This is a genomic window from Streptomyces sp. NPDC054813, from assembly GCF_053611365.1.
The window spans coordinates 188338-244116 of the sequence record NZ_JBSHAF010000003.1 but is presented as its reverse complement, the minus strand read 5'-3'; the positions used below and the strand labels follow the sequence as shown (position 1 = coordinate 244116).

The 55779-nt window shown below is 71.0% G+C and carries 53 protein-coding genes, 3 tRNA genes, 2 pseudogenes and 1 riboswitch (1 of these 59 only partly in view); of the genes and pseudogenes, 21 read left to right on the top strand and 37 right to left on the bottom strand.

Features of this window, described 5'->3' with window-relative positions; translation table 11 throughout:
• Positions 1-144: the beginning of a hypothetical protein gene (locus ACWGJB_RS07220; RefSeq protein ID WP_453379251.1), read on the bottom strand. The gene continues 525 nt to the left of window position 1, outside the view; only the first 144 of its 669 coding nucleotides appear in the window; its start codon is at positions 142-144; its stop codon lies off the left edge, out of view.
• Positions 145-162: 18 nt separating this feature from the next.
• The gene (locus ACWGJB_RS07215; protein WP_453379250.1) at positions 163-786 is read right to left on the bottom strand and encodes a TetR/AcrR family transcriptional regulator; all 624 of its coding nucleotides are present in this window, start codon (positions 784-786) and stop codon (positions 163-165) included.
• Positions 787-954: 168 nt separating this feature from the next.
• Between ACWGJB_RS07215 and ACWGJB_RS07210 the strand changes: the two genes are divergently transcribed.
• Positions 955-1584 carry an NAD(P)-dependent oxidoreductase gene (locus ACWGJB_RS07210; protein WP_453379249.1) on the top strand — a complete coding sequence of 210 codons (630 nt, stop codon included), beginning with the start codon at positions 955-957 and terminating at the stop codon, positions 1582-1584.
• 60 nt (positions 1585-1644) lie between these two features.
• Here the strand turns inward: ACWGJB_RS07210 and ACWGJB_RS07205 are convergent, their stop codons facing one another.
• From ACWGJB_RS07205 to ACWGJB_RS07170, 8 genes are all read right to left on the bottom strand, one after another.
• Positions 1645-2700: a UDP-N-acetylmuramate dehydrogenase gene (locus tag ACWGJB_RS07205; protein ID WP_453379248.1), complete on the bottom strand. Its 1056-nt coding sequence runs from the start codon at positions 2698-2700 to the stop codon at positions 1645-1647.
• Between the two features lie 74 nt (positions 2701-2774).
• Complete coding sequence (locus ACWGJB_RS07200) at positions 2775-4217, bottom strand: DHA2 family efflux MFS transporter permease subunit (protein WP_453379247.1); 1443 nt, start codon at positions 4215-4217, stop codon at positions 2775-2777.
• A gap of 92 nt (positions 4218-4309) precedes the next feature.
• Complete coding sequence (locus ACWGJB_RS07195) at positions 4310-4891, bottom strand: TetR/AcrR family transcriptional regulator (protein ID WP_453379246.1); 582 nt, start codon at positions 4889-4891, stop codon at positions 4310-4312.
• Between the two features lie 259 nt (positions 4892-5150).
• Complete coding sequence (locus ACWGJB_RS07190) at positions 5151-5579, bottom strand: MaoC family dehydratase (protein ID WP_453379245.1); 429 nt, start codon at positions 5577-5579, stop codon at positions 5151-5153.
• Positions 5580-5586: 7 nt separating this feature from the next.
• Positions 5587-6051, bottom strand: coding sequence for an FAS1-like dehydratase domain-containing protein (locus ACWGJB_RS07185; protein WP_453379244.1), 465 nt, complete (start codon positions 6049-6051; stop codon positions 5587-5589).
• 117 nt (positions 6052-6168) lie between these two features.
• Positions 6169-6333: a 50S ribosomal protein L33 gene (rpmG, locus tag ACWGJB_RS07180; RefSeq protein ID WP_003948671.1), complete on the bottom strand. Its 165-nt coding sequence runs from the start codon at positions 6331-6333 to the stop codon at positions 6169-6171.
• Positions 6334-6422: 89 nt separating this feature from the next.
• Positions 6423-6495: transfer RNA gene (locus tag ACWGJB_RS07175), tRNA-Met, on the bottom strand.
• A 44-nt stretch (positions 6496-6539) separates the two neighbouring features.
• Positions 6540-6612 (bottom strand) — tRNA-Thr (locus tag ACWGJB_RS07170).
• A gap of 287 nt (positions 6613-6899) precedes the next feature.
• Here ACWGJB_RS07170 and ACWGJB_RS07165 point away from each other — a divergent pair.
• Positions 6900-8168: an amidohydrolase family protein gene (locus ACWGJB_RS07165; RefSeq protein ID WP_453379243.1), complete on the top strand. Its 1269-nt coding sequence runs from the start codon at positions 6900-6902 to the stop codon at positions 8166-8168.
• A gap of 369 nt (positions 8169-8537) precedes the next feature.
• Positions 8538-9194, top strand: a complete 657-nt coding sequence (locus tag ACWGJB_RS07160; RefSeq protein ID WP_453379242.1) for an SDR family oxidoreductase — start codon at positions 8538-8540, stop codon at positions 9192-9194.
• 54 nt (positions 9195-9248) lie between these two features.
• Here ACWGJB_RS07160 and ACWGJB_RS07155 read toward each other — a convergent pair whose 3' ends face one another.
• Positions 9249-9461, bottom strand: a complete 213-nt coding sequence (locus tag ACWGJB_RS07155) for a hypothetical protein (RefSeq protein WP_453379241.1) — start codon at positions 9459-9461, stop codon at positions 9249-9251.
• A gap of 360 nt (positions 9462-9821) precedes the next feature.
• A tRNA-Tyr gene (locus tag ACWGJB_RS07150) sits at positions 9822-9903 on the bottom strand.
• A 223-nt stretch (positions 9904-10126) separates the two neighbouring features.
• Here ACWGJB_RS07150 and ACWGJB_RS07145 point away from each other — a divergent pair.
• Positions 10127-10615 carry a YajQ family cyclic di-GMP-binding protein gene (locus ACWGJB_RS07145; protein WP_093499708.1) on the top strand — a complete coding sequence of 163 codons (489 nt, stop codon included), beginning with the start codon at positions 10127-10129 and terminating at the stop codon, positions 10613-10615.
• A 78-nt stretch (positions 10616-10693) separates the two neighbouring features.
• On the opposite strand, the gene ACWGJB_RS07140 is transcribed toward ACWGJB_RS07145, so the two are convergent.
• Positions 10694-10960, bottom strand: coding sequence for a GlsB/YeaQ/YmgE family stress response membrane protein (locus ACWGJB_RS07140; RefSeq protein WP_453379240.1), 267 nt, complete (start codon positions 10958-10960; stop codon positions 10694-10696).
• A 188-nt stretch (positions 10961-11148) separates the two neighbouring features.
• On the opposite strand from ACWGJB_RS07140, the gene ACWGJB_RS07135 reads away from it, so the two are divergent.
• Positions 11149-12393, top strand: a complete 1245-nt coding sequence (locus ACWGJB_RS07135; protein WP_453379239.1) for an APC family permease — start codon at positions 11149-11151, stop codon at positions 12391-12393.
• A 30-nt stretch (positions 12394-12423) separates the two neighbouring features.
• Here ACWGJB_RS07135 and ACWGJB_RS07130 read toward each other — a convergent pair whose 3' ends face one another.
• The 13 genes from ACWGJB_RS07130 to ACWGJB_RS07070 form a co-directional block, all read right to left on the bottom strand.
• Complete coding sequence (locus ACWGJB_RS07130) at positions 12424-12996, bottom strand: SMI1/KNR4 family protein (RefSeq protein WP_453379238.1); 573 nt, start codon at positions 12994-12996, stop codon at positions 12424-12426.
• Between the two features lie 111 nt (positions 12997-13107).
• Complete coding sequence (locus ACWGJB_RS07125; RefSeq protein ID WP_453379237.1) at positions 13108-13500, bottom strand: YccF domain-containing protein; 393 nt, start codon at positions 13498-13500, stop codon at positions 13108-13110.
• Positions 13497-14360, bottom strand: a complete 864-nt coding sequence (htpX, locus tag ACWGJB_RS07120) for a zinc metalloprotease HtpX (protein ID WP_360489170.1) — start codon at positions 14358-14360, stop codon at positions 13497-13499. Before htpX ends, ACWGJB_RS07125 begins: the two co-directional genes overlap by 4 nt.
• Before the next feature lie 225 nt (positions 14361-14585).
• Positions 14586-16109, bottom strand: a complete 1524-nt coding sequence (locus ACWGJB_RS07115) for an NADH-quinone oxidoreductase subunit N (protein ID WP_453379236.1) — start codon at positions 16107-16109, stop codon at positions 14586-14588.
• Positions 16106-17680: a complex I subunit 4 family protein gene (locus tag ACWGJB_RS07110; protein ID WP_453379235.1), complete on the bottom strand. Its 1575-nt coding sequence runs from the start codon at positions 17678-17680 to the stop codon at positions 16106-16108. Before ACWGJB_RS07110 ends, ACWGJB_RS07115 begins: the two co-directional genes overlap by 4 nt.
• A 6-nt stretch (positions 17681-17686) precedes the next feature.
• Complete coding sequence (locus tag ACWGJB_RS07105; RefSeq protein WP_453379234.1) at positions 17687-19681, bottom strand: NADH-quinone oxidoreductase subunit 5 family protein; 1995 nt, start codon at positions 19679-19681, stop codon at positions 17687-17689.
• Positions 19678-20055, bottom strand: a complete 378-nt coding sequence (nuoK, locus tag ACWGJB_RS07100) for an NADH-quinone oxidoreductase subunit NuoK (RefSeq protein WP_453379233.1) — start codon at positions 20053-20055, stop codon at positions 19678-19680. Before nuoK ends, ACWGJB_RS07105 begins: the two co-directional genes overlap by 4 nt.
• Positions 20055-20696: an NADH-quinone oxidoreductase subunit J family protein gene (locus ACWGJB_RS07095; RefSeq protein WP_453379232.1), complete on the bottom strand. Its 642-nt coding sequence runs from the start codon at positions 20694-20696 to the stop codon at positions 20055-20057. The genes nuoK and ACWGJB_RS07095 overlap by 1 nt, the downstream gene beginning before the upstream one ends.
• Positions 20693-21244, bottom strand: a complete 552-nt coding sequence (locus tag ACWGJB_RS07090; protein ID WP_453379231.1) for a NuoI/complex I 23 kDa subunit family protein — start codon at positions 21242-21244, stop codon at positions 20693-20695. The genes ACWGJB_RS07095 and ACWGJB_RS07090 overlap by 4 nt, the downstream gene beginning before the upstream one ends.
• A 2-nt stretch (positions 21245-21246) precedes the next feature.
• Complete coding sequence (locus tag ACWGJB_RS07085; protein ID WP_453379230.1) at positions 21247-22215, bottom strand: complex I subunit 1/NuoH family protein; 969 nt, start codon at positions 22213-22215, stop codon at positions 21247-21249.
• Positions 22212-23846 carry an NADH-quinone oxidoreductase subunit C gene (locus tag ACWGJB_RS07080; protein WP_453379229.1) on the bottom strand — a complete coding sequence of 545 codons (1635 nt, stop codon included), beginning with the start codon at positions 23844-23846 and terminating at the stop codon, positions 22212-22214. Before ACWGJB_RS07080 ends, ACWGJB_RS07085 begins: the two co-directional genes overlap by 4 nt.
• Positions 23846-24442 (bottom strand): NADH-quinone oxidoreductase subunit B, encoded by a 597-nt coding sequence (locus ACWGJB_RS07075; RefSeq protein WP_453379228.1) that lies wholly within the window; start codon positions 24440-24442, stop codon positions 23846-23848. The genes ACWGJB_RS07080 and ACWGJB_RS07075 overlap by 1 nt, the downstream gene beginning before the upstream one ends.
• Positions 24433-24843, bottom strand: coding sequence for an NADH-quinone oxidoreductase subunit A (locus ACWGJB_RS07070; RefSeq protein ID WP_453379227.1), 411 nt, complete (start codon positions 24841-24843; stop codon positions 24433-24435). The genes ACWGJB_RS07075 and ACWGJB_RS07070 overlap by 10 nt, the downstream gene beginning before the upstream one ends.
• A gap of 239 nt (positions 24844-25082) precedes the next feature.
• Between ACWGJB_RS07070 and ACWGJB_RS07065 the strand changes: the two genes are divergently transcribed.
• The 5 genes from ACWGJB_RS07065 (at position 25083) to ACWGJB_RS07045 (ending at position 32121) form a co-directional block, all read left to right on the top strand.
• Positions 25083-26288 carry a sensor histidine kinase gene (locus tag ACWGJB_RS07065; protein ID WP_453379226.1) on the top strand — a complete coding sequence of 402 codons (1206 nt, stop codon included), beginning with the start codon at positions 25083-25085 and terminating at the stop codon, positions 26286-26288.
• A 135-nt stretch (positions 26289-26423) separates the two neighbouring features.
• Complete coding sequence (locus ACWGJB_RS07060; RefSeq protein ID WP_453379225.1) at positions 26424-27809, top strand: sensor histidine kinase; 1386 nt, start codon at positions 26424-26426, stop codon at positions 27807-27809.
• Between the two features lie 469 nt (positions 27810-28278).
• On the top strand, positions 28279-28938 hold the full coding sequence (locus ACWGJB_RS07055) for a LuxR C-terminal-related transcriptional regulator (protein WP_453379464.1): 660 nt from the start codon (positions 28279-28281) through the stop codon (positions 28936-28938).
• A 200-nt stretch (positions 28939-29138) separates the two neighbouring features.
• On the top strand, positions 29139-31067 hold the full coding sequence (locus ACWGJB_RS07050) for a 2-oxoacid:acceptor oxidoreductase subunit alpha (RefSeq protein WP_453379224.1): 1929 nt from the start codon (positions 29139-29141) through the stop codon (positions 31065-31067).
• On the top strand, positions 31060-32121 hold the full coding sequence (locus tag ACWGJB_RS07045; protein WP_453379223.1) for a 2-oxoacid:ferredoxin oxidoreductase subunit beta: 1062 nt from the start codon (positions 31060-31062) through the stop codon (positions 32119-32121). The genes ACWGJB_RS07050 and ACWGJB_RS07045 overlap by 8 nt, the downstream gene beginning before the upstream one ends.
• 59 nt (positions 32122-32180) lie before the next feature.
• Here the strand turns inward: ACWGJB_RS07045 and ACWGJB_RS07040 are convergent, their stop codons facing one another.
• Positions 32181-32600 (bottom strand): winged helix-turn-helix transcriptional regulator, encoded by a 420-nt coding sequence (locus ACWGJB_RS07040; RefSeq protein WP_453379222.1) that lies wholly within the window; start codon positions 32598-32600, stop codon positions 32181-32183.
• 92 nt (positions 32601-32692) lie between these two features.
• Here ACWGJB_RS07040 and ACWGJB_RS07035 point away from each other — a divergent pair, with 92 nt between their 5' ends.
• The 3 genes from ACWGJB_RS07035 to ACWGJB_RS07025 all read left to right on the top strand — a co-directional run bounded on the left by ACWGJB_RS07035 (position 32693) and on the right by ACWGJB_RS07025 (position 35175).
• Positions 32693-33544, top strand: coding sequence for an SDR family oxidoreductase (locus ACWGJB_RS07035; protein WP_453379221.1), 852 nt, complete (start codon positions 32693-32695; stop codon positions 33542-33544).
• 169 nt (positions 33545-33713) lie between these two features.
• A complete protein-coding gene (rarD, locus tag ACWGJB_RS07030; protein ID WP_453379220.1) occupies positions 33714-34679 on the top strand; it encodes an EamA family transporter RarD in 966 nt (321 codons plus the stop codon).
• Between the two features lie 31 nt (positions 34680-34710).
• On the top strand, positions 34711-35175 hold the full coding sequence (locus ACWGJB_RS07025) for a VOC family protein (protein ID WP_453379219.1): 465 nt from the start codon (positions 34711-34713) through the stop codon (positions 35173-35175).
• A gap of 40 nt (positions 35176-35215) precedes the next feature.
• On the opposite strand, the gene ACWGJB_RS07020 is transcribed toward ACWGJB_RS07025, so the two are convergent.
• On the bottom strand, positions 35216-36595 hold the full coding sequence (locus ACWGJB_RS07020; RefSeq protein WP_453379218.1) for a tetratricopeptide repeat protein: 1380 nt from the start codon (positions 36593-36595) through the stop codon (positions 35216-35218).
• Between the two features lie 221 nt (positions 36596-36816).
• Here ACWGJB_RS07020 and ACWGJB_RS07015 point away from each other — a divergent pair, with 221 nt between their 5' ends.
• Positions 36817-37422, top strand: coding sequence for a flavodoxin family protein (locus ACWGJB_RS07015; RefSeq protein WP_453379217.1), 606 nt, complete (start codon positions 36817-36819; stop codon positions 37420-37422).
• On the opposite strand, the gene ACWGJB_RS07010 is transcribed toward ACWGJB_RS07015, so the two are convergent.
• From ACWGJB_RS07010 to ACWGJB_RS06990, 5 genes are all read right to left on the bottom strand, one after another.
• The gene (locus ACWGJB_RS07010) at positions 37412-38299 is read right to left on the bottom strand and encodes an ABC transporter permease (protein ID WP_453379216.1); all 888 of its coding nucleotides are present in this window, start codon (positions 38297-38299) and stop codon (positions 37412-37414) included. The genes ACWGJB_RS07015 and ACWGJB_RS07010 overlap by 11 nt on opposite strands.
• Positions 38286-39293 (bottom strand): ABC transporter ATP-binding protein, encoded by a 1008-nt coding sequence (locus ACWGJB_RS07005; protein ID WP_453379215.1) that lies wholly within the window; start codon positions 39291-39293, stop codon positions 38286-38288. Before ACWGJB_RS07005 ends, ACWGJB_RS07010 begins: the two co-directional genes overlap by 14 nt.
• Before the next feature lie 55 nt (positions 39294-39348).
• A complete protein-coding gene (locus ACWGJB_RS07000; protein ID WP_453379214.1) occupies positions 39349-40587 on the bottom strand; it encodes a LolA family protein in 1239 nt (412 codons plus the stop codon).
• 259 nt (positions 40588-40846) lie between these two features.
• Positions 40847-41797, bottom strand: a complete 951-nt coding sequence (locus tag ACWGJB_RS06995) for a CHRD domain-containing protein (RefSeq protein WP_453379213.1) — start codon at positions 41795-41797, stop codon at positions 40847-40849.
• Positions 41798-41965: 168 nt separating this feature from the next.
• A complete protein-coding gene (locus tag ACWGJB_RS06990; protein WP_453379212.1) occupies positions 41966-42973 on the bottom strand; it encodes a polyprenyl synthetase family protein in 1008 nt (335 codons plus the stop codon).
• 1604 nt (positions 42974-44577) lie between these two features.
• Positions 44578-44775: riboswitch (cyclic di-AMP (ydaO/yuaA leader) on the top strand.
• A 3-nt stretch (positions 44776-44778) separates the two neighbouring features.
• Here ACWGJB_RS06990 and ACWGJB_RS06985 point away from each other — a divergent pair.
• Complete coding sequence (locus tag ACWGJB_RS06985) at positions 44779-45267, top strand: transglycosylase SLT domain-containing protein (protein WP_453379211.1); 489 nt, start codon at positions 44779-44781, stop codon at positions 45265-45267.
• A 9-nt stretch (positions 45268-45276) separates the two neighbouring features.
• On the opposite strand, the gene ACWGJB_RS06980 is transcribed toward ACWGJB_RS06985, so the two are convergent.
• Positions 45277-46083: an HAD family hydrolase gene (locus ACWGJB_RS06980; protein ID WP_453379210.1), complete on the bottom strand. Its 807-nt coding sequence runs from the start codon at positions 46081-46083 to the stop codon at positions 45277-45279.
• Positions 46084-46231: 148 nt separating this feature from the next.
• Between ACWGJB_RS06980 and ACWGJB_RS06975 the strand changes: the two genes are divergently transcribed.
• The gene (locus ACWGJB_RS06975) at positions 46232-46819 is read left to right on the top strand and encodes a hypothetical protein (protein ID WP_453379209.1); all 588 of its coding nucleotides are present in this window, start codon (positions 46232-46234) and stop codon (positions 46817-46819) included.
• A gap of 85 nt (positions 46820-46904) precedes the next feature.
• Here ACWGJB_RS06975 and ACWGJB_RS06970 read toward each other — a convergent pair.
• A pseudogene (locus ACWGJB_RS06970) lies at positions 46905-47313 on the bottom strand (NAD(P)/FAD-dependent oxidoreductase); the annotation flags it as partial.
• Positions 47314-47423: 110 nt separating this feature from the next.
• Positions 47424-48668 (bottom strand): carboxylate--amine ligase, encoded by a 1245-nt coding sequence (locus ACWGJB_RS06965; RefSeq protein WP_453379208.1) that lies wholly within the window; start codon positions 48666-48668, stop codon positions 47424-47426.
• A 275-nt stretch (positions 48669-48943) separates the two neighbouring features.
• Between ACWGJB_RS06965 and fahA the strand changes: the two genes are divergently transcribed.
• From fahA to ACWGJB_RS06945, 4 genes and pseudogenes are all read left to right on the top strand, one after another.
• Positions 48944-50161, top strand: a complete 1218-nt coding sequence (gene fahA, locus ACWGJB_RS06960) for a fumarylacetoacetase (protein ID WP_453379463.1) — start codon at positions 48944-48946, stop codon at positions 50159-50161.
• Between the two features lie 281 nt (positions 50162-50442).
• The gene (locus ACWGJB_RS06955) at positions 50443-51381 is read left to right on the top strand and encodes a M56 family metallopeptidase (protein ID WP_453379207.1); all 939 of its coding nucleotides are present in this window, start codon (positions 50443-50445) and stop codon (positions 51379-51381) included.
• Positions 51382-51549: 168 nt separating this feature from the next.
• Complete coding sequence (locus tag ACWGJB_RS06950; protein WP_453379206.1) at positions 51550-52206, top strand: tetratricopeptide repeat protein; 657 nt, start codon at positions 51550-51552, stop codon at positions 52204-52206.
• A gap of 209 nt (positions 52207-52415) precedes the next feature.
• Positions 52416-52643: pseudogene (locus ACWGJB_RS06945) on the top strand (HEAT repeat domain-containing protein); the annotation flags it as partial.
• 30 nt (positions 52644-52673) lie between these two features.
• Here the strand turns inward: ACWGJB_RS06945 and recQ are convergent.
• Complete coding sequence (gene recQ / locus ACWGJB_RS06940) at positions 52674-54731, bottom strand: DNA helicase RecQ (RefSeq protein ID WP_453379462.1); 2058 nt, start codon at positions 54729-54731, stop codon at positions 52674-52676.
• Between the two features lie 318 nt (positions 54732-55049).
• On the opposite strand from recQ, the gene ACWGJB_RS06935 reads away from it, so the two are divergent.
• Positions 55050-55571 (top strand): hypothetical protein, encoded by a 522-nt coding sequence (locus ACWGJB_RS06935; RefSeq protein WP_453379205.1) that lies wholly within the window; start codon positions 55050-55052, stop codon positions 55569-55571.
• The last annotated feature ends 208 nt before the right edge of the window (positions 55572-55779 follow it).

The window sequence follows — 55779 nt, the reverse complement described above, 5'->3', positions numbered from 1 at the left end:
GTTGAGCCCGTCGTGGTCGCCCATGAGTGTGCCGACGGGCGCGGGTTGGCGCAGGGAGGTGTGGCGCAGGGGCTGTCGGGGCTGGACGACCCGGTACTCGTGCGGGCCGGTGCGGGGCCGGAACTCGCGGAGTCTCAGCTGCATGGGGCGTGCCTCATGGCATCAGGATCGCGGGCGGCCGGGATCCTCGGCAACGGAGATTCCGTCGAGCAGGGTGCGGACGAGCCGGGCGGCGAACGTGTCCAACGGGGGGCGTTGGCCGGTCGGGGTCGCCTCGAAGGCGAAGACGCGCTGTACGCAGGCGCCGAGCAGCAGGGAGGCGGCGGCGAAGGTGTCGGCGCCCTGGCGGATCCGGCCGGCGGCCTGTTCGGCGCGCAGATAGGCGTCGAGGGCGTGGATCGGCACATGCGGGCCGGCGCCGATCGTCCGCAGCTGCTCGTCGAGCCGGTGTTTGAGCTGTTTCTCGGCGTAGAGGGACGCGGCGATCGGGAAGCTCTCCTCGTAGAAGAGCGCGGCCTGGTGCGCGATCCGGGTGAGGTTCTCCTCCAGGGAGCCCCGGCCGGGTTCGTGGGAGAGCTCGCCGAGCAGCGGGATCAGCCGGGGCAGCCGCTCGGACAGGACGTGCACGAACAGCTCTTCCTTGCTGGGGAAGTACTTGTAGAGCGCCGCCTCGGAGCAGCCGGCCGCCCTGGCGATCTCCTTGGTGGTGGTGCGGGCTAGCCCGGCGGTGCGCATCAGTTCGTGAGCGGCGTCGAGGATGCGGACGCGGGCCGGTTTCTGCTGCATGACGCCCAAGGATCACATGCCCTTTCCTGCGGGTGCGACGGATGTCCCGAAGAGCCTTGACGGGTAGGTGAGTGCTTACCCACTCTAGAGACAAGCAGGGGTGAGTGAGTACTCACCCACCCCTGGCGCACGCCTACGCACGCGATGCATGAGTACACGGGAGCAGTCATGAACCTCACTGTCTTCGGCGCGACCGGCGGGATCGGCCGGGAGATCGTCCGCCAGGCGCTGGCGTCCGGTCACCGGGTCACGGCGGTCGTTCGCGACCCCGCCAGGCTGACCGTGACCGGCCCCGGCCTGGAGGTGGTCCGCGCGGACCTCAGCGACGCCGAGGCGGTCCGCCCCGCGGTCGCCGGCCGGGACGCGGTCCTGTCGGGTCTGGGCCCGCGTGGCCGGGGGGACGCCGGGGTCGCCGCTCGCCTGACCCGCACGGTCCTGGCCGCGATGCAGGCCGAGGGGGTACGGCGCCTGGTCGTGGTCAGCGCGGGCCCGGTGGGCCCGGAACCGGCCGACGGCCTCCTGGACCGCACCGCGCGCGGCCTGGTCGGCAGGGTCCTCAAGCCGGTCTACGACGACCTGCGTGAGATGGAGGCGGAGCTGTCCGGCAGCGGCACCGACTGGACGTCGGTGCGCCCGCCCCGCCTTCAGGACAAGCCCCTCACAGGCACCTACCGCACGGTGATCGGCGGCTTCCCGGCGAAGGGCCGCTTCATCGCACGCGCAGACGTGGCCCACGCGATGCTGTCGATGATCGAGGACGCGGGAACGGTGAAGCAGGGAGTGGGCGTGGCGTACTGAAGCGGCCCGCAAGAGGCGGAGGCTGCGCCGAATGCGGCCCCGCACCCCTCAGTACGGCCGCTACAGGCTCACGCCCACGGTCACCGGCTCGTTGACTAGCGTCACACCGAACGCCCTGTGGACACCGGCGACGACTTCCCGCGCCAGCTCCAGCAGGTCCTCGGTCGTGGCCCCGCCCCGGTTGGTCAGCGCCAGCGTGTGCTTGGTGGAGATCCGGGCCGGCCCGCTGCCGTACCCCTTGCCGAACCCGGCCTTGTCGATCAGCCAGGCCGCCGAGGTCTTGGTACGCCCCTCCCCCGCCGGGTAGGCGGGCGGCTCGGCCCCGTCCCCGAGCCGCTCGCGCACGCGTGCGTGGAAGTCGGCGAGCTGCTCGTCCGTGAGGATCGGGTTGGTGAAGAAGGACCCCGCCGACCAGGTGTCGTGGTCCTCGGGGTCGAGCACCATGCCCTTCCCGGCGCGCAGTTCGAGTACCGCCTCGCGCGCGCGGGCCAGCGGCGCCCGGTCCCCCTGAGCCACTCCGAGTGCCCGCACGGCCTCGGCGTACCGCACCGGCGCCGACAGCCCGCCGGCGTCCTCCAGCCCGAAGCGCACACGCAGGACGACATAACGCTCGGGGTCGGCCTTGAACCGGCTGTGCCGGTACGAGAAGGCGCACTCCTCGTTGGCCAGCGTCACCGTCTCGCCGGACCGCCGGTCGTAGGCGACGACCTCGGTGATGGTCGAGGAGACCTCCTGGCCGTACGCCCCGACGTTCTGGATGGGCGTGGCGCCCGCGGACCCCGGGATCCCGGCGAGGCACTCGATGCCCGCGAGACCCGCCTCGACGGTGCGGGCGACCGCGTCGGTCCACACCTCGCCGGCCGCCAGCTCCAGCGTCGTACCGCGCGCTTCGAAGCCGGTGGTGGCGATGCGCAGGGCAGTGCCGTCGAAGCCCTTGTCGCCGATGACCAGGTTCGAACCGCCGCCGATGACCAGCAGCGGGGTCCCGCTGTCGTCGGCCTCGCGGACGGTGGCGATCACCTCGGCGTCGGTGGTCGCGGTGACCAGCCGGGTGGCGGGGCCGCCGAGCCGGAAGGTGGTGAGGGGGGCGAGGGGGGCGTCGTGGAGTTCCTGCACGCGCCCAAGACTACGAGACGTCACCGACACTCCCTCCGCGCTCTCCCCGTCACGAGCCGCACGCGCGCGTGGAGTCAGCTGCCGACACTCTCCAGAGCCAGGGCCGGTTCCCCCTCGGTCACCGTCCGCGCGGCGCGGCGGCGGCCGGGGATGAACAGGGCGGCGATCCCGGCGAGGGCGACCACGGCGGAGCCGGTGACCAGGGCGGGCCGCAGCCCGTCCACGAAGCTCTGGGCGCTCTCGTAGCCGCCCTGGGCGGCGAAGATGGACGACATGACGGCGATGCCGAGTGCGCCGCCCACCTCACGCAGCGCGTTGTTGGCGCCGGAGGCGATGCCCTGTTCCTGCGGGCGCACGGCGGACATCACGAGGTTGGCGGCGGGGGCGAAGTACAGCGCCATGCCGATACCGCTGATGATCAGACCGGGCAGCTGGACGCCGTAGGAAGCGTGGGCGGTGACCACGGAGGCCATGTAGCCGAGCCCGGCGGCCTGCAGGAAGAGTCCGGCGGCGGCGACCGGGCGGCCGCCTATCCGGTCGGAGAGGATCCCGGCGATCGGTGCGACGAGCATCGGCATGCCGGTCCAGGGCAGCATCCTGAGGCCCGCCTCGGTGGGCGAGTAGCCGAGGACACCCTGCATGTACTGGCTGAGCAGGAAGATCGAGCCGAACATCCCCAGGAACATCAGAAGGCTGGCCGCGTTGATCCCGGAGAAGGCGCGGGAGCGGAAGAGCCGCATCGGCAGCATGGGGTTCTTGGCGCGGCTGCCGTGGATGACGAAGCCGACGAGCAGGGCGCCGCCCGCGAACAGCCCGGTGAGCACGAGGGAACTGGTCCAGCCGTCGGCGGGCCCGCGCACCAGGCCGTAGACGATCCCGAAGAGGCCGCCGCTGGCGAGCAGGGTGCCGGGGAAGTCGAGCGGGGCGCCGGCGCCGTGGGACTCGGCGAGACGGAGACGGGCGAGCGGCAGCAGAGCGAGGCCGAGCGGGACGTTCAGCCAGAAGATCCAATGCCAGGACACGTGTTCGGTGAGGCTGCCGCCGATGAGCGGCCCGGAGGCGACCGCGAGTCCGTTGACGGCGCCCCAGATGCCGTACGCCATCCCGCGCCTGGCCTCCGGCACGGCCGCCGTCAGCAGGGTGAGCGTCAGCGGCATCATCACGGCCGCGCCGACACCCTGCACCGCGCGGGCGGCGATCAGGGAGTCGATGCCGGGCGCCATGGCCGCAGCGGCGGAGGCGCCGGTGAAGACGGCGAGCCCGGCGAGGAAGAGCCGACGGCGGCCGAAGCGGTCACCGAGAGCCGCGCCGAACATCAGCAGGACGGCGAAGGTGAGCGTGTAGGCGCTCACGGTCCATTCGAGGTCGTCCAGGGCACCGCCGAGGTCCTTGCGGATGGAGGGCAGTGCTGTGGTGACGACGAGGTTGTCGAGGGCCGCCATGAATCCGGCGACACTGGTGATGACGAGGGCCCATACGGCGCCCCCACGACGTGCGGTCTCTTTCTCTTGTGACATCGCTCCCCCAGAGCGTCCTGCGTGGATTAGTTATTGATCACTAATTTTCTGGCCCACGAAAAGGCCCGGGCCGGGACGGCGAACCGCCCCCCTCACCCGTCGCTGCACTTCTCCAGCCGCCCGGTGGTCCCGGCGTCCGGGTACATCCCCTGCCAGACCCGGTGCCCGGGCGGAAACCCCATGGCCGCATAGGTATTGATGAGCATCCCTTTGGCCAGGAAGGTCGTGGTGCGGTCGACGTCCGCCCCTGAGAGCAGATGGACGGTGTCCCACAGCCGCCCCCAGCCGGCCCGCACGAGCTCGCCGAACTCGTGCTCGCCCTCCGCCTCGGCGGCCGCGACGGTGATGTACGTCTGCATCTGCATCTGGAGCCGCTCCGGCCGCTCCTGGATGAGCTGCACATACGCGTCACCCATGGCGTACAGGGCCTCTTCGCCCCGCAGCCCCTCGGCCGCCTTCTCGAAGAGCTCGCGCATCTCGTCGATGCAACGCTGCGAGGCGGCGGCGAAGATCGCCTTCTTGCCCGGGAAGAGCCGGAAGAGATACGGCTGCGAAACCCCGACCCGCTTGGCGATCGCCTCGGTGGAGGTGCCGTAGTAGCCCCTCTGCGAAAACTCGGCGATCGCCGCACGGACGACACTCTCGCGCCGTTCCTCAGCACTCATCCTGACCATGCGATGAAGTTAGTACTCAATCACTAACCAAGTCAAGGAGCCGGGAACGCCATCTCCTCCCGGCCCGTTTCACAGGTAGGGGGCCACACATGCGTAAGGGGCGCCCCGCAATGGGAAGCGCCCCTTACCGAGCGGTAGAACTCACCGACCGGGTCGGGGAACTCACCGGACCGAGCCGTCGAACCCCCTGGACCGGACCGTCGAGCTCACCGGACCGAGCCGTCGAACCCCCTGAACCGGACCGTCGAACCCGCCAGGCTCAGCCCAGCCGTACGACCGCCCGTGACATGCCCAGCACCTTCTGGCCCGCGCTGGTCGCCGTCAGGTCGACGCGCACGGTGTTGTCGTCGAGCTTGGCCGCGACCTTGCCGCTGACCTCGATGAGGGCGCCCTGGTCGTCGTTCGGGACGATGACGGGCCGGGTGAAGCGGACCCCGTACTCGGCGACCGCACCCGGGTCGCCGGTCCAGTCGGTGACCACGCGGATCGCCTCGGCCATGGTGAACATGCCATGCGCGATGACGCCCGGCAGGCCCACCTCCTTGGCGAACTTCTCGTTCCAGTGGATGGGGTTGAAGTCCCCGGAGGCGCCCGCGTACCGCACCAGCGTGGCGCGGGTCACGGGGAAGGTCTGGGCGGGCAGTTCGGTGCCGACCTCGACGTCCTCGTACGCGATCTTCGACGTCATCGGATCCTCACGCCTCGCCTTCTTCTACGTCCGCCGCGCGGGCCACGAGCTTGGTCAGGGCGCTCACCACGAGTTCGCCCGCCTCGTCGTGGACGTCGCCGCGGATGTCGATGACGTCGTTGCCCGCGAGGGACTTGACGGCCTCGATCGTCGAGACGACGGTCAGGCGGTCGCCGGCACGCACCGGACGCCGGTAGGCGAACTTCTGGTCGCCGTGCACCACCCGGCTGTAGTCCAGGCCCAGCTGCGGATCCTCGACGACCTGCCCGGCCGCGCGGAAAGTGATCGAGAAGACAAAGGTCGGCGGGGCGATCACATCGGAATGACCGAGCGCCTTGGCGGCCTCCGGGTCCGTGTACACGGGGTTGGTGTCGCCGACCGCCTCGGCGAACTCACGGATCTTCTCCCGGCCCACCTCGTAGGGCTCGGTGGGTGGGTAGGTCCGTCCCACGAAGGACTGGTCGAGCGCCATTGGCCCGGCACCTCCTGATGTCTGCTGTGATGTCCCACAAACTAGCGGGAAAGCCAACTGCCGAAACGCCGTGAGGCCGCCCCCAAGTCGGGGACGGCCTCACGAACGAGCCTGTTTTTATCGCGTTTCGCGGTGCGCAGTGTGCGCGTTGCAACGCGGGCAGTGCTTCTTCATCTCAAGACGGTCCGGGTTGTTACGCCGGTTCTTCTTGGTGATGTAGTTCCGCTCCTTGCACTCCACGCAGGCCAGCGTGATCTTCGGGCGGACGTCGGTGGCAGCCACGTGAGTGCTCCTAAGACGAACGGATGGACTGATTCAACGCAAAAAGAGTAGCCGATCGAAGGACCGACCCCGCAATCGGCTACTGTCAGTAGCGGTGACCGGACTTGAACCGGTGACACAGCGATTATGAGCCGCTTGCTCTACCGACTGAGCTACACCGCTTTGATGAGATCAGTCCCGCCTCGCGACGGGACCTCTCACACCAGAGCCCCAATACGGAATCGAACCGTAGACCTTCTCCTTACCATGGAGACGCTCTGCCGACTGAGCTATTGGGGCGAGCGATGAAGACATTACACGCTCGGCCGCCGTTCACCCAAATCCGTTTCCCGCCGCTCCACCGGGCCCCTTCCGCCCGGCTCACGGCAGCCTCTCGGGCCCCTTCAGACGCTCCTCACGCGCGCGTGCCGAAGCCGTTCCCGGCCGGTCCGACGAGGTTCCCGACCGGTCCGACGAGGCCGGTACGACTATTGCGCTCCTCCCCGCCCCGCACTGTTCGTCACCCTAGGCTCGACTCACTCTGCGTGATCTTGAGTCCCCGCCCGGACCGACCTTCCTGGAGCGCGATGCCTGACAGCCAGCCGCAGCCGCCCTCGTCGTCGTCCAACTCCCCGGGCTCCTCGGGACAGTCCGAGCCGACCGGTCTCCTGCTGTGCGGGGCACGGCTCACCGACGGCCGGACCGTGGACGTACGGCTGGGCGGCGGGCGCATCGAGGCGGTCGGTACGGCCGGCAGCCTGGCACCGGGTCCGGCCCGCGCGGGCGGCGCGCGCGTGGACCTCAGCGGCTACCTCCTCCTGCCGGCCCCGGCCGAACCGCACGCTCACGGTGACACCGCACTCTCCGCCGATCGCGGCGGCCCCGTCTCGTACGACCCCGACGACGTCCAGCGCCGCGCCACCGAGGCCGCCCTGCTGCAACTCGGCCACGGCGCGACGGCGGTACGCGCGCACGTGCGCGTGGGCGACGTCCAGGGTCTGGCCGCCCTTGCCGCCGTTCTCCAGGCGCGCCGTTCGCTGCGCGGGCTCGCGGAGCTGGCGGCGGTCGCGATGCCGCGCGTGCTGACCGGGGTGGCCGGCGCGGAGGGGCTGGCGATACTGCGGGACGCGGCGAAGATGGGCGCGTCGGTGCTGGGCGGCTGCCCGGACCTGGACCCCGATCCCACGGGCTATGCGGAGGCCGTCCTGGAGGTGGCCTCCGAGCACGGCTGCCCGGTCGATCTGCACACGGACGCCGTCGACCCGGCCCGGCTGGCGAGACTCGCTGCGATGGCGGGGGGCATGCGCCCCGGCGTGACGCTCGGCCCGTGCGCCGGGCTCGCGCGCCTGCCCGCCGAGGCGGTCGCCCGGGTCGCGGACCAGCTCGCCGCGGCCGGTGTCACGGTGGTGTGCCTGCCCCAGGGCGGCTGCGGCTCCGTCGACCGCCGCGGCACGGCCCCGGTACGGCTGCTGCGCGCGGCCGGGGTGCGGGTCGCCGCCGGCAGCGGCGCCCTGCGCGACCTGTCGAACCCCGTCGGCCGCGGCGACCCCCTGGAGGCCGCCTACCTCCTGGCCTCCCGCCACGGCCTGCGTCCCGAGGACGCCTACGACACCGTGAGCGCCTCCTCCCGTGCCGCCCTCGGTCTTCCCGAGGTCCGTGTCGAGGCCGGCTTCCCCGCCGAACTCCTCGCCGTACGCGGCGACCACCTGGCCGGCGCCCTCTCCCTCGCCTACAGCCGGATCGTGGTGCACCGGGGGCGCGTGGTGGCACGCACGAGCGCGGTCCGCGAGTACTGCAACTCGGCGGCGACAGCGGAGCTGGGGCTGCCTCGGCAGGGGCGGGGCGAGGTGTCCTGAGGGGGGCGCCTGGGGCGGAAGCGCCGGGGCGCGTGTCGCGGGGCGCGAGCGGGCGCTGAAGTGGAGGGACCGCCGCGTGGTGATGGCAGCGCGCGGGGGCGCGTGGCGTGGAGGCGGGCGTCCCGGCGGGCGAGCGCGCACCGGAGGGTGTGAGCAGGCGGGCGGGCGCCCGGGCTTGTGGGCGTTGGGAGGCGCGTTCGGGAGCGTGGACGCCTGCGTGCGGGTGAGTGCACGGGAGCGCGCGGCGCGCAGGAGCGCGCCCGCAGAGACGGCGTCAACCCGGCGGGCCGCTTCACGAGGCCTGCGCGAGCGCGTGGGGCGCGTGAAGTCGTGCGGCGGATGCGGGGCTTCGGGCGTACGGTCGGAAACATGCGCATTGTCATCGCTGGTGGTCATGGTCAGATCGCGCTGCGGTTGGAGCGGCTGCTCTCCGCGCGTGGGGACGAGGTAGCGGGAATCATCCGGAAGGCCGAGCAGAGCGACGATCTGCGAGCGGCCGGTGCCGAACCGGTGCTGCTCGACCTGGAGTCGGCATCGGTCGAGGAGGTCGCGGCGCATCTTCAGGGAGCGGACGCGGCGGTGTTCGCGGCAGGCGCGGGCCCGGGCAGCGGCACGGCCCGCAAGGAGACGGTGGACAAGGGCGCCGCGGTGTTGTTCGTGGAAGCGGCGGTACGCGCGGGCGTGCGCCGTTTCGTGATCGTCTCGGCGATGGGCGCGGACCCGGCGCACCAGGGCGACGACGTCTTCGACGTGTATCTGCGGGCCAAGGGCGAGGCCGACGCGTACGTCACCCGGCAGAGCGCCCTCGACTGGACGATCCTGCGCCCCGGTTCGCTGACGAACGAGCCGGGCACGGGCCTGGTGCGTCTGGAGGCGCACACGGGGAGGGGTTCGGTCCCCCGCGACGACGTGGCCACCGTACTCGCGGAGTTGGTGGACACGTCGGCGACGGCCGGTCTGACCCTGGAACTGATCGGCGGTTCGACGCCGGTCACGGTGGCCGTGAAGTCGGTGGCCGGGAACTGAACTCGCCGCCCGGCCGTTGGGACTTGTGACGGTGGCGACGGCCGGGCGCAGCCCTCAGAACAGCGGCAGCTGCCCGGGAAAGTCCGGCACGGCGTAACCGTCCAACGACGGCTGGGCCGCCCCGATTTGGGCTTGCCGCCGCGAGCCGGAGCAGGAGACCAGGTCGCCGGTGTCCCGTGCCCCGGGCGGGTCGTGCCGCGCGAAGCGTCCCGCGACGACGGCGATTTCGCGGCGGCACACCGGGCAGGTTCTACGTCGGGAGGACATGAGCCCAGTGTGCCCCGGGGCGTGACACACGTACCGGGGGCCACTGGCGTCCCGGGCAGCTGATCCGAGCGACCGCGGTGTCGCCGGCGCTCACGCCGACAGTGCGGTCGTGAGGGCGCACCGGTTGCGGGGGCCAGCCCCTCCGCGCCGGCCCCGCGGGGGCCTGCGACGGCGCCGGGGCACCAGTGTCGTCACGCGCGCTCGCCCGGCGCCCGCCTCCGCATTCCCACACACCTTCAGAAGCGGCCGCATCGACGCCGAGGTGGGGCACGTCTCACCTCCGCTCGACGCGCTCACGACACAACGAAGAGACCCCCTCCGATCTGTGTTTCCACAGTCCAGAGGGGGTCTTCCCCAAAGTGGCGGCGCCAGGATTCGAACCTGGGAAGGCGAAGCCGGCAGATTTACAGTCTGCTCCCTTTGGCCGCTCGGGCACACCGCCGGGGTTTGCCACCAAGTCGAACCGTTTTTCGGCGGTGCTCCCTGGCAACGACGTAAACAATACCCGATACCGAGGGGTGCTCCGCCACCCGATTGATCTGCGCTCGCGAGACGTGGGGTGGCTAGGCTGGTGCGGATGCGGCCCGGTCCCCACACCAGGCGCGGTCGCCGTCGCGCGCCGGAACGCATCCCGTTACGCCCCCCGATACAAGGAGCCACAGGACATGGCCGACTCCAGTTTCGACATCGTCTCGAAGGTCGAGCGGCAGGAGGTCGACAACGCCCTCAACCAGGCCGCCAAGGAGGTCTCGCAGCGCTATGACTTCAAGGGCGTGGACGCCTCGATCGCCTGGTCCGGCGAGAAGATCCTGATGCAGGCGAACTCCGAGGAGCGGGTCAAGGCCATCCTCGACGTCTTCCAGTCGAAGCTGATCAAGCGCGGCATCTCACTGAAGGCGCTCGACGCGGGTGAGCCGCAGCTCTCCGGCAAGGAGTACAAGATCTTCGCGTCGATCGAGGAGGGCATCTCCCAGGAGAACGCGAAGAAGGTCGCGAAGATCATCCGGGACGAGGGTCCCAAGGGTGTGAAGGCCCAGGTCCAGGGCGACGAACTGCGCGTCAGCTCCAAGAGCCGCGACGACCTCCAGGCCGTGATCGCCCTCCTGAAGGGCCAGGACTTCGACTTCGCGCTCCAGTTCGTGAACTACCGGTAGTCACCGTAGGCCGAGGCACGACGAAGGGTGGGCGCCCCCGGTACCCACCCATCTCCTCTGCTGGCCGCGGCCGGGCGCTCAGTCGCGTGAATTGCCGAAGAGGAGGCGGTACAGGATCAGCAGGACCAACGAGCCGCCGATCGCCGCCACCCAGGTCGCGCCGTCGTAGAAGTCCTTGGTGATGGGGTGGTCCAGCCAGCGGGCCGATATCCAGCCGCCGAGGAACGCGCCCACGATGCCGATGAGGGTCGTGCCGATGAAGCCGCCCGGGTCGCGTCCCGGCAGCAGGATTTTGGCGATGGCGCCGGCCAACAGTCCCAGGATGATCCAACTGATGATGCCCATGCCCTGAACCTGCCCTTCCGCGCTGTGTTCGCACTGTTCCGGCCCTGTGATTTCGTTCTCGGCCGGCTGTGTCGGACAGGCCGTCCGAGTCATCCGCAGATGGCCGTCCCGCGCGTGTTCGTGCCCTGTCGATGACGAGGACGCCATGGCGACACCTCGCGGTTGCGGCGATCAGTAGGGTGCGGCGCATGGCTTCCTCACCTCCCGGCCTGCGGCGCACGCTGGGCGTGCACGACGCCGTGGTCGTCGGTCTCGGCGCGATGATCGGAGCAGGCGTGTTCTCGGCGCTGGGCCCGGCGGCCCGCGCGGCCGGGTCGGGGCTGCTGCCGGGGCTGGCCGTCGCGGCACTGGTCGCCTACTGCAACGCCATGTCCTCGGCCCGCCTCGCCGCCCGCTACCCGCAGTCCGGCGGCACCTACGTGTACGGGCGAGAGCGGCTCGGCGCCTTCTGGGGGTATCTCGCGGGCTGGGCGTTCGTCGTCGGCAAGACGGCGTCCTGCGCCGCGATGGCGCTGACCGTGGGCGCCTACGCGTGGCCGGGGCAGGCGCACGCGGTTGCGGTCGCGGCAGTGGTGACACTGACCGCCGTGAACTACGGCGGTATCCAGAAGTCGGCCTGGCTGACGCGGCTCATCGTCGCCGTGGTCCTGGCGGTCCTCGCTTCCGTGGTGGTCGTGTGCCTGACGTCCGGGCGAGCGGACGCCGGGCGGCTGGACATCGGACTGTCATCGGGTGTGGTCGGCGTGCTTCAGGCGGCCGGCCTGCTGTTCTTCGCGTTCGCCGGGTACGCGCGGATCGCGACCCTCGGTGAGGAGGTGCGGGACCCGGCGCGCACCATCCCGCGCGCGATCCCGCTGGCCCTGGGTATCGCGCTGGTCGTGTACGCGTGCGTGGCGGTGGCCGTGCTCTCCGTGCTCGGCGCCGACGCGCTGGGACGGACGGGGGCGCCCCTGGCCGACGCGGTACGGGCGGCCGGGGTGCCGGGGCTGGTGCCCGTGGTGCGGGTGGGGGCGGCGGTGGCCGCGCTCGGCTCGCTGCTGGCGCTGATCCTTGGCGTGTCACGGACCACGCTCGCCATGGCTCGTGACGGCCATCTGCCCCCGGCGCTGGCCGCCGTGCATCCGCGTTTCGAGGTCCCGCACCGCGCGGAGCTGGCCGTCGGCGCGGTGGTCGCCGTGGCGGCGGCGACGGTGGACCTCCGAGGTGCCATCGGTTTCTCCTCCTTCGGTGTGCTGGCGTACTACGCGGTGGCCAACGCCTCGGCCTGGACACTCGATCCGGCCCCGCGTGCCCGCGTGGTTCCGGTGGTGGGCCTGCTGGGCTGTGCGGTGCTCGCCTTCGCGCTGCCGGTCGTTTCGGTGGCCACGGGGGCCGCCGTACTGGCCGCGGGCGCCGTGGCGTACGCCGTACGGCGGCGGGTGACGGCTCGGTAGCCGGCAGCCGCCCTCAGGAGGCCCGTTCCCTCAGGAGGCCTGCTCCGGAGCCGGAGCCGTGCGTATCCGGAGGTCGTCCCACGGCGCCAGATCCGTGCCCTCGTCGGTCTCCTCGTACCAGCCCGTGCCGTTCAGCCAGACGCACAGCCAGTCGGTGAGGGTGGGTGCGTCCACGAACCAGGCTCCGTCGGCGCCGTCGGCGTTCGGCTCGTAGAGCAGGACCGTCGCCTGCGGGGTGCGGCAGTCCACGCACGCGTACATACCGCAGCCCCAGTGGGAGATGGGCAGGACGCCCTCCGGCCAGGGCCACTCCGGGTTCTTGCGGCCGTATTCGCGGTTGGTGAGGTACTGGGCGACGGCGGCGGGTTCGCCGGAGGGAGCGGCGTCGAGCAGGGGCAGCAGGCCGTACGACGGGCCGAAGCCTCCGTCGCCAACCTGCTCGTAGAGCGCGGTGAGGAGTCGCGGCAGGGGGAAGCCCAGGGCCTCCCGGGCGCGGTCGAGGGTGGCTGCGTCGACGGGCGCGGGAAGTGCGGGCCAGCCCCACGGACGGGAGTCGCGGGCCTGTACGGCCACCCGTGTCAGCAACTGCTCGATCTCGGTCATGGCTTCATCATGCAGGCCGCCGCTGACAATCGCGGTGGCCTGTGGACAACCCTTGGCCCCGGTGCGGGCCTGTGGACAACTCGTGCGCGGCAAGCGCCGGATGAGGTGTGGTCAGCGGCTCGCGAACGGCTGGTCCGTGGGCACGATCTCGCGCCCCAGCGGAAGCAGGGAGACCGGAATCAGCTTGAAGTTGGCGATGCCGAACGGGATCCCGATGATCGTCAGGCACATCACGACACCGGTGACGATGTGAGCGAGGGCCAGCCACCAGCCCGCGAGGACCAGCCACAGGACGTTGCCGACACAGGAGGGGGCGCCGGCGTCCCGCCGCTCGACGGTCGTGTACCCGAAGGGCCACAGGGCGTAGACGCCGATACGGAAGGCCGCTACGCCAAATGGAATGCCGATGATCGTGATGCAGAGGATCACGCCCGCCAGCAGGTAGCCGAGGAACAGCCAGAAGCCGCTCAGGACGAGCCAAATGACGTTCAGGATGGTCTTCACTGCGGGCGACCTGCCATCTTCTCCAGTCGGGCGATCCGCTCCGCCATGGGCGGATGCGTCGAGAACATCTTGGACAGTCCCTGGCCCGGGCGGAAGGGGTTCGCGATCATCATGTGGCTCGCGGTCTCGATCCGGGGCTCGGGGGGCAGCGGGAGCTGCTTGGTGCCGGCCTCCAGTTTGCGCAGGGCGCTGGCCAGGGCGAGCGGGTCGCCGGTGAGCTGGGCGCCGGAGGCGTCCGCCTCGTACTCCCGGGAGCGGCTGATGGCGAGCTGGATGAGGGTGGCGGCGAGCGGGCCCAGGATCATGATCAGCAGCAGGCCGAGGAAGCCGGGGCCGTCGTCGTCGTCCGAACGGCCGACCGGGATCAGCCAGGCGAAGTTGACCAGGAACATGATCACCGAGGCGAGGGCGCCGGCGACCGACGAGATGAGGATGTCGCGGTTGTAGACGTGGCTGAGCTCGTGGCCGATCACACCCCGCAGTTCGCGCTCGTCCAGGATGCGCAGGATGCCTTCCGTGCAGCACACGGCGGCGTTGCGCGGGTTGCGGCCCGTCGCGAAGGCGTTCGGGGCCTCCGTCGGGGAGATGTACAGGCGGGGCATGGGCTGACGGGCCTGGGTGGAGAGGTCGCGGACCATCCGGTACAGGGCCGGCGCCTCGAACTCGCTCACCGGGCGTGCGCGCATCGCGCGTAGCGCCAGTTTGTCGCTGTTCCAGTACGCGTACGCGTTCGTGCCGAGGGCGACGAGGACCGCGACGATCAGACCCGTCCGGCCGAAGAAGCTGCCGATGACGATGATGAGTGCCGACAGTCCCCCGAGGAGAACTGCCGTCCTGAGTCCGTTGTGCCGGCGGTGCACGGTACGCCCTCCAAGTCGTGCGGCAGGGGAACCCTTTGCCTGCGGTGCTGCCTTCCGATCTGCGATGCCACCGGTGTCGTGGTGTCACGTCCAGTGGACCCTTCCGCACTGGTCAACGCCAGGCGACGGCCACTAGTTCCCTTGTGTCCGCTGTGCGCCGCGTGAGTCGTCCGGGTGAGAGCCGCGCCGTCGCGTGCGGTGGTCCGCACGCGCGCGTGGAGGGCGTCAGAACAGGCCGGTGGCGGCGAAGCGGAGCACCAGCTGGGGTGCGCCTGAGAGGGCGACACCGAGGGCGCCGGTGAGGGCGAGTGCGGCCGTGAGGGGGGCCGGGAGGCGGTGCTTGGTGGTCTCGCCTTCGGGGGCGCGGAACAGCAGGGCCGTCCACTGGAGGTAGTAGTAGAGGGCGATCACGACGTTGACGGCCATGACGACGGCCAGCCAGCCGAGACCGGCGTCGACGGCCGCCGAGAAGACGGTGACCTTGGCGAACAGTCCGACGAGGCCGGGCGGGAGTCCGGCCAGGCACAGCAGGAAGAACGCCAGGAGCAGCGCGGTCAGCGGGTTCTTGCCGTACAGGCCTCGATAGTCGGAGAGCCGGTTGAGTTCCTTCGTACGGCCGACCAGGGCGGCCACTGCGAAGGCGCCGAGGTTCACGGCCGCGTACATGAGGGCGTAGGCGACGGTGGAGCCGATGGCCTTCTGGGGGTCCTTGGCGTATCCGGCGGCGGCGATCGGCACGAGCAGATAGCCGGCCTGGCCCACCGACGACCAGGCAAGCAGTCGTACCGCGCTGTACGCGCGTGTGGCCTGCTGGCGCAGGGCTGCGACGTTGCCGACGGTCATGGTCAGGGCGGCCAGGGCGGCGAGTGCGGGGCCCCAGACGTCGGCGTACGACGGGAAGGCGACGACGGTGACCAGGATCAGGCCGGAGAAGCCGACGGCCTTGCCGACGACCGACAGGTAGGCGGCGATGGGGAGCGGGGCGCCGACGTAGGTGTCGGGGACCCAGAAGTGGAAGGGGACGGCGGCCGTCTTGAACGCGAAACCCACAAGGGTGAGGACGACGCCCGTCTGGGCGAGGGTGTGCAGCTGGCCGTCGACGTGTTGTATGCGGTCGGCGACCTGGGTGAGGTAGAGGCTGCCGGTGGTGGCGTACACGAAGCTGATGCCCAGGAGGCTGACGGCGGTCGCGGTCACTGAGGACAGGAAGAACTTCAGGGCGGCTTCGGAGGACTTCGCGTCGCCGTGCCGGATGCCGACGAGGGCGAAGGCGGGCAGGGAGGCGACCTCCAGGGCGACGATCAGGGTGGCGAGGTCGCGGGAGGCGGGCAGCAGGGCGGCGCCGGCGGCCGAGGAGAGCAGCAGGAACCAGAACTCGCCCTGGGGGTAGCGGCGGTTGCCGTCCTTGAGGGTGGTGACGGACAGCAGGGCCGTGAGCAGGGCGCCGCCGAGCACCAGGAACTGCACGACCAGGGTGAACCGGTCGGTCGTGTAGCTGCACGCGCGCGTGGCTGCCGTCAGGCAGAAGGTGCTGCGGTCGTGGTCCAGGAGCGGCAGCAGCAGGACGGCGGAGGCGGCGAGTCCGGCGACCGAGACCCAGCCGAGGAGCGGCTTCCTGGCCTCGGGCAGGAACAGGTCGGCGACCAGGACGGCGAGTGCGACGACCGCGGTGAGGGTGGGCGGGGCGACGGCGAGCCAGTCGACGGACTGGACGAGGTCCGCGGCCGGCGGCTGGGCCAGGGTGCTCATCGGGTGCCTCCTGCGAGGAGTTGCTGCACGGCCGGGTCGGTCAGCCCGAGCAGGGCCTTGGGCCACAGTCCGGCGATGACGGTGAGGGCGACGAGCGGGGTCCAGGCCGCGAACTCGTAGGTGCGGACGTCGGCGAGTTCCGGCATGTTCTGCGGTACGGCGCCCATGCAGACGCGGCGGACCACGGCCAGCATGTACGCGGCGGTGAGCAGGGTGCCGAAGGCGGCGATCGCCATGAAGGTCAGGAAGGCCGGGCGGCTGAGGTCTGCGGCGGGCTTGAACGCGCCGAAGAGGGCCAGCATCTCGCCCCAGAACCCGGCCAGTCCGGGCAGCCCGAGCGAGGCGACGGCGGCGAACGCGAGCAGTCCGCCGAGGCGCGGTGCCTTGCCGTACAGCGCGGCACCCGTCTCCTTGGCGAGGGTGTCCAGGTCGGTTGTGCCGGTACGGTCCTTCAGGCCGCCGACCAGGAAGAACAGCAGGCCGGTGATGAGGCCGTGGGCGATGTTGGCGAACAGGGCGCCGTTGACGCCGGTCGGGGTCATGGTGGCGATGCCGAGCAGGACGAAGCCCATGTGGCCGACGGAGGAGTAGGCGATCAGGCGCTTGAGGTCGCCCTTCGCGCCCCGTTTGGCCAGGTTCAGGCAGGCCAGGGACCCGTAGATGATCCCGACGACGGCGAATGCGGCGAGGTACGGCGCGAAGGTGCGGAATCCGTCCGGCGCGACCGGCAGCAGGATCCGGACGAACCCGTACGTACCCATTTTGAGCATGACACCGGCCAGCAGGACCGAGCCGACGGTCGGCGCGGCGGTGTGGGCGTCCGGCAGCCAGCTGTGCAGGGGCCACATCGGGGTCTTGACCGCAAGCCCGATCCCGACCGCCAGAACGGCGATGACCTGCACGGATGTGCTCAGCGACCGGCCGTTGTCAGTGGCGAGTGCCACCATGTCGAACGTGCCCGCCTTGATTCCGATCAGGAGCAGGCCGAGCAGCATGACGACGGACCCGAGCAGGGTGAAGAGGATGAACTTCCAGGCGGCCCGCGTGCGCCCCGCGCCGCCCCAGCGGGCGATGAGGAAGTACATCGGGATGAGGACCGTCTCGAACGCGACGAAGAACAGCAGCAGGTCGAGGACGGCGAAGCTGGCGAGGGTGCCGGATTCCAGGACGAGCAGCAGGGCGACGAAGGCCTTCGGGGACGGGCCCGCGGGCATGTTGAAGTAGGTGTAGAGCGCGCAGAGGAAGGTCAGCAGCGCGGTCAGGACCACAAGGGGGAGGGAGATGCCGTCGATGCCGAGGTGGATGCGCACGTCGAGTGCGGGGATCCAGCTGATGTCGGTCGTGGCCTGCATCCTCGACGGATGGTCGTGGTCGAAGCCGAGGGCGAGGACAATCGCGGCGATGAGGATCGCGCCGGTCACGGTCACGCCGTGGCGGAGCACGGCCTGCTCGGGTGACTTCCCCTTCAGCCCGGGCGGGGCGGGGAGCAGGGCGGCGACGGCGCCGAGGAGCGGGCCGACCACGATCAGTGCCAGAAGGAACTGCATCACGGACTCGTTGATATCGATCACGCCTGCTCACGCTCCCGTGGCGACGAGGAGGACGGCGACCGCCAGGACGACGGTGCCGGCGAGCAGCGCGCTCACATAGGTCTGGACATTGCCGGTCTGGGCGCGGCGTACGGCGGCGCCGAGCAGGCGGGGTGCGGCGGCCGCGCCACGGACGTAGGTGTCGACGACCTCGCGGTCGAGGAACTGGACGAGGCTCGCCGCGGCCAGGACCGGGCGGACGAACAGCACGTCGTACACGGCGTCCAGGTGGAATCCTTCGGCGGCGTGCCGGCGCAGCGGGCCGAGCAGCAGCCGGGCGGGGTCAGCCGGATCGGGTGCATAGGCCACGTCGCCGAAGGCGGGCTCGTGGGTGGCGATGGCCTCGGCCTCGACCAGTCCGGCGTCGCCCTCGGGGTGCGCGGCGACGGCGCCGATCGGGGCGCGGGCGGCCAGCGCCCTGGTGCGCTGCCATACGCCGTAGGTGAGGAGTCCGCCGACGAGCGCGAGGCCGGTGCCGAGGATCGAGGTGGTGAGGGTCGGGGTGAGGTCGCGGCCGTCGAACCAGCCGGGCAGCGACCGGTAGGCGAGCCCGCCGAAGGCGAGGGACGGGACGGCCAGGACCCACAGCACCACGGTCATGGACAGCGGCTGTCGGCCGTGGTCCGGGGCCTCGCTGCCCCGGCCCCGGAAGGCGAGCAGCCACAACCGCGTCGCGTACGCGGCGGTGAGCAGGGCGGTGACCAGGCCGGCGACGAGGACGATCCAGCCGGCGCTGCCGGGGGCGTGCGAGGTGTGGCCGGTGGCCGCGTGTTCGGCGGCACCCAGGACGGACTCCTTGGAGAAGAAGCCGCTGAAGGGTGGGATCGCGGCCAGCGCGAGGAGCGCCACGGTCATCGTCCAGTAGGCGTCCGGGACGCGTTGGCGTAGTCCGGAGGTGCGGGACATGACGGCCAGCGAGTTGGTACCGGCGGCGTGGATGACCACGCCGGCCGCGAGGAACAGCAGCGCCTTGAAGGCGCCGTGGGACAGGAGGTGGAAGACGGCGGCACCGCGGTCGCCGACGGCGAGGGCACCGGTCATGTAGCCGAGCTGGCCGATCGTCGAGTAGGCGAGGACGCGCTTGATGTCGTCCTGGGCGAGTGCGGCGAGGGCCGAACCGATCATCGTGACGGCGCCCATGGCGGCGAGCACGATCATCACGGCCGCACTGGCCTCGAAGACCGGAAGGAGACGGGCGACGAAGTAGACACCGGCGGCGACCATCGTGGCGGCGTGGATCAGCGCGGAGACGGGGGTCGGGCCCGCCATGGCGTCGGGGAGCCAGGTGTGCAGCGGGAACTGCGCCGATTTGCCCGCCACTCCGCACAGGAGCAGCAGAGCGACCAGTGCCGGATGGTGCAGTCCGCCGTTCGCGACGGTGCCGAGGATCGTCGTGATGCGGAAGGACCCGGCGTCGGTGGCGAGCGCGAACAGGCCGATCAGGAACGGCACGTCGCCGAGCTTGGTGACCAGGAAGGCCTTGATGGAGGCGGCGCGGGCCTCGGGGGTCTCCCAGTAGTGGCCGACCAGGAAGTAGGAGCAGATGCCCATGACTTCCCAGCCGACCAGCAGCACGATCAGGTCGCCGGAGTAGACGACCAGCAGCATCGCGGAGGTGAAGAGGGAGACGAGGGCGGCGTACGAGGCGTAGCGCGGGTCGTCGCGCAGGTAGCCGGTCGAGTAGATCTGCACACAGGTGGCGACGAAGGCGACCAGCACGGCGACGAGGGCGGCGAAGCCGTCGATGTACAGGGCGAGTTCGATCGGGACCGAGCCGGTCGGGGTGAGCTCGGTGTGGGCGTCGACGGCCCGGCCGCCGCCCTGGTCCACGGCGACCGTGATGGCCAGCGCGAGCGCGGCGAGGGTCGGCAGGACCGCGAGCGGGCGGACGAAACCGGGGGCCGTGCGTCCCACGAGCAGGCCGGCCGCGGCGGCGAGGAAGGGCAGGAGAGGGACGAGGACGGCGAGGTGGGTCGTGGTCACGCGGTGGCCTCAGCCTTCTCGTCGGCCGTCCCGTCCGTGGGCGTGCCGTGCTCGTGGCCCTCGGCGGTGTCGCGGAGCCGGTCGATGTCGGAGGTGCCGCGGTTGCGGTAGACGGCGAGGACGATCGCCAGGCCGATGCCGATCTCGGCGGCGGCGATGGCGATGGTGAACAGGGTCAGCGCCTGGCCGGAGTGCAGGGTGTCCCGGGCGGCCTTGCTCAGCCACACGTCGAAGGCGACGAGGTTGAGGTTGACGGCGTTGAGCATCAGCTCGACCGACATCAGGACCAGGATCGCGTTGCGGCGGGCGAGGACACCGTACAGGCCGGTGCAGAAGAGGAGCGTGGAGAGGACGGCGGGATAGGCGAGATGCATCAGCGGGCGCCTTCCTGCTCGATCGGGTGAATCCCGGAATCCGTGATCGAGGGGGAACTCTGTGTGACGGCCCGGCCGTTCACAGGGGGCGGGGCCGAGTCCGCCTTCGCCTTCCGGGACAGGACGATCGCGCCGACCAGGGCCGCGAGGAGGAGGACGGAGAGGGCCTCGAAGGGCAGGACCCAGTTCTGGAAGAGGCTCTCGCCGGTGACCTTCGTCGAACCGGCGGCGGGGCCGTCCAGGTCGATCCAGGTGGTACGGAAGGCGTCCACGACCACCCAGACCAGGGCGGCCGCGGCGACCACGGCGACGGCCAGCGCGGCCCAGCGGTTCCCGGAGTCGGCGTCCGGGGAGCGGCCGATCGGGGCCTTGGTGAGCATCAGACCGAAGAGAAGGAGGACGACTACGGAGCCCACATAGATGAGGACCTGCACCCAGGCGATGAACTCGGCGGTGAGCAGCAGGTATTCGATGGCGAGACCGCCGAGCGTGACCACCAGCCACAGGGCGGCGTGCACCAGCTGGCGGGTGGTGACCGTGACTAGGGCGGCGCCGAAGGTGACCAGGCCGACGAGGAGAAAGGCGATCTCCACACCGGTCGGGGACAGGAAGCCGTGCGGCGCCTGGGCGAGGGGGCTCACGACTCCCCCTCCCGCGGCTCGGCCTGCGCGGCCGTGAGCTTTTCGGCGGTCTTCCGGGCGGCGGCGATCTCCTTCGGTTCCTCCGCGCCGGGGTCGAGGGCGGGCGGGGCCGGGACCGTCCACATCCACTCGCGGAGCTTGTCGCGCTCGTGGGTGAGTTCGTGGATGTCGGTCTCGGCGTACTCGAACTCCGGGGACCAGAACAGGGCGTCGAAAGGACAGACCTCGATGCAGATACCGCAGTACATGCACAGGGAGAAGTCGATGGCGAAGCGGTCCAGGACGTTGCGGCTGCGTTCGCGGCCGCCCGGGGCCGCCGCCGGGACTGTCTCCTTGTGGGAGTCGATGTAGATGCACCAGTCGGGGCACTCACGGGCGCAGAGCATGCAGACCGTGCAGTTCTCCTCGAACAGGCCGATCACGCCGCGGGTGCGGGGCGGGAGCTCGGGCAGGGCGTCCGGGTACTGCTCGGTGACCGTCTTCCGGGTCATCGTGCGCAGGGTGACGGCCAGGCCCTTGGCGAGGCCGCTGCCGGGAATGGGGGCCACGGTTAGGAGATCACCACCTTGACGATGCCGGTGAGGGCGATCTGAGCGAGAGAAAGGGGGACGAGGAGGGTCCAGGAGAACTTCTGCAGCTGGTCCTCGCGCAGCCGGGGGTAGGTCACGCGGAGCCAGATCACGACGAAGGCGAGGAGCGCCGCCTTCAGGAGGGTCCACAGCCAGCCGAGGCCGTCGGCTCCCCACGGGCCGTGCCAGCCGCCGAGGAAGAGGACGGTGGTCAGACCGCACAGGACGACGATCCCGGCGTACTCGGCGAGCAGGAACAGGGCGAAGCGCAGACCGGTGTACTCGGTGTACGCGCCGAAGATGATCTCCGTGTCGGCGACGGGCATGTCGAAGGGGGGTCGCTGGAGTTCCGCGAGGCCTGCGACGAAGAAGACCAGGCCTCCGGTGATCTGCCAGGGCAGCCACCACCAGTGGAAGGCGCCGACGATGCCCGGCAGGGAAACCGTGCCGGCCGCCATCGCCACGGAGGCGGCGGCAAGCAGCATGGGGAGTTCGTAGGCGAGGAGTTGGGCGGCGGAGCGCAGACCGCCGAGGAGGGAGAACTTGTTGGCGCTGGCCCAGCCGGCCATGAGCGAGCCGAGGACGCCGATGCCCATCACGGCCAGCACGAAGAACACACCGGCGTCCAGGACCTGGCCGACGGCACCCTCGCCGGGGCCGATCGGGATGGCGAGGAGCACGAGCAGATACGGGAGGAGTGCCACCGCGGGCGCCAGCTGGAAGATACGGCGGTCCGCACCCGCCGGGACCACGTCCTCCTTCTGCGCGAACTTCACGCCGTCGGCGATCAGCTGGGCCCAGCCGTGGAAGCCACCGGCGTACATCGGGCCGAGGCGGCCCTGCATATGGGCCATCACCTTGTGCTCGGTCTGACCGACGATCAGGGGGAAGGTGAGGAAGACGACGAACACGACGAGGAGTCGCAGGCCGACGTCCAGGGCGTCGTTCACTGCGGGCCTCCTGGCGGGTCTTCGCGGGGGGCGGGTTGTTGTTCGGAGGTGACGTCGTCCGGGGTCGGGGCTCCAGGGTTGGGAGGAGCGTCGGAGGCCGGAGCATCGGAGGCCGGAGCGTCGGAGGCCGGGTCCTGAGGGGCGGGAGCGTCGGGGGCTGAAGCGTCGGCGGAGTCGGGGGGTGAGGTCTCAGGTCCGGCGTCCTCTGAAGCCTCGGCGTCCTCGGGAGCCTCTGAGACCTCGGGCGCGGCAGGCTTCGCCTCGGCCAACTCGGTCAGCTCAGTCGCCTCGGCCAACTCGGTCAGCTCAGTCGCCTCGGCCAACTCGGTCAGCTCAGTCGGCTCGGCCAACTCGGTCGGCGAGACAGGTTCGGTTGGCGTGACCGACTCTGTCGGCTCGGTCGGCGTAACCCGCTGTTCTCCGCCCCCGGGTTCGTCGAAAGCCGGGCGGGCGTGATGCCACGGGGCGTCGGGGGTGCGCGGGGTCGAGGGGCGGGCCGGGGTGGCCGGTTCTGCCGCCGGTGCCGGCTGCTGCGCGCGCTGCGACGCGGAGCCACCCGAGGCGCTACGTTCCCGGCGTGGCCCCCGGGGAGCAGCCGCCGTCGGCAACTGCTCAGACACGTCCCGCTGGGAAGCAGACCCCTCCCCCACACTCGGCCCCCGGTCCGGAGCCATCGGAGACTGCTCCCCAGAGGCGGCTCGCTGGGAGGCGGAGCCTTCGGTCGCGCTCCGCGCCCGGCGCGGGGTGGCCGTCGGCGGCTGCTCCCCGGACGCGGCCCGCTGCGAGGCAGACCCCTCGGTCGCACTGCGCCCTCGGCGCGGAGTGGCTGTCGGGTGTGGCCCGGTGGGCGACGCCTCCGCCGTGGGCGTCGGCGCGGTGGGCGATGCCTCCCCCGTGGGCGTCGGCGCGGTCGGGTCCGCCGCGTCGGCCGTCTGGCCGACCGAGCCCTCCGCTGCCGTGCGGGAGCGGCGTACCGGGCGTTCGCCGGTGGGGCGGGTCGGGCGTTCGCCGGTGGGGCGGCCCGCGGTGGCTCGGGCCGGGCGGGCGGGGGCAGCGGGGAGCTGACCCTTCAGGGGGCCCCATTCGTTGGGGTCGGGGACGCCTGGGGGGAGCATCTGGCGGCGCCTGGGGCCGCCGTGGTCGGACTCTCCGGGCTCCTTGGCGCCGGGCCAGGCCTTGGCGACGCGGGCCGCCAGGACGAAGTCCTTGCGGAGAGGATGGCCCTCGAAGGATTCCGGGAGGAGGAGATGGTCCAGGCCGGGGTGGCCGGAGAAGCGGACGCCGAACATCTCGTGGGTCTCGCGTTCGTGCCAGCGGGCGCCCGCGTAGACGCCGACGGCGGAGGGGAGTTCGGCGGCGGAGTGCGGCACGGTCGTCCGCAGGAGCAGGCGGCGGACCGGGGCGAGGGCGACGACGTGGGCGGAGACGCGAAAGCCGGTACCGGGTTCGTCGACCGCGCTCATCCAGTCGAAGAAGGTGCAGCTCAGGGTCGTACGGGCGGTCTCCAGGGCGGTGAGCCAGGAGGCGGCGGGGACGTCGACCGTGAGGAGCTCGTAGGACTCCTCGGCCGTGGCGTCCGGGCCGAAGAGTTCGTCCACGGGGGCGGGGAGCCAGCCGGTGGGGGCCGTCATCACGCGTCCCCTTCGGCGGCGGGGGCCGGTGGCCGCACCAGGCCGCTCTGGAGGGCGGCGGCGGACGGGCGGGGGGTGGCGTAGCGCTCCCCCAGGGACTCCGCCGCGATCTTCTCCTGGAGTTTGAGGATGCCCTGGAGGAGGGCCTCGGGGCGCGGCGGGCACCCGGGGACGTAGACGTCGACCGGGATGATCTGGTCGACGCCCTTGGTGACGGAGTAGGAGTCCCAGTACGGGCCGCCGCAGTTGCTGCACGCGCCGAAGGAGATGACGTACTTGGGCTCGGGCATCTGCTCGTACAGGCGCTTGATGGCCGGGGCCATCTTGTCGGTGACCGTGCCCGAGACCACCATCAGGTCGGCCTGGCGGGGGCCCGGTGCGAAGGGGATCACCCCGAGGCGGATGAAGTCGTGGCGGGCCATCGACGCGGCGATGAACTCGATCGCACAGCAGGCGAGGCCGAAGTTGAAGACCCAGAGCGAGTACCGGCGGCCCCAGTTGAGGACGACCTTCATCGGCTCGGGGGCGAGACGGGCGAGCGCGCCCAGCCGTTGCGGTTCCGGGAGCAGCACGGGCTCCGACGGCGTCACGTCCATGTCAGGACGCCCTTCTTGTATGCGTACAGCAGGCCGACGGCCAGGAAGCCGAGGAAGACGAACATCTCCACGAGCGTGGTGGCACCGTAGCCAGGGGCGGCGAAGACCGTCGCCCAGGGGAACAGGAAGATCGAGTCGACCGCGAAGATGACGTAGAGGAAGGCGTAGACGTAGTAGCGGACCTGGGTGTGTGCCCAGCCCTCGCCGACGGGGTCGACACCGCACTCGTAGGTCAGGAGTTTCTCGGGCGTGGGGACCACGGGGCGCAGCAGCCGGCCGGTACCGAAGGCGACGGCGACGAAGAGCACGCCGAGCAGGGCCAGCAGTCCTACGACCGAGTAGGACGCGAAGTAGTCCGCGGCGACGACCACGGTCGGTTCACCGTTCACCGTCTCCCACATCGTCCGTCCCCTCACTCCCTCGACAGACAGAGGGCCGGCCCGGCCCCGCGTCGTGACCTCAGTCAACTCTTGATTCGACGATCTGTACGCACGGGAGTCTAGGCCCTGATAAAGACACGGTAAGCAGCCCGTCACGCGGTGAGAAGTGACACCGGGGGCGACTGGTGGGGTTTTCCCCAGGGTGGCCCGGGCGGCGAACTCCATGGCATTGCGTCACGGCACACGGCACGCTGGCGCATATGACCGCACCAGCACCCCGTTCCCGCAGCCTGGCCGACGGCGACGAAGACCGCGACCGGCTGCCGCCCGTCCGCTACGCCTACGACGGTCACACCTGGAAGGAGATCGCGCACCTCCTGCTGAACCTGCCGGTATCGGTGTTCGGCTTCATCTACGTGTTCACGACGGTGTGGGTGAGCGGGGTGCTGACGATCACGGTGATCGGCATCCCGCTGCTCGCCGGCACACTGCTGGGCGCCCGGCAGCTGGGCAAGCTGGAGCGGGCACGCGCGCGTGCGCTGCTCGGGGTGCGAGTGGAGGAGCCGACTCCGCTGCCGTTGGGCAAGCGGGGTGGCGGCACTCAGCGGCTGTGGATGGCGCTGAAGGATCCGGTGGGCTGGCGGACACTGCTGTACGACTTCATCCGGCTGCCCTGGGGCATCCTCACCTTCTGCACCGTGCTGACGTCGTTGTTCGTGCTGTGGCCGGTGCTGCCGTTCATCGCGCGCGGGCTGGCGAACGCGGACCGGGCGATGGTCCGCGGTCTGCTGTCGCCCTCCGACGAGCTGGAGCGCCGGATCGCCGAACTGGAGTCGGACCGGGGGGTCGTGGTGGACACGGCCGCCGCCGACCTGCGGCGCATCGAACGGGATCTGCACGACGGCGCCCAGGCCCGCCTCGTCAACCTCGCGATGGGGCTCGGTCTGGCCAAGGAGAAGCTCCTGGAGGATCCCGACGGGGCCGCGGCGATGGTCGAGGAGGCACACGGCGAGGTGAAACTGGCCCTGCAGGAGCTCAGGGACCTCGCCCGGGGCATCCACCCGGCGGTGCTGACCGACCGGGGGCTGGACGCGGCGCTGTCCTCGGTCGCCTCGCGCTGCACGGTACCGGTCCAGGTGACCGCCGACCTGCCGTCCAGACCGGCGCCCGCGATCGAGGGCATCGCCTATTTCACCGTCTCCGAGCTGCTGCAGAACATCAGCAAGCACAGCGGGGCGCGCAGCGCCTCGGTCGACGTGTGGCGCACCGACGACCGGCTGTTGATCCAGGTGACGGACGACGGGCGGGGCGGCGCGAGCCTGGACGGCGGCACCGGGATGCGCGGGCTCGCCGACCGGCTGGGCGCGGTGGACGGCCTGTTCGTCGTCGAATCACCGGCCGGCGGCCCCACGACGGTCACCGCCGAGCTGCCCTGGCGCGACCGGTCGCAGCGAAGCAGGGGGTAGGGAAAACCCCCCGTTCAAGATGCCGACGGCCTCCATGGCTCGTGGACCTGCGGCACAGCAGGGTGGAGGTACGGCAGGGACAGGCCTGACGGGACGAGCTGGAACAGACAGCACAGGACGGACGGGACGGCACCGATGGCCACGGAGTACCGGCACGGGCAGGGGCACGGATACGGGCACGGGTACGGGTACGAGCAGGACCACGAGTACGGATACGGCCACGACCCCTACGGTGAGCGTCGCCACCGGACGCCGGCCGTGCTGCGGGCGCCGTTCGAGGCGCGCAGCTGGCGTGAGTTCGCCTATGTGCTGCTGGGCCTTCCGATCGGCGTCGCACTGTTCGTGTGGACAGTGACGATGCTGTCCCTCGGCGTCGGGCTGCTGGTGACCTTCATCGGGATCCCCGTGCTGGCCGCGGCCCTGGCCGGCTGCCGGGGCTTCGGGGCGCTGGAGCGGGCGCGGGCGCGCGGGCTGTTGCGCCTGGAGGTGGCCGACCCGGAACCGTTGCGGATGCGCAAGCCCGGGGTGATGGCGTGGATCGGCGCGGTGCTGAAGAGCGGCACGTCCTGGCGCCATCTGCTGTACGCGGTCCTCCAGTTCCCCTGGTCGATGTTCTCCTTCGTCGTCGCCCTCAACTTCTGGGCGTACGGCTGGGCCCTGCTGACGTACCCGCTGTGGTTCTGGGTCTTCCCGATGTACGCCGGGCAGGGCGGTCTCCAGCTGTACGGCGACGCGCACCACAGCGTCTACCTCGACAACCCGTTCGAGATCACCGTGACCGCGCTGGTGGGGCTGCTCTTCACGCTGGCCACACCGTGGATCGTACGGGCGCTGACACTGGTGGACCGGCTGATGGTGCACGGGCTGCTCGGGCCCTCGAAGCTGGCGTCGCGGGTGGTGGAGCTGGAGTCCGACCGGGGGGTGGTCGTCGACACGGCCGCGGCCGACCTGCGGCGCATCGAGCGGGACCTGCACGACGGGGCGCAGGCCCGGCTGGTGGCGCTGGCCATGGATCTGGGGCTGGCGAAGGAGAAGCTGCAGGAGGACCCGCAGGTCGCCGCGCGGATGGTGGACGAGGCACACGGTGAGGTGAAGACCGCGTTGCAGGAGTTGCGGGACCTGGCCCGGGGGATCCATCCCGCGGTGCTCACCGACCGGGGGCTGGACGCGGCGCTGTCGGCGGTGGCCTCGCGGTGCACGGTGCCGGTGCGGGTGGAGGTCGACCTGGCGGAGCGGCCGGCGGCGGCGATCGAGGGGATCGCGTACTTCACGGTGTCCGAGTTGCTGCAGAACATCAGCAAGCACAGCCGGGCGCGCGGCGCCTCGGTCGACGTGTGGCGGAGCGAGGACCGGCTGATGTTGCAGGTCGTGGACGACGGGGTGGGGGGTGCGGACACGGAGAAGGGGTCCGGGCTGGCGGGGCTGGCCGAGCGGCTGGACGCGGTCGACGGGATCCTGGTGGTGGACTCGCCGGCGGGTGGGCCCACACGGGTGACGGCGGAGCTGCCCTGGCGGGGCTGAGGCCGCGGTTCTCCGCCCCCGCCGCCCCTACCCGTCCCATCACCAGGAGGCTCGGCCCCCTTCGCCCCCCCGCACCCTGGGGGCTGCCGCCCCAGGCCCCCCGCATCGGCCTCAACGGCCTGGTCCTCAAACGCCGGACGGGCCGAACAGAGGGTGTACCTCGGACACCGGGCGGCCTGATCGGGGGGTGTTGTCCGGACACCAGGCGGGCCGGTCGAGGTGATGTCCGGACACCGGGCAGGCCGGTCGAGGTGATAGCCGAACGGTCGGATGGGCCGGTCGGGCTGTTGTCCGGGCCTCGGGTGGGCTGGTCGGGGTGTTGTCCGGGTGTCGGGTGGGCTGAATTGGCTCGTCTCCTCTCATGACCGCGCCGCGCGGTGCTGCGAATGCTGGAATGCTGGTCTTTCGGACAGGGCAGGCATGTACGCCGGACGGGGTTGTGGGGGGCCGGGAGATCGTGGAGGACAGGGTGCGGGTGGTCATCGCCGAGGATTCCGTGCTGCTCAGAGAGGGGCTGACCCGGCTGTTGACCGACCGCGGACATGATGTTGTCGCGGGTGTCGGCGACGCGGAGGCGCTGGTCAAGACCATCGCCGATCTCCACGCGCAGGGCGCCATGCCCGACGTGGTGGTGGCGGACGTACGGATGCCGCCGACGCACACCGACGAGGGCGTGCGAGCCGCCGTACGCCTGCGGAAGGCGCATCCGGAGCTCGGGGTGCTGGTGTTGTCGCAGTACGTGGAGGAGCGCTACGCCACCGAACTGCTGGCCGGTTCCAGCCGGGGCGTGGGCTATCTGCTCAAAGACCGGGTCGCCGAGGTCCGGGAGTTCGTGGACGCGGTCGTGCGGGTCGCCGAGGGCGGTACCGCGCTCGACCCCGAGGTGGTCGCGCAGCTGCTCGGGCGCAGCCGCAAGCAGGACGTACTGGCAGGGCTGACCCCCCGCGAGCGGGAGGTGCTGGGCCTGATGGCCGAGGGGCGGACGAACTCGGCGATCGCCCGGCAGCTGGTCGTGAGCGACGGAGCCGTCGAGAAGCACGTCAGCAACATCTTCCTCAAGCTGGGGCTCTCCCAGAGCGACGGGGACCACCGGCGCGTTCTGGCCGTTCTGACCTATCTGAACTCCTGACGGGGCCGACACCGTGTCGGAGCCGGAAGGCAGCCAGGGGGAGGGAAAATCATGACAAGTCAGGGCGACAGGTCGTCTCAAAACGCCGTCCATCATGTGAGCAGGCGCGGGAAGGCGACCCTAACCGACGTAGGGTTGAACGTGGGATGGTCCGTGGGACGGCCACGCCCGGACAGCCGCCTCGAAGGAGGTCCAGTTCAGTGACCAGCCAGGTCAGCAGGACAACGGAACAGGCCGACGGAACCGTCGTGGGAGAACAGCGCAGGCCGGGCGGTGTGAAGGCCGTCCGGCGCCTCGATCGGGTGATCATCCGGTTCGCGGGGGACTCGGGTGACGGTATGCAGCTCACCGGTGACCGGTTCACGTCGGAGACCGCATCCTTCGGCAACGATCTCTCGACCCTCCCGAACTTCCCCGCCGAGATCCGTGCCCCGGCAGGCACCCTGCCCGGGGTCTCCTCATTCCAGTTGCACTTCGCCGACCACGACATCCTCACCCCCGGGGACGCGCCGAACGTGCTGGTCGCGATGAACCCGGCCGCCCTGAAAGCCAACATCGGGGACCTGCCGCGGGGCGCGGAGATCATCGTCAACACGGACGAGTTCACCAAACGGGCGATGCAGAAGGTCGGCTACGACGCCTCCCCACTGGAGGACGGCTCACTGGACGGGTACAGCCTCCATCCGGTGCCGCTGACCACACTGACGGTGGAAGCCCTCAAAGAATTCGACCTCACCCGTAAAGAGGCCGAGCGCAGCAAGAACATGTTCGCGCTCGGCCTCTTGTCGTGGATGTACCACCGGCCCACCGAGGGCACGGAGCGGTTCCTCAAGCAGAAGTTCGCCCGCAAGCCCGAGGTCATGAACGCCAACCTGGCGGCCTTCCGCGCGGGCTGGAACTTCGGGGAGACGACCGAGGACTTCGCGGTCTCCTACGAGATCGCCCCGGCGACCACCGCGTTCCCGGTGGGCACCTACCGCAACATCTCCGGGAACCTGGCCCTGGCCTACGGCCTGGTCACCGCCTCCCGCCAGGCCGACCTGCCGCTCTTCCTCGGCTCGTACCCCATCACCCCGGCCTCCGACATCCTGCACGAACTGTCCAAGCACAAGAACTTCGGCGTGCGGACCTTCCAGGCCGAGGACGAGATCGCCGGGATCGGCGCGGCACTCGGCGCGGCCTTCGGCGGCGCGCTCGCCGTGACCACCACCTCCGGCCCGGGCCTGGCGCTGAAGGCGGAGACGGTCGGACTCGCGGTGTCGCTGGAGCTGCCGCTGCTGGTGGTGGACATCCAGCGTGGCGGGCCCTCCACCGGCCTGCCGACCAAGACCGAGCAGGCCGACCTGCTTCAGGCGATGTACGGCCGCAACGGCGAGGCCCCCGTCCCGGTGGTCGCTCCGCGGACCCCGGCTGACTGCTTCGACGCGGCGCTGGAGGCCGCCCGGATCGCGCTGACGTACAGAACCCCGGTGATGCTTCTCTCCGACGGCTACCTGGCCAACGGCAGCGAGCCCTGGCGGATCCCGGAGCTGACGGAACTCCCCGACCTGCGCGTCCAGTTCGCCCAGGGCCCCAACCACACCCTCGACGACGGCACCGAGGTCTTCTGGCCGTACAAGCGCGACCCGCAGACGCTCGCCCGCCCGTGGGCGATCCCGGGCACGCCCGGTCTCGAACACCGCATCGGCGGCATCGAGAAGCAGGACGGCACGGGCAACATCTCCTACGACCCCGCCAACCACGACTTCATGGTCCGCACCCGGCAGGCCAAGATCGACGGCATCGACGTCCCGGACATCGAGGTCGACGACCCGGACGGCGCGCACACCCTGGTCCTGGGCTGGGGCTCGACCTACGGGCCGATCACGGCCGCGGTACGGCGGCTGCGCCGGGCCGGCGAGGCGATCGCGCAGGCGCACCTCCGCCACCTCAACCCCTTCCCGCGCAACCTGGGTGCGGTCCTGGGGCGGTACGACAGGGTGGTGATCCCCGAGATGAACCTCGGCCAGCTCGCCACCCTCATCCGGGCGAAGTACCTCGTGGACGCGCATTCGTACAACCAGGTCAACGGCATGCCGTTCAAGGCCGAGCAGCTCGCCGAGGCGCTCAAGGAGGCCATCCATGACTGACACCGCCGACGGACTGCTCCAGCTCGTGCCCAAGGCCGAGGCCAAGCAGTCCATGAAGGACTTCAAGTCCGACCAGGAGGTGCGCTGGTGCCCGGGCTGCGGTGACTACGCGATCCTGGCCGCCGTACAGGGGTTCATGCCGGAACTCGGGCTGGCGAAGGAGAACATCGTCTTCGTCTCCGGCATCGGCTGCTCCTCCCGCTTCCCGTACTACATGAACACCTACGGGATGCACTCCATCCACGGCCGCGCCCCCGCCATCGCCACCGGACTGGCCACCTCCCGCCGGGACCTGAGCGTCTGGGTCGTCACCGGGGACGGCGACGCCCTCTCCATCGGCGGCAACCACCTCATCCACGCCCTGCGCCGCAACGTCAACCTGAAGATCCTCCTCTTCAACAACCGGATCTACGGGTTGACGAAGGGCCAGTACTCACCGACTTCCGAAGTCGGAAAAATCACCAAGTCGACACCGATGGGCTCCCTGGACGCCCCCTTCAACCCGGTGTCCCTGGCGATCGGCGCCGAGGCCTCCTTCGTGGCCCGCACCATCGACTCCGACCGCAAGCACCTCACCGACGTGCTGCGCCAGGCCGCCGCCCACCCCGGCACGGCCCTGATCGAGATCTACCAGAACTGCAACATCTTCAACGACGGCGCCTTCGACACCCTCAAGGACAAGCAGTCCGCCGAGGAAGCGGTGATCCGCCTGGAGCACGGACAGCCCATCCGCTTCGGCACCGACGGCACACGCGGAGTCGTACGCGACCGGCTCACCGGCGACCTGACGGTCGTCGACGTGACCCCGGACAACGAGTCCGAGATCCTCGTCCACGACGCCCACTCCCCCTCCCCCACCACGGCCTTCGCGCTCTCCCGGCTGGCCGACCCGGACACCCTGCACCACACGCCCATCGGCGTGCTCCGCTCGGTGGAGCGACCCGTCTACGACGTCCAGATGTCCGAGCAGCTGGACACGGCGGTGGAGCAGCACGGCAAGGGCGACCTGGGGGCACTGCTGGCCGGCGGGGACACCTGGACGGTCGTCGGCTGACCGTCATCGAGCAGTGCGCGCGAGCGGGCCCGGACACCGCGTCCGGGCCCGCTTCGCGTTCAGGCGCGCTTCGCCTCGTCGTACGCCTCCCGGGCCCGGGTGACGTCCGCCATCCGCCGCTCGGTCCACAGCGCCAGGTCCCGTACCTGCCGGGCGGCCTCGCGGCCGAGGTCGGTGAGGGAGTAGTCGACCCGGGGCGGGATGACGGGCTTGGCGTCCCGGTGGACAAGGCCGTCCCGTTCCAGGGTCTGGAGGGTCTGGGTGAGCATCTTCTCGCTGACCCGGCCGATGGCGCGGCGCAGTTCGCTGAAGCGGTGGGGGCGGTCGAGGAGCTCGATCAGGACCAGGACGCCCCAGCGGCTGGTGACGTGCTCCAGGACCAGACGGTAGGGGCACATCGCCTCGCCGACGGCGTACTTGTCGGCCCGCGCCGGGGGCACGTCGGGGCGGTTCTCGACTTCAGGGGTACTTACGGCCATGCCAGTACCTTACTTCAAAGTGGGTACTTTCTTCTGGTTAGCGCACCTCCTAAGGTTAGTGACATCGGAACCCCACAAGGAGATCGCAGACCATGAGCATCGTTGTCACCGGAGCCACCGGACACCTCGGCCGTCACGTCGTGACACAGCTGCTGGAGAAGGTCCCGGCCGAGCAGATCACCGCCGTCGTGCGCGACGAGGCCAAGGCCGCCGACTTCGCCGCCCGCGGCGTCAACATTGCCGTCGCCGACTACAACTTCCCCGAGACCTTCGACGGCCTCTTCGCCACCGGCGACAAGGTGCTGCTGATCTCGGGCAACGAGTTCGACAAGGGCCGCCCGCAGCAGCACAAGGTCGTCATCGACGCGGCCAAGGCGGCCGGCGTGGCCCTGTTCGCCTACACCAGCGCCCCGGGCAGCCTGAACGCGTCGCTGGTGGACGACCACCGCGCCACCGAGGAGCTGCTGCTCGCCTCCGGCCTGCCCTACACCCTGCTGCGCAACGGCTGGTACCACGAGAACTACACCGAGAACCTCGCCCCGGTGCTGGAGCACAACGCCGTCGTCGCGGCCGCCGGTGCCGGCCGGGTCTCCTCGGCCTCCCGAGCCGACTACGCGGCCGCGGCCGTCGCCGTACTGACCGGCGAGGGCCACGAGAACCGGACGTACGAGCTGGGCGGCGACGTCGCCTGGAGCTTCGACGAGTACGCGGCGGAGATCGCGCGGCAGACCGGCAAGGAGATCGCCTACAACTCCGTGCCCGGCGAGGTGCTCCAGTCCATCCTGACCGGCGCCGGGGTGCCGGAGATGTTCGCCGCGATCCTGGTCGACGTCGACGCGTCGATCGCCAAGGGCGAGCTGGTGGTCGACTCCGGCGACCTCTCCCGCCTGGCCGGCCGCCCGACCTCCCCGATCTCCGAGGCCGTCGCGGACGCGCTGAAGTAGGCCCTGAGCCAGGCAGGCCCTGCGAGGCCTGAGGCGCCTGAGGGGGCCTGAGGGCCTACACCCCCGTCTGTCATGACCGTATGCCGATACGGCCATGACAGACGGGGGTGCTCGGCGCTACCTTCGTCCCGGTGTGCTGGAGCTGGGCGTGAGGGCGTAAGGAGGGCCGGTGGCCGATATATCGAGGGGTGAGCGGCGGGCAGGGCTGGTGAACGGCTTCGCCGCCTACGGGATGTGGGGCCTGGTCCCCCTCTTCTGGCCGCTGCTCAAGCCCGCCGGGTCGCTGGAGATCCTGGCCCACCGGATGGCGTGGTCCCTGGTCTTCGTCGCCGTCGCGCTGGCCTTCGTACGGCGCTGGGCGTGGGCCGGCGAGCTGCTGCGGCAGCCGCGCCGGCTGGCGCTGGTGGCGGTCGCCGCCGCCGTGATCACCGTCAACTGGGGCGTCTACATCTGGGCCGTGAACGCCGGGCACGTCGTCGAGGCCTCACTCGGCTACTTCATCAACCCCCTGGTGACCATCGCCATGGGTGTGCTGCTGCTGAAGGAGCGGCTGCGGCCCGCCCAGTGGACGGCGGTGGGCGTCGGTTTCGCCGCCGTGGTCGTACTGACCGTGGGCTACGGGCAGCCGCCGTGGATCTCACTCGTCCTGGCCTTCTCCTTCGCGACCTACGGACTCGTCAAGAAGAAGGTCAACCTCGGCGGCATCGAGTCACTCGCGGCGGAGACGGCGATCCAGTTCCTGCCCGCGCTCGGCTATCTGCTGTGGCTGGCCGGCCACGGCGAGTCCAGCTTCGTCAACGACGGGCCCGGGCACGCCGCCCTGCTGGCCTCCACCGGCATCGTCACCGCGCTCCCGCTGGTCTGCTTCGGCGCCGCCGCGATCCGCGTCCCGCTCTCCACGCTCGGGCTGCTGCAGTACCTGGCGCCGGTCTTCCAGTTCCTGCTCGGCATCCTCTACTTCCACGAGGCGATGCCCGCCGAGCGCTGGGCCGGCTTCGCCCTGGTCTGGGTCGCCCTCGCCCTGCTCTCCTGGGACGCGCTGCGCACCGCCCACCGGTCCGCGCGTGCGCTCGCGGCGGCGGCTGTACCACGGCCGGTGACGACGGCCGCGGAGACTCCCAGAAGTCAGGTGTGAGGCCCACGGCCGTCGGCTATAAGTGGGCGCCATGACGCAGACGCCCGCACCCCTGCACTGGAAGCTCGTCGTCGACGCCCGCGACCCGCACGCACAGGCCGACTTCTGGGCCGCCGCGCTGCACTATGTGCCCGAGGACAACAGCGCGTTCGTCGAACGCCTGCTGGAGCTGGGTGCACTGCCCGGCGCGGCGACCGTGGAGTACCACGGCCGTGCCGCCTTCCGTGACCTGATCGCCGTACGGCATCCGGACGATCCGTTCGACCAGGAGCGCGGGACCGGGCTGGGACGGCGGCTGCTGTTCCAGCGGGTACCGGAAGGGAAGTCCGGCAAGAACCGGCTCCACATCGACCTGCACGCCGGGGCGGGCAAGCGGTCGGAGGAGGTGGCGCGGCTCGAAGGGCTGGGCGCAACGGTGGTGCGCCATGTGTCCGAGCCGGCCGGGGAGTGGACGGTGCTGGCCGACCCGGAGGGCAACGAGTTCTGCGTGCAGTGACCGGCTGACACTGCCGGCTGCCGACCGACCCGACTGACGCTCAGGCGTTCTCGGCCGCGCGGCGGGCTCGTTCGCTGAGGCGGGCCATCCGGGCGCGGGCGGAATCCAGTTCCTCCGGGTCGTCGGCGGCCGGGCCGTCCTCGGTGGTGAGCTGCGCCCACAGGTCGATCAGGTCGCGGCCGAGGCGCAGCCCGTGCTCCGGGTCGCGCACCGCGCGCCAGGCGGTGGCCGCGCTCCGCACGTTCCCGTACGCTCCCTCGCCGTCCCGGGCCTGCCGGTGCTGCCGCGCCAGGTCGAGGGAGAGGTGGAAGGCGCGCAGCGGGTCGCCCGCCAGGTAGGCGATGTACGCGGTCAGCTCGCGCAGGTGCAGCACCTCGGTGTGACCGTCGCCGAGTGTCGCGGAGGCCTCGGCGACGGTGCGCTCCGCAAGTTCGGCCGCCGCTTCGATACGGCCCGCCCGGACGGCCTCGTTGATCCGCGACACCGGCTCGGTGAGCAGCGCGGCCCCCTCCGCCGTCACGGTCACCGGCTCGTCCCCGAGCACCTCCTCGGCGACGGCGTCGAAACCGCGGGCCGGGGTGTGCCTGGGATCGGGGTCGAAGACGCGGGCGGCGGCCTCGGGCTCCACAAGGAGCTCTACGCGGGACTCCATGAGGGGCTCTGTCAGAGACTCGACGCGAGGGGCGGTCCTAGGCGCCTGCCGAGGCCCGGTGACGGCCTGAGCGGGGACGACGGCGGGAGCGGGGGCGGTTACGACGGCGGGGGCGGGGGTTCCGTCCATGACGGGCGGCGGGCCGAACACTCCGGTCGGCGGCTGGACCGTACCCGGCACCGGCGGTGCCGCTACCGGCGGTGCTGCTACCGGCGGTGCCGGGACCGCCCGCAGCGGGTGCACGGGAGCCGTTTCCGTGGCTGCCGTGGTCGTGACCGCCGCCTCCGCGACCCGCACGCCCGCCACCTCCGCGACCGGCCCCTCCGCGACCGGCCCGTCCGCGACCGGCCCGTCTGCGGCAGGCGGCTCTGCGGCCGGCGGCTCGTCGACGGCGTGCAGGAGATGCGTCGGCCTGTCCCGGCGGGGCTGTTGCGCCGGCTCCGGGAGGACGGGCGCGTTCGGCGTACCGGGCAGGGCCATCCGTACCGGATCGCCGGTGAAGCTGCTGGAGCCGTCCAGGTTCACCTGGAGGCGGACGACGTAGCCGATGCGGCTGTCGTGGACGGTGGCGAGGACGGGACGGCCGGTGGTGCGGGCGAGGCGCTGGAGATGGTTGAGGACCGCCTGCTGGGGCTCTTCACCGGGCGCCGGGAACAGCGGTACGCCGTCCACGGTCGCGGCGCCGCCTGTCACGCGGACCTCGACCGGTTCCGCCGACCGGTCGGTCTGCTGAGCTTCCCGCTTCGTCTCGCGGCTGAGTCGGGACATCGGCCCTCATTCCCCCGGCGTCACCGTCCGGTCGTACCCGTGCGTACGGTCAAGTCTGGCCGCTCCCCTCGGCCCACGCGTCACCGCGACGTCACAGCCTCGCATCAGGAAGGGGGCCATCCGGTGTCCGGTCCGGCGGTGGCACCCCTGGTCAGAGTGAATGCATACGCATAAGATGCAGACAGCTTTATCCACTGCACGCCGCTCACCTGGGGGATCTCGTGACTCGCCGCTTCCTGTTCGTGCTGGGCAGTTCCCGTCCCGACGGCAACACCGAACTCCTGGCACGACGAGCCGCCGAACAGCTGCCCGAGGACGTCGAACAGCGGTGGATCAGCCTGGCCGACCATCCGCTGCCGGACTTCGTGGATCTGCGACGCGACGCCGACCACGTGCGGGCGCCCTCGCACACCAACACCGGCCTGCTGCTCGACGCCACGCTCGCCGCGACCGACATCGTGATCGCCTCGCCGGTGTACTGGTACTCGGTGTCCGGTCTCACCAAGCGCTACCTGGACTACTGGTCGGGCTGGCTGCGCACCCCCGGTCTCGACTTCAAGGCGGCCCTGGCGGGGCGCACCCTGTGGGGGGTGGCCGCGCTGGCGGACGACGAGCCGTCCGTCGCGGACCCGTACGCCGGACTGCTCCACAACTCGGCCGCCTACCTGGGCATGCGCTTCGGCGGGGTGCTGCTCGGCAACGGCAGCGCGCGAGGGGATGTCCTCAAGGACACCGAGGCGCTGGCGCGGGCCAAGGAGTTCTTCGCCGGGGAGGCGCCCCTGGCCCGCTTCGCGGTGGACGAGACGTCCGCCGCCGCTACGCCGTGATGTCCTTCGTCGTGAACCGCGCCCAGGCCGCCGACCCGAACACCGCCACGTACAGGGCCTGCAGCTCCAGGTTTCTGACCAGGTCGTCCCAGTAGACGGGATCGCGCACCAGGTCGGCGAAGGACAGCCAGTAGTGGGAAAAGAAGTACGGCTGGAGCGCGTGCAGCTGGGGGATCTGGTCGAGGATCTGGACGGTGATCAGCAGACCGACGGTGGTCGCCATCGCCGCGATGCCGCTGCTGGTCAGCGTGGAGACGAACAGGCCCAGCGCCGCTATGCCGGTCAGGGAGGCCGCCACCACCAGGGCGATCAGCAGGGCCCGGCCGAGGCCCTCGGTGAACGAGATCTGGGTGCCGGAGATGGTGGTCAGGTCGCCGAGCGGAAAGAGGATCGCACCGACGGCGAGGGCGGAGGCGGCCACCACCAGGGTGGCCAGCAGGCAGAAGGCCATCGTCGTCGCGTACTTGGTGAGCAGCAGGCGGGTGCGGCCGGCCGGGGCGACCAGCAGATAGCGCAGGGTGCCCGCGTTGGCCTCGCCGGCGATCGCGTCCCCGGCCACCACACCGACGGCCATCGGCAGGAAGAACGGGAGGGTCGCGGCCAGTGCCGTGAACACCAGGAACAGTCCGTTGTTGGTGATCTGCGCGATGAACGCCGGGCCGCCGCCCCCGCCTCCGCCGACCTGGCCGTCGCCCTGCGTCTCGATCTTGACGGCGACCCCGACCAGGACCGGCACCGCTGCCAGTACGCCGAGCAGCGCGAGGGTGCGCCAGCGCCGCAGGGTGACGGCCAGCTCGCTGCGGAGCAGGCCGAGGGTCCACAGCGGGTTCGGCCGTGCGGCCGGTCCTTCCACGACCGCCACGTCAGCCTGCGACATCGAATCCCTCCCCGGTCAGGGCCACGAACGCGTCCTCCAGCGAGGCCCGTTCGAGTGTGAAGCCGCGTACCCGCACGCCCGCCGCAACGAGCGCCGCGTTGACCTCGGCGAGGTCGCGCTCGGGCGGCTCGCCGGTGACCCGGTCCTCGGTGATGACGACGTCCGCGATGCCCTGTTCCTTGAGTATCCGGGCCGCCTCGCCGGTGTCCGGGGTGGTCACCACGAGCCGGCCGCGCGCCCCGGCCGCCAGGTCGGCCACCGCGCCCTGGGTGATCAGCCGGCCCTGCGCCATCACGGCCGCGTGGGTGCAGACCTGCTCGATCTCGTCGAGGAGGTGGGAGGAGAGGAAGACGGTCGTGCCATCCCCTGCCAGCTCGCGCACCAGGGAACGGATCTCCCGCATGCCCTGTGGGTCGAGGCCGTTGGTCGGCTCGTCCAGGACCAGCAGCTTGCGGGGCTGGAGAAGTGCGGCGGCCAGCCCCAGGCGCTGCTTCATGCCCAGGGAGTAGGCCTTCGCCTTCTTCGCGGCGGCCGCCGTCAGGCCCACCCGGTCCAGCGCGGCCTCGACGCGGGTACGCCGGGTGCGCGGGTCGGCGGTCGGGTCGGCGGAGTCGTACCGCAGCAGATTGTCGCGGCCGGAGAGGAAGCCGTACAGCGCCGGGCCCTCGATGAGGGCCCCGACCTGGGGCAGTACGACACGGGAGGCGCGCGGCATCGGACGGCCCAGGACACGGGCCGTGCCCGAGGTGGGCGTGATCAGGCCCATCAGCATGCGGATGGTGGTGGTCTTGCCGGAGCCGTTCGGACCGAGGAAGCCGAAGACACTGCCCGCCGGGACGGTCAGGTCGAGACCGTCCACGGCGAGCTGTCCGCCGGGGTAGCGCTTGGTGAGGCCGCGGGTGTCGATGACACCCGCGCGTGCCGGGTCGTCCTGGCCCGTGTCGCCCTGGCCCTGCTCGTCCGACTCCTGCTCCGTGGCGGACGGTCGGTCCATCGGCTCCCTCGATTCGTCGTGCGGCAGGGGGGACGGGGCACCCGTCCCGCCCTTGTTACCCCGCGTTCGCCGCCTTCACCAGCGCCGCCTTGTCCACCGCGCCGACGTACACCTTGCCGTCGTCCGTGATCAGGGCGTTGATCAGCCGGGTGGAGAAGACCGTGCCCTTGCCGAACTTTCCGGAGACCGGGTCGCCGAGCGAGCCGAGGAAGCCGCCCAGGTCACCACCGCCGGAAGCGGAGCCGCTGGGCAGCCCGCCCTTGTTGCCGGTGTCGATGACGGCTATGGAGTTCCAGCCCTTGCCGAGCACGTCGAAGCCGTTCTTGCCGAGCTCCTCGGGAGTGCTCTGGCCGGGCGCCTTGGTGATCTTGTCGCCCTTGTCGCCCTTCTCTGCCTTGTTCGCCTTGTCGAGGCGGTCGCCCTCGGTGACCTTGGCGCCCTTGGGCGGGGTGAAAGCGAAGGTCGAGGCGGCCGGCTTGGCAAAGCTGACCTGGGTGTAGCCGGCGTCGATCACGGCCGCGCCGCCGCTCGACGGGGTGAGCGTGAACTTCAGCGGGGTACCGGTCTTGGCGTCCACCGCGATGCTGATCGCGCCGACCGTCGTACCGGACTGCTTGGGCTTGACGACCAGCCGGTAGGCGTCGCGGCCGGCGACCTGGGCGGTGCCGTCGACCTTCACCGACGTGGTGTCGTCGACCGACTTGAGGACCTCGTCGGCGAAGTCCTTGGGCGTGGCCGGGGTTTCGTGCTGCTCGGCCTTGCCGGAGTCGGCGGCGGTGGAGTGGTAGACCTCGTTGGACTTGCTGTCGTAGCCCCACACGTCCGTGCCGTTGTGGATGAGGCTGTACTCGGCGCCGCTCTCCAGCAGCGACACCTTCTGCTTCTCGGGGCCGTCGGCGGCCACGCGCAGCGTGTGGGTGCCGGAAGCCAGCTCGGTGAGCTTGGTCGACGGGTCGGCGGACGAGCCGTCGCCGCCCTGGGCCGCGCCGGACATCAGGCCGCTCTCCAGACCGCCGAGGTCGGGCAGGCCGAGATCGGTGCTGATCTTCACGGTGCCGGACAGCTGCTGCACGTCCGACTTGGCGATCTTGTCGATGAGTTCCTGAGCGGTGATCTTCGGCAGGTCGGGGTCGCCGGAGTCGGCGAGCGCCGGGACCAGGCCGATCGTGGCCGCGGCCACTCCCATGACCGCGACCGGGACGACGTATCGCGCGGCCTTGCGCCGCCGCTCGGCGCGCAGCTCGTCGTCGGCCTGCGCTGCTCCCGTGCTGTCCTCGGTTTCGTACGGTGCCATGTGTGCCTTACCTCCGTCGTCGGCGGCGGCTGTGCTCGCACGTGTCCCACCCTGAGCCGCCATTCTCACCCGAATCGGTGAGTGGTGGTGATTTCCGTGGTTTCCATCTCACCAAATCCGGGCCTCTCAAGCGTCAGACCCGGGAGCCAACTCCGCGTACGCCTCCGGTATGACACAAGGGTGGAGGCGCCTCCCCCGACCCGTAGGGGTCGTGCGGCGAAGGCGCCTCCTGTCACTGTCTGTCACGTACTCCGTTCGCTCAGTGCTGCTGCACGAACACGTAGTCGGCCCGGTAGGGGACGCCGACCACGGCACCCGGGGTGCAGGAGCCGGCCGGGGCGACGCCGCCGACGGCGTTCAGGCGCAGGACCTCCCCGGTGTGGGCGAGCAGGCCGTGCTTCTTGCCCGACTGCGTGGCCTTGAGGTCCAGCTCGGGGATGTTGCCGTCGCCGTTCGGCGTCTTGGTCAGGACCGCTCCGGTGACCGCACTGCCGTCGGGCGCGACCCACTGCGGGGTGCCGGAGCCGGGGGCGACGAAGGAATGCCGGATGCCGCCGCCGAGCTTGGCGCTGACGTCACGCTGGGCGAAGGCGTAGCCGCCGCCGTCGGCCGCCTTGCACTCGTAGATCTGCTTGCCGGTGACGACGGAGGCCTGGAGGCCGCCGCCCCTTAGGTCGGTGACGGTGGTGACGGCGTGCAGCTGGCCGCGGACCGCCCCGCCCGGGAACCGGGCGGTGTGCAGGTTGGCGTAGAAGCCGCCGGGGTCGGTGGTGAGCTGCTTGAGCAGGGCCTTGTCGGTGACCTTGACGCTGCCGGTGACGCTGTGGCCCTTGGCCTTCTTCAGCAGCTTCCCGAAGTCGATCTTCACCCCGCCGTTGGCGCCCTTGACGCCCTGATGGATGTGCAGGTCGGTCGGCCTGCCAGTGCCGCGCCAGGTCACGGCGACGGTCACCTTGTCCCCCTTGACCTGGATGAACTCCAGCGCCGCACCGTCCTTGTCCCCGACGGCGGCCCCACCGGCGACGGGCACCTCGTTGGCGCCGCGCAGGCCGGCGACGAGAACGACGGAGCCGGTGGAACCGTGAGTGATGGAGCTGTGGCCGGTGGAGCCGTGGCCGGCGGCGGACGCCGGGACGGCGGCACCGCCGAGAGCGGTCACGGTGACGGCGGCGGCGACGAGGGTCTTGCGACACGTTGCATTGATGACCATGATTCCGTTTTCTCCCCGTATGTCAGCCAACGCCCCCTGCGTCGGCTTCTGGGGAGAGGTACGGAACGGATCCTAGATTGGACTCAGTCCAACAATGTGATGTACGACACAGGGGTGAGCCCTTGGGCTCACCCCTTGAGGAACCGGGTCGACAGAGCGACCAGGGGGCTATCCCGCCCGGTGCACCACCGCGTCGCAGAGCTCCAGGAGCGCCACCTTGGAGTCGCATTCCGTCAGCGGGGCCAGGGCGGCCCGGGCCTCCTCCGCGTACCGGACCGTGTCCCGGCGCGCCTGCTCCAGCGCCGGGTGCGCCCGCAGGGCCGTCAGGGCCTCCGCGTGCCGCGCGTCGTCCGTGAGGTCGGAGTCCAGCAGCTCGCACAGCGCGATGTCCTCGGCCAGGCCCAGCCGCGCCGCCCGCTCCCGCAGCCGCAGCACCGGAAGCGTGGGCACACCCTCGCGGAGGTCGGTCCCCGGCGTCTTGCCGGACTCGTGGGAGTCGGAGGCGATGTCCAGCACGTCGTCGGCGAGCTGGAAGGCGACACCGAGACGTTCGCCGTACTGGGTGAGGACGTCCACGACCGTCTCGTCGGCGCCGGACATCATCGCGCCGAAACGGCAGGAGACCGCCACCAGCGAGCCGGTCTTGCCGCCGAGCACGTCGAGGTAGTGGTCGACCGGGTCACGCCCGTCCGACGGCCCCGCCGTCTCCAGGATCTGACCCGTCACCAACCGTTCGAACGCGAGGGCCTGGACCCGCACCGCCTCGGGTCCGAGATCGGCGAGGATCTGCGATGCACGGGCGAAGAGGAAGTCACCGGTGAGGACGGCGACCGAGTTGCCCCAGCGGGTGTTGGCGCTGTCGACGCCACGCCGCACGGCCGCCTCGTCCATGACGTCGTCGTGGTACAGCGTGGCGAGGTGGGTCAGCTCGACGACCACCGCCGACGGCACGACGCCCGGCGCGTACGGGTCACCGAACTGCGCGGCCAGCATCACCAGCAGCGGCCGGAACCGCTTCCCGCCGGCCCGCACGAGGTGCTGCGCGGCTTCCGTGATGAACGGGACCTCACTTTTGGTGGCTTCTAGCAAGCCCTCCTCGACAGCCGTCAATCCGGCCTGGACATCGGCTTCCAGAGCCTGGTCCCGCACGCTCAGCCCGAACGGCCCGACGGTCACGAGGGGTCTCCTGTCTGCTGGTGTCCACTGGCGATTACACGGTTTGTCGATAGGTCGCTGCCATCACTCAAGTCAGCGTATCCGGTCAGGTTTCGATCACCGATAGCGCCCACCGTTACACCCCGGGCGCTATCGGATCACGACCGGTATGTTTTTGATCAGCCGATACGACCTGACATCCAATGACTTAACAGGAAGTACCGACGCTTGTCCCGAACCGGGGCGTAAGCCGTGTCCCGGACCGGAGCCCGAACCCCGTCCCGGACCAGCGACGCCACCGGGTCCGGTGCCGGACCGCCCGGCAGGTCCCCGACCACGGACGGCCACAACTTCGCCGGCCGACTTCACCTGCCCGGAGGTACCCCCTCCGCCGTCCGCCAAAGCCGACGGGAGCACTCCGTTCCGATCCGCACCCGCCCGTCCGCCCCTTACAAGATCACGCACGAGGACCTCCGTACCCCCTTCGCCGCCCTGACGTCGCCCCACGCGCGCGTGGCACCCACGGAAGGACCAGTCCGCCCACGGCCGTCCCTCGAACACCTTCCCCACCGGCACCACCCGTCCTCCATGAGCCACGGACATGTCTCCACCGACGGTCCGGGCGCACCCGCGACCGCCGGTCGGCCGACGGCGCGGCCCTAGCGCGACGGGGGCGTGGGTGCAGTCGGCGTCTCCCGCGGTCGCCCCCCCCGGGACAGCTGCGTCTCCCTCCGGACGGCGACTCTCGTCCCCCAGCCGCTCAAGCGGTCGCCGCGGCCCGCGAGCCACGGACGGCCGCCATGACAACGACACGCGGTACGGCGGAGGTTCCGCCCTCACGGAGGACATGCGCGCGCGGACGGGCGCCCTGCCACAGCCGGGTCGGCGAGCCCGCAGCCCCGGCCCCCGGCGTGACCGGCATCATGCACAGCCGTCGCGTTCGAACTCCCGGCACGATCCGGGGTATTGGGCCGACCGGCCGCCTTCGAGACGCCCGGGCGGGACAGAGCCGCCGAGTGTCGGCCTCCCCGCGACACCCGATCAGCGGCACGCGCGCGTACTCCTGACCACACGCACCCGCGCGCGTACCCGGACCGTACGGAGTTCTCGGGAGGGCGAGACCGGAGACTTGCCCGACCGGATGAACCAGACGGACCGGGTGGACGGCCCCGCCGCCGACCCTCACCCGGTCGGGCTCGTCCGTGCACCCACGCCCAGCCGGAATTCCACCCAATAAGGCAATTCGGACAATCTCCTGAATTACCTGTGACGCGTGCCACTTCCGCTCGCCTCAATCAGGGCAATCCACACGAATGGCAGCGAGGAGCTTTTCCACCGATGCCCGGAAAAACGGATTCCGCGAATCCCTCTTGTCCGATTCGCCGTAATTGCCGTTTCGTGAAGTAGGTCACGTGGCCCTGAGTGCCACAGAGGCGGTAAGGCGACCCTTTCTGCCCTTTCCCTGTGGGCGAGTTGAGGCTTGGCAATCGCAAAGGATCAAGCACCCCATACGACTCAGATCAAGGTCAATCGGTGTGTTGTGTGCATCAGGTACTTGTTCCGGACATCTGCTCTCGCATACGTTCCGGCTCGCCGGGCGGACGCCGAATCCTGCCACCGCCCGTCGTGACCCATCGACGAGTCCATTCGCACGGCAGGAGCGGGGGAACCAGGTAAGTCGCCGGACCGGGCGACCGACGTCACCGACCGACGTCGTACCGGAACGGCTAGGGGTGAAGTCGCCTCGCCTCAGGGCGGCGCGACCGGGCACTCCCCGGGCCCGAACCCGACAGCTCACCCCGCAGGCGACGGAGAGGAACTACGACATGTCTGCTGCCGTTCAGCACCGCCGTCCCCGCCGTAACCGCATTGTCCGCACGCTCGCCATCGTGGGTACCGGCGCCGCCGTTCTCGCCCTGCCGCTCATCGGGGCGACCGCCGCCTCCGCCGCCACTTCCACCACCTCGACGGCCTCCACGACGCTCGCCGGGTATCCGAACAACCTCGACGGCTGGATCCGCGAGTCGCTCGCGATCATGGCCGAGAAGAACATCCCCGGCAGCTACAACGGCATCTACCGCAACGTGATGCGTGAGTCGTCCGGCAACCCGCAGGCCATCAACCTCTGGGACTCCAACGCGGCCGCCGGCATCCCGTCCAAGGGTCTGCTCCAGGTGATCGACCCGACGTTCAAGACCTACCACGTGGACGGCACGTCGTTCGACATCTACGACCCGGTCGCGAACATCACCGCCGCCTGCAACTACGCCGCCGCACGGTACGGCTCGATGGACAACGTGCACGGCGCGTACTGACCGGCGCCGTCAGTCGAAGAGTCTTTCGAGGACGACTGCGAGGCCGTCGTCCTCGTTCGACAAGGTGATCTCGTCGGCCACCGCCTTGAGTTCGGGATGTGCGTTGGCCATGGCCACCCCGTAGGACGCCCAGTCGAACATCGGGATGTCGTTGGGCATGTCCCCGAAGGCGACGGCCTGTTCGGGGCTCAGCCCCAGATGGCCGGCGGCCAGCGCCAGCCCGGTCGCCTTGGTCACCCCGCACGGCTGGAGCTCGACGGTCCCCGGCCCCGACATGGTGACCGTCGCCAGCGACCCCACCACCGCGCGCGCGGTCGCCGCCAGCTCGTCGTCGGACAGGGTGTGGTGGCGCAGCAGCACCTTGCTGATGGGCGCGCACCACAGGTCGTCGCGCCGGTCGACGCGCAGCGCGGGCAGCGTGGGGTGGGGCATCAGATAGCCCGGCTCGATGAGCGTGAGCCCGTCCACGCCGTCCTGGTCGACCGCCGCGTACACCTGCCCGACCTCGGCCTCGATCTTGCCGAGGGCGGTCTCCGCCAGCTCCCGGTCCAGGGTGACCGACCACAGCAGCCGCTCCGCGCCGGCGTCGTACACCTGGGCGCCCTGGCCACAGACCGCGAGTCCCGTGCAGCCGAGGTCGTCCAGGAGGGGGCGCACTCTCGGCGCGGGGCGGCCGGTCACCACGAGATGCCGGGCGCCGGCCCGGCCGGCCCGCGCGAGCGCGGCGAGCGACCGTTCCGAGAGGGTGTCGTCGGCGCGCAGCAGCGTGCCGTCCAGGTCGGTGGCGATCAGTGCGTACGGGGTGGGTGCGACCATGATCAGAGAATACGGACAGCACGCCGCTGAGACTCACTGTGCGTTCCGGCCTCAAGTGGCGCCCGCCGTCCCGGTGATGGGGCGTTGTCAGTAGGGCGCGTTACGTTGGCGGTGGGTCGACGGCACCGATCGGACGGGGGCGGGCGTGGTGACGGACGTACCGGGGGACTTCCGGGCGCACCTGCTGGAGGCGGCGACCGGGGTGCTGGAGCGGTTCCCGCGGGAGCCGCGGCCGGAGATCTACGCGCTGTCGTTCCGCATCTGGCGGGTCGAGGACGACGACCGCAGACCGTACGTGGCGATCGGCTACAACACCGAGAGCCAGTACGAGGCCGAACGGAACCCTACGGACCCCGGCGAGGCGCGCTGGAACTACGCGTGCTGGCTCCTCGACGGCTTCGAGATGCTCGGCAACTGTCCCGAGGACCCGGTCGGCGGCGCGCTGTACACCGAGGAGGTCCGGCGGCTCGGACTCTGGTTCGACGGGGACGGCGACGACGCCGAACTGGACGCGAAGCACGACCTGTTGGGGCTGCACTTCGCCGACGCGTGCATACGGCTGGCGCGGGATCTGCATTCCGGCGGCCGTATCGAGAAGGCCCTCGGCCGGGCGCTGCCGGTGGTGGTCTTCGACATGTACTGCCCGGGCTGGGAGGTCGAGGCCACGGAGGCGGCCAACCCTCCCGAGCTGATCGAGGAGTTCCTGGCCTGGCAGCGGGCGGCCGAGCAGGCGTAGCCCCGGGGCCGGGTGGCAGCCCGGCCCCGGGACGGGTGACGCCCCGGCTCCGGGGGCATGTGGTGGGCCGGCCCCGGGGCGGTTGTCAGGCGAGGGCGGCCGCCAGGTGCTTGGCCAGACGCGGCGAGGCGAACTCCGTACCGCACACGAACCGCATCACCGGGCCGTACGAGGCCGCCGCGGGCAGGCCGGTGAAAGAGGCCGGGGACGGAGGAGACGTATCCGGCGCCGAGTTTCGGGGCGCCGCGGCCGACCGCGACGCGGGTACGCAGCTCGGGGCCGAGGAAGTCCATCGCCGCAGTGTCCACGTGGTAGCCGGTGGCGGCGACGACGTGGTCGGCGGTGAGCCGGTCGGTACGGCCGTCGTGGGTGCGGACGGTGAGGACGGGGGCACCGTCGGAGGTGTCGGCGCCGGTCACTCCGGCGACCTCGTGGACCTGGACCTTGCCCTCGAAGCGGTCGCGCCAGCTGACCATGGGGTCGCCGAAGACCCGGACGGGGATGCCGCGTGCCCGCAGGTGGGCGGCGGTGGACAGGCCGAAGGGCCCGGCGCCGATGACTGCTACCGGTTGGATCACGAAGTCCCTCCCCGGGAACGTGGCGCCTACTTCGTGGAGGTGCCGGAGCCGCGGCGGTTGGTGCGCCACAGCTGATAGAGGTGCTTCGCGCCCGGACGCACGAAGCGGGCGAGCATCGTGACGAACGGCAGCGGGTCGTCACCCGCGAGCCAGGCCAGCTCGGTCCCGCTCGGCCGCTCCGGCGCGTGCGGCGTCGTGTAGCCGCTGCGGCGGTAGGCGAGGAGGGCGGGCAGGTCGATGTTCTCCACGACGTACCGGTGGCCGGCCCGCTGTTCCCCCTCCGGAACGCGGCGCCCGGTCAGATCCAGGTGCATGGCGCGGACCACGTCCACCCCCGACTCGCTCTCGAAGAGCCGGAACTGGGCGCCCATGCGCGGGTTGAAGTCGAGCAGCTTGTACTGCCCGTCGCGGCGGTCGAAGCGCAGGTCGAGGTCGATGATGCCGCTGAAGCCGATCTGTTTGATGAAACGCGCGGCGAGATCGGCGAGTTCCGGGTTGTCGACGACGTACGCGTTCGCCGTCATACCCGCGTGCGGCGGCCACGAGCGCACCTTGACGCCGGTGAACAGGGCACGCGGGTTCGAGTCGGCGTCGAAGTAGGCGTGCACGATCCAGTCCTCGGCGTCCTCCCTCGGGAGGTACTCCTGGAGGATGACACCCGGATGGGTGCCCCAGTCACGCGCGAGAGTGAGCAGTCCCTCGCGAGTGGCGATCTTCGTCGTGCCGTTGACGGCGGGTTGACTGCGCCGGACGAAGGCCTCGCGGTTCTTGGCGACGATCGGGAAGCGGGCCTTCTCGGCGAAGTCGACGATGTCGTCGTACGACTCCGGGAAGGCGGCCGCCGGACTGGGGATGCCGTGTTCCACGCACAGTTCGTGCAGCCCCTGCTTGCTGGCGAGCCGGCGCGGCAGCGCGGCCTCCACGCGCGGGAAGAGAAAACGGTCGCCGAGCGCGTCCTGGTGCTCGGCGATCAGGACGGCGGCCTCCTCGTCGGTGGGGATCAGCACGGTCGGACGGCCGATGCGGCGGCCGATGCGCAGCAGTCCCTCGACGAGATGATCCGGTTCTTCGGCGCCTGTCGTCGGCCACACGAACGCCCGTTTGAGATACCGGGAGGAGGCCGCCGGCGTGTAGGCGTCCTCCGTGATCGCGTACATGGGAACGCCCAAGCGGCCCAGACTGCGAATCGCGCCGACCCCACCGTGATGCAGCGGATAGTCGCCGAACTTGACAATCAGGCCCGGCACGTCGCGATCCGCATCGAACGGCATGCTGACGGCATTCCCGGCCACGGGTCCCCCCACGTGTCCCCCCTACGGACCGGACCCACCCCGTCCGTGTCCCCCAAAGGACGCTAAGCCGGAATTGCCCCCTCCGACAAGGCTTATTCGGACATTGCGAACTCTTTAGACACTGCCACGACAGCCAACTCACCCGTAACGTGTGGCGCGACCACATGGAATGCCGCGCAACGCCAGAGCGACGTCACCACATAGTCGGCCCGGCGCGGCACGGATGAGAGCGAGGCAGCCACCCCATGCCCCCCTTGCCCCCCTTCGAGGTCCCCGAGGGTGACCCCTTCGGCCCGCACAATCTTCCGTATGGCGTGTTCTCGACCCCCGAGAGCACGGAACGGAGGGTTGGCGTCCGCCTCGGCGACCACGTCCTCGACGCCGGTGCCGCGGCTCTCGCGCTCGGCTCCCCCTACGCCTCGCTGCTGGCCCGCCCGACCCTCAACCCGTTGCTGGCCGCGGGCCGCACCACCTGGTCGGACGTAAGGCGCGCCCTGACCGCCTGGGTGACCGTGCCCGCACATCGCGAGGTGCTCGAACCCCTCTTCCACCCGCTGTCCGCGGTGGCCCTGCACCTGCCCTTCGAGGTCGCCGACTACGTCGACTTCTACGCCTCGGAGAACCACGCCCGGAACGCCGGCCGCATCTTCCGCCCCGACGCCGCCGAACCGCTCACCCCCAACTGGAAGCACCTGCCGATCGGTTACCACGGCCGCGCGGGCACGGTCGTGGTGTCGGGAACGGACGTCGTACGGCCGTCGGGCCAGCGCAAGGCGTCATCGGACCCCTCGGAGGCGCCGGTGTTCGGCCCGTCGGTCCGGCTGGACATCGAAGCCGAGGTCGGCTTCGTCGTCGGCGCACCGTCGCAGCAGGGGCGGCCGGTGGCGCTGGGCGACTACCGGGAGCACGTGTTCGGGCTCACCCTCCTGAACGACTGGTCGGCGCGCGACATCCAGGCCTGGGAGTACGTCCCGCTCGGCCCGTTCCTCGGCAAGTCCTTCGCCACCTCGGTCTCGGCGTGGATCACCCCGCTGGACGCCCTGGAGGACGCACGGGTCGCCCCGCCCCGGCGGACGCACCCGCTGCTGCCCTACCTCGACGACTCCGCCGAGGAGCCCGCGGGGTACGACCTGCGGCTGTCGATCGCGATCAACGGTCACGTGGTGTCCGAGCCGCCGTTCTCCACCATGTACTGGACCGCGGCCCAGCAACTCGCCCACCTGACCGTCAACGGCGCCTCACTGCGCACCGGCGACCTGTACGGCTCCGGCACGGTGAGCGGTACGGAACCGGGGGAGCGCGGGTCGCTGCTGGAGCTCACCTGGAACGGGCGGGACCCGCTCGAACTCCCGGACGGCAAGCGGACGTACCTGGAGGACGGAGACGTGGTGACGCTGTCCGCGTGGGCGCCGGGGCCGGGCGGGAGCCGGGTGGGACTCGGGGAGGTCAGCGGGCGGATCGTGGCGGGGTGAGGGGCGGTCGGGTCGGGGGCGCTTGTGGCCGTAAGGGCGCACAGTCCGCCGGGGTTTGGTGAGGAGGGCACCCGGATCCTCGTCGGTACCTGACTCGGGGCACCCCGTCCCGTCATACTGACGGGACACGCACCATGCGATGCGCCCGCACGCGCACCATGCGAGGCGACGGCGCACGTGTCACGTGATGCGCCGGCGTACGCACTCTGTCGCGCAACGGCGCATCACCCCGCACCACCCGCCACCCGCACACCCCTCCGATCGGGAAACGGAGCCTTGGCATGACCGTCTGCCTGCTCCTGCTGAGCGTCGTCGCCCTGACGGCCGCGGTGCCCACGCCCCGCGCGCTGGTACAGGCCCTGTGGCCCGAGCGGGAGCCGGTGGTCGCGCTGTGGGTGTGGCAGTGCCTGGTCGCCACCGTGCTGATGTGCTGCCTGACCGCGCTCGTCCTGGGCGCGGCGGCCGTCTTCCACACTGTGCGCGACCGGGTGTTCGCGCCGGCGCCACCGGCGGTCACCGCGGCGTACGACCTCTCCGTCGCGCCCCTGTGGGCGGTAGCGCTCACGGTGCTGCTCGCGTGCGGGGCCGCGTGGACGACGGCGATGCTCGCCCGCGAGCTGGTCGAGACCCGGCGGCGCCGCGGCCAGACCCGCGCTCACCTGCGCGAACGGGCACCGGAACTGCCGGCGGGGCTGCCTGCGGCACGCGGGCCGATGCTGGTGCTGGAGGACGAATACCCGGACGCCTGGTGGATGCCCGGGCATCCGCCCCAGCTGGTCGTGACGACCGGGGCGCTGCACCGCCTCACCGACCACCAGCTCGACGCCGTACTCACCCATGAGCGGGGCCACGCGCGCGCCCACCACGACTGGCTGCTCTACCTGTCCAGTGCGCTGGCCACGGGCTTCCCGCGGGTGCCGCTGTTCTCCCACTTCTGCGACCAGACCCACCGGCTCGTCGAACTCGCCGCCGACGACGCGGCGTCCCGCCGCTGTGGCCACCTCACGACCGCACTGGCCCTGATCGAACTGAACCAGCACCGCGGGGTCCTGTCCTGCGCGTCCAGCCGCCGGCTGCTCGGCGAGCGGGTCGACCGGCTCCTGGAACCACCGCCACGGCTGCTGCGCCGTCAGCGGGCGCTGACGACGACGGTGGCCGCGCTGGTACCCCTGCTGCCGCTGCTGATCACGTTCGCACCGGGTCTGACGGCGCTCGGGTAGGGCTTCTGTCACAGCTGGAAGTCCGGCGACGGCCGCGCAGCGCAAGGGACGACCTGTGCGCGGGTCGTGGGTGGACTTGAGCGGCTCGCCGTCCGCGAAATCCTCGGCGGCTGCCAGGGGGCGCGGATAGCCTCAGCACTGCCATTGTCCGACGGGGAGGGGCAGGACATGCCGGACATGCAAGGTCAGGACTGGGTCGCGCATGCGGGAGAGCTTTTCGAAGCGGCGATGTTCGGCGGCGACACATCCGCATTGGACCGGTCCGACGACGTGCTGGACGCTGTCGAGGCGCCGCTGTCCATGGCGCGGGGCAAGGTGCTGCATGTGCGCTTCCTGAACGACCGTGAGGAGAACACCCAGGAATTGGTGCTGTTCGAGCGGGCGGCCGAGCTGTACCAGCGGCTGGGGAACGCGTCGGGTGAGGCGGACGCGTTGTTCTGGATCGGCTGCTGGCACCAGGTGGTGAAGGGGGACGGTGCGACCGGCAGACCGTACTTCGAGCAGTCGTACGCACTGGCGAAATCCGTCGACGACCGGATGACGATGTCCTACGCGATACGCCACCTCGGCTTCGCCGACAAGGACGCGGGCGACCTCGACCAGGCTCGTGAACGGTTGACCGAGTCGGTGTCGCTGCGCCGGGCGATCGGATTCAGGCCCGGGGAAGCGGCCGGCCTGGTGGCACTGGCCTACCTCGCGGCCGAGACGGGGAACAGATCGGTCGCGCTCCACCACCTCGACGAGGCGCAGGCGGTCGCCGAGAGCTGCGGCGCCAAAGCCGTGACCGGGTGGATCGAGCAGGCCCGCACGATGGTCCAGGCATAACCGTCTGACGGCGAGGCTACGTGGCCCGCCGAAGTGCGGGCCCGGCTCTCCCTCGCCCTGGAGTCCTTCGAGCGGATACAGGACGACATCGCTGCCCCGGACGCCCGCACCCGACACGAGCTGATGCGCTGCGCCGAGGTGATGAGCCGCCGGTGGCCACCGGACCGGTGGCGGCCACTCCCGCGCGGCCCGTGGTGCCCGACCGGGCCGAGCCGGCCTGGCAGGTGCGTGTCGGTGCCGCCAGGGCGCTGGGTGCGGCGGGTGCCGCCGTAGCGGTTCCCGCCCTCGCCAAGTCGCTTGCCGATCCGAACGCCGACGTCCGCAAGGCGGCCGTCGTCGCCCTGACCCGGCATACCGGCATCGAGGAGGCCCGCGCGGCGCTGGCCACGGCGACGGCGGACGCGGACGTCAGGGCGTATGCGGCGCGGGGGCTCTGAGCAGGGCCCCCGTCACGCGGCCGGATCGGGCTATATCCAGTCCTCCGGCTCCGGCTCGGCATCCATCTCGGGCCAGTGGTCCTCGTCCCCGGCTCCCGCCGCCGCAGGAGCCAAGGCCGGAGCCAAGGCCGGGGCCGGGGCCGGGGCCGGGGAGGACGGCGTCTTCAGGGACGCCAGCACCTCGAGCACGCCCTCCCCGTAGGTCATGAGCTTCTTCTCGCCGACGCCGCCGACGGTGGCCAGTTCGGCGACCGACTCGGGCCATCGGCCGACGATCTCCCTCAGCGTGGCGTCGTGGAAGATCACGTACGCCGGTACGCCCTGTTCGCGGGCCTGTTCGGCACGCCAGGCGCGCAGTGCCTCGAACGCCGGGAGCAGATCCTCGGGCAGCTCTGCCATGGCAGCCTTCGCCTTGCCCTTGCCGGAAGCCCCGGAGGATCCGGATGTCCCCGAGGACCGGGAGACCACCGGTTTCTTCGGCTCCTTGCGGAGCGGAACCTCCCGCTCGCGCCGCAGTACCGTCCCGCTGCCTTCGGTGAGCACCAGCGTGCCGTACTCGCCCTCGACGGCCAGCAGCCCCTGGGCGAGCAGCTGCCGGACGACGCCCCGCCACTCGCCCTCGTCGAGGTCGGTGCCGATACCGAAGACGGACAGCTGGTCGTGGTCGAACTGGATGACCTTGGCGGTGCGCTTGCCGAGCAGGATGTCGACGATCTGGACGGCGCCGAACTTCTGCCCGCGTTCGCGCTGCAGTCGTACCACCGTGGAGAGGACCTTCTGGGCAGCGACGGTGCCGTCCCAGGTCTCCGGCGGCGTGAGGCAGGTGTCGCAGTTGCCGCAGCCGGCCGGGGCGGGGTCCTGGCCGAAGTAGTTGAGGAGTTGCCCGCGGCGGCACTGAGCGGTCTCGCACAGGGCGAGCATCGAGTCGAGGTGGGCCTGGGCGCGGCGGCGGAACGCCTCGTCGCCCTCGCCGGACTGGATGAGTTTGCGCTGCTGTATGACGTCGTTGAGGCCGTAGGCCATCCAGGCGGTGGAGGGCAGGCCGTCGCGGCCGCCGCGGCCGGTCTCCTGGTAGTAGCCCTCGACGGACTTGGGCAGGTCGAGGTGGGCGACGAACCGGACGTCGGGTTTGTCGATGCCCATGCCGAAGGCAATGGTGGCGACCACGACCAGGCCGTCCTCGCGCAGGAAGCGGGACTGGTGGGCCGCGCGGGTGCCCGCGTCCAGGCCGGCGTGGTAGGGGACGGCCTCGATGCCGTTGCGGGACAGGAATTCCGCCGTGGACTCGACCGACTTGCGGGAGAGGCAGTAGACGATGCCCGCGTCGCCTTCGTGTTCCTGCCGGAGGAAGGTGAGCAGCTGCTTCTTGGGGTCGGCCTTGGGGACGATCCGGTACTGGATGTTGGGCCGGTCGAAGCTGGCCACGAAGTGCCGGGCGGCCGGCATGTGCAGCCGCTGGGTGATCTCCTCGTGGGTCGCGTGGGTGGCGGTGGCCGTGAGCGCGATGCGCGGGACGTCCGGCCAGCGCTCGCCGAGGAGGGAGAGGGCGAGATAGTCGGGGCGGAAGTCGTGGCCCCACTGGGAGACGCAGTGCGCCTCGTCGATCGCGAAAACGGCGATCTTGCCGCGGGCCAGCAGGTCCAGCGTGGAGTCCAGGCGCAGCCGCTCCGGCGCCAGGTAGAGCAGGTCGAGCTCGCCGGCGAGGAACTGGGCCTCGACCACGCGCCGCTCGTCGAAGTCCTGGGTGGAGTTGACGAACCCGGCGTTCACACCGAGGGCGCGCAGGGCGTCCACCTGGTCCTGCATGAGGGCGATGAGCGGTGAGACCACGATGCCCGTACCGGGTCTGACCAGGGCGGGGATCTGGTAGCACAGCGACTTTCCGCCGCCGGTGGGCATGAGGACGACGGCGTCTCCGCCGGCCACCACATGCTCGATGATCGCTTCCTGTTCGCCCCGGAAGGCGTCGTACCCGAAAACCCTGTGCAGCGTGGCCAGTGCCTCGCTGTCCGCCGGTCCGGGCGTCTGCCGCGTCCCCGGCGGCTCGGTCGTCCCTGGCATCTCGTCGGTTCCGCCCGTCCCACCCATCGTCGTGTCCCCCGTACGTCGTCCCTCGACCACTGCCTCCACGATAGGGGCACGGACCGACAGCGCCGGAGTTATCCACAGGCCCGCCGTCCGCGTCCCTCCCGGCTTCCGTCCCCGTGTCCCTCTCTCGAGGAGGGACACGGGGCGGGGTCCCCGGTCCGGCGGGGTCCCCGGTCCTTTGGCCGTTCAGCCCTTTGGCCGTCCTCGCGTGGCGGCCCGGAAGCGGCGCGGGCCATGCTGCACGGGCGGGACCGGGGAGGCCCGCGCTGTACGGAGGCGCAGCACTCGCGTGCCTCTTCCGCCCCAAGGAGCATCAGGATGTCTCTCAGGTCCCGCACCGCCGGCGCCGTTCTGGCGCTGGCCGTGCCGTTCGCTCTGGCCGCGGTTCCCGCCGACGCGGCTCCCGTCCCCGAGGCCGACCCGTTCGTGTGGACGGATCTGACCCCGACGTACACGGCGACCGCGGACTACCAGTACGAGCCGTTCGCGGTCACGGACGGGTACCGGCCCATCGGCAAGTGCGCCCAGGACACCGGGACGGCCAAGGGAGGCGCGGGCTACCACTACGTGAACCCCGCCCATGTCGGCAGCCTCGACCCGGCCGAGCCCGCGGGTCTCCTCTACGAGACCGACAGCAACGGCGGCCGTGCCCTGGTGGGGGTGGAGTGGATCGTGCGCGCCGACACCACTGCCACCGCGCCGACGCTGTTCGGGCAGACGTTCCAGGGGCCGGCGAATCTGGACGGTGTGGGTTCCGTGTACACGCTGCACGCCTGGATCTGGAAGGACAATCCGAGCGGTCTGTTCGCGCCGTGGAACCCGACGGTGACGTGCCCGTAGCCACGGCCGCGGCCGTGGCTACGGGCACGTCAGCCACGGCCGCGGCGGCACGTGAGGTGCCGGCAGCCCGTGGCTCAGCGGCCCAGGACCGCCCACGCGCGCGTGGGGCCCCCGTACACGCGAGGAACCCGGGGGCCCCGGCGGCGCCCGGCCGTCGCCGGCCGAAATAAACCCGCCGGGCGGCGCCGGGCGCGGAGAGAAGCAGGGG

What these genes read in the sequence shown, in the direction of transcription:
- ACWGJB_RS07060 (WP_453379225.1), top strand. Translation starts at nt 26,424, where the DNA reads ATGGCCACGGAGTACCGGCACGGGCAGGGGCACGGATACGGGCACGGG.
- ACWGJB_RS06955 (WP_453379207.1), top strand. Translation starts at nt 50,443, where the DNA reads ATGACCGTCTGCCTGCTCCTGCTGAGCGTCGTCGCCCTGACGGCCGCG.
- nuoK (WP_453379233.1), bottom strand. Translation starts at nt 20,055, where the DNA reads ATGCATCTCGCCTATCCCGCCGTCCTCTCCACGCTCCTCTTCTGCACC.
- ACWGJB_RS07130 (WP_453379238.1), bottom strand. Translation starts at nt 12,996, where the DNA reads ATGACCGAGATCGAGCAGTTGCTGACACGGGTGGCCGTACAGGCCCGC.
- ACWGJB_RS07025 (WP_453379219.1), top strand. Translation starts at nt 34,711, where the DNA reads ATGACGCAGACGCCCGCACCCCTGCACTGGAAGCTCGTCGTCGACGCC.
- ACWGJB_RS07200 (WP_453379247.1), bottom strand. Translation starts at nt 4,217, where the DNA reads ATGTCACAAGAGAAAGAGACCGCACGTCGTGGGGGCGCCGTATGGGCC.
- ACWGJB_RS07165 (WP_453379243.1), top strand. Translation starts at nt 6,900, where the DNA reads ATGCCTGACAGCCAGCCGCAGCCGCCCTCGTCGTCGTCCAACTCCCCG.
- ACWGJB_RS07035 (WP_453379221.1), top strand. Translation starts at nt 32,693, where the DNA reads ATGAGCATCGTTGTCACCGGAGCCACCGGACACCTCGGCCGTCACGTC.
- ACWGJB_RS07160 (WP_453379242.1), top strand. Translation starts at nt 8,538, where the DNA reads ATGCGCATTGTCATCGCTGGTGGTCATGGTCAGATCGCGCTGCGGTTG.
- ACWGJB_RS06995 (WP_453379213.1), bottom strand. Translation starts at nt 41,797, where the DNA reads ATGGTCATCAATGCAACGTGTCGCAAGACCCTCGTCGCCGCCGCCGTC.
- ACWGJB_RS07010 (WP_453379216.1), bottom strand. Translation starts at nt 38,299, where the DNA reads ATGTCGCAGGCTGACGTGGCGGTCGTGGAAGGACCGGCCGCACGGCCG.
- ACWGJB_RS07190 (WP_453379245.1), bottom strand. Translation starts at nt 5,579, where the DNA reads ATGACGTCGAAGATCGCGTACGAGGACGTCGAGGTCGGCACCGAACTG.
- ACWGJB_RS07115 (WP_453379236.1), bottom strand. Translation starts at nt 16,109, where the DNA reads ATGAGCACCCTGGCCCAGCCGCCGGCCGCGGACCTCGTCCAGTCCGTC.
- ACWGJB_RS07020 (WP_453379218.1), bottom strand. Translation starts at nt 36,595, where the DNA reads ATGTCCCGACTCAGCCGCGAGACGAAGCGGGAAGCTCAGCAGACCGAC.
- ACWGJB_RS07005 (WP_453379215.1), bottom strand. Translation starts at nt 39,293, where the DNA reads ATGGACCGACCGTCCGCCACGGAGCAGGAGTCGGACGAGCAGGGCCAG.
- ACWGJB_RS07185 (WP_453379244.1), bottom strand. Translation starts at nt 6,051, where the DNA reads ATGGCGCTCGACCAGTCCTTCGTGGGACGGACCTACCCACCCACCGAG.
- recQ (WP_453379462.1), bottom strand. Translation starts at nt 54,731, where the DNA reads ATGGGTGGGACGGGCGGAACCGACGAGATGCCAGGGACGACCGAGCCG.
- ACWGJB_RS07155 (WP_453379241.1), bottom strand. Translation starts at nt 9,461, where the DNA reads ATGTCCTCCCGACGTAGAACCTGCCCGGTGTGCCGCCGCGAAATCGCC.
- ACWGJB_RS07140 (WP_453379240.1), bottom strand. Translation starts at nt 10,960, where the DNA reads ATGGGCATCATCAGTTGGATCATCCTGGGACTGTTGGCCGGCGCCATC.
- ACWGJB_RS06965 (WP_453379208.1), bottom strand. Translation starts at nt 48,668, where the DNA reads ATGCCGTTCGATGCGGATCGCGACGTGCCGGGCCTGATTGTCAAGTTC.
- ACWGJB_RS06980 (WP_453379210.1), bottom strand. Translation starts at nt 46,083, where the DNA reads ATGGTCGCACCCACCCCGTACGCACTGATCGCCACCGACCTGGACGGC.
- ACWGJB_RS07000 (WP_453379214.1), bottom strand. Translation starts at nt 40,587, where the DNA reads ATGGCACCGTACGAAACCGAGGACAGCACGGGAGCAGCGCAGGCCGAC.
- ACWGJB_RS06935 (WP_453379205.1), top strand. Translation starts at nt 55,050, where the DNA reads ATGTCTCTCAGGTCCCGCACCGCCGGCGCCGTTCTGGCGCTGGCCGTG.
- ACWGJB_RS07215 (WP_453379250.1), bottom strand. Translation starts at nt 786, where the DNA reads ATGCAGCAGAAACCGGCCCGCGTCCGCATCCTCGACGCCGCTCACGAA.
- ACWGJB_RS07040 (WP_453379222.1), bottom strand. Translation starts at nt 32,600, where the DNA reads ATGGCCGTAAGTACCCCTGAAGTCGAGAACCGCCCCGACGTGCCCCCG.
- ACWGJB_RS07045 (WP_453379223.1), top strand. Translation starts at nt 31,060, where the DNA reads ATGACTGACACCGCCGACGGACTGCTCCAGCTCGTGCCCAAGGCCGAG.
- ACWGJB_RS07080 (WP_453379229.1), bottom strand. Translation starts at nt 23,846, where the DNA reads ATGACGGCCCCCACCGGCTGGCTCCCCGCCCCCGTGGACGAACTCTTC.
- ACWGJB_RS07210 (WP_453379249.1), top strand. Translation starts at nt 955, where the DNA reads ATGAACCTCACTGTCTTCGGCGCGACCGGCGGGATCGGCCGGGAGATC.
- ACWGJB_RS06985 (WP_453379211.1), top strand. Translation starts at nt 44,779, where the DNA reads ATGTCTGCTGCCGTTCAGCACCGCCGTCCCCGCCGTAACCGCATTGTC.
- ACWGJB_RS07195 (WP_453379246.1), bottom strand. Translation starts at nt 4,891, where the DNA reads ATGGTCAGGATGAGTGCTGAGGAACGGCGCGAGAGTGTCGTCCGTGCG.
- ACWGJB_RS07135 (WP_453379239.1), top strand. Translation starts at nt 11,149, where the DNA reads ATGGCTTCCTCACCTCCCGGCCTGCGGCGCACGCTGGGCGTGCACGAC.
- ACWGJB_RS07065 (WP_453379226.1), top strand. Translation starts at nt 25,083, where the DNA reads ATGACCGCACCAGCACCCCGTTCCCGCAGCCTGGCCGACGGCGACGAA.
- ACWGJB_RS06950 (WP_453379206.1), top strand. Translation starts at nt 51,550, where the DNA reads ATGCCGGACATGCAAGGTCAGGACTGGGTCGCGCATGCGGGAGAGCTT.
- ACWGJB_RS07145 (WP_093499708.1), top strand. Translation starts at nt 10,127, where the DNA reads ATGGCCGACTCCAGTTTCGACATCGTCTCGAAGGTCGAGCGGCAGGAG.
- ACWGJB_RS07075 (WP_453379228.1), bottom strand. Translation starts at nt 24,442, where the DNA reads ATGGACGTGACGCCGTCGGAGCCCGTGCTGCTCCCGGAACCGCAACGG.
- ACWGJB_RS07070 (WP_453379227.1), bottom strand. Translation starts at nt 24,843, where the DNA reads ATGTGGGAGACGGTGAACGGTGAACCGACCGTGGTCGTCGCCGCGGAC.